We start from the raw sequence: 57,671 nt of genomic DNA on the forward strand, positions 1-57,671 counted from the left end.
TTATAAGCAATTTTTCAAGCCAAACTGAATCGCCGAACGATGAATCGGCTATGGACAAACGTATTTCGTTTATCCATTTTTCCGGTTCTAACGACAGCTGTCTATGTGCTTTGCAGCTTCCTTTTAATATTATTCTCAGTACCGTGAATGCATTGTCATTTTTTGTAATTTCTTTTTCTGCATCCTGTCTTACTGCTTCAACTACGTCAAAAGGTTCTGATATTCCTGAAATATCAATGTTGCGTAAAGACCAGACTAATGAATGTAAAGATTTGAATTCTGCAGAAACTACCGAAAGAGTCTCGGAGTCCACGGTTACCAGCATACATCCTTTTGGTCCCGTTTCTTTTATATGTCTTCCCTGCGTATTGCCGGAAAAAATAATCCACGGTTTTTCGCTTAATATCTCTCTTTTATGAACATGCCCGAGAGCCCAGTAATCGTAATTTTTGGATTTAAGGGTATCAAGCGAACACGGAGCATAATTTTCGTGCCCTTCTCTTCCGTTTAAGCTTGTATGAAGAACGCCGATATTAAACATCCCTGACACCGGCATAGGATAAGATGAAGCTAAATCTTCTGTAACCGCCCGTGTTGCAAAACTCCGACCGTGTATAGCTACATTAAATTCTCTAAGTATAAAAGTCTCAGGTTTTTTAGATGAAAACAGATTTATACCGCTCGGCAATTTTAGTTCCCTGGTTATTTTGCTCTCTGCATCGTGATTGCCTTTAGCGATGAAAACAGAAATGCCCTTAGAAGTCAATTTTGACAGACGGCTCAGTAAAAATAAGCCGGTATTATAATCTTTCCAGTCTCCGTCGTACATATCACCCGATATTACGACAAAAGACACCCCTTCTTCTATTGCTAAAGTTATCAAATTATCTAAAGCTTTCCTTGTTGCGCCGCGAATTTCCTCAACGGGGGCGCTTTCGTAATTTTCAAGCCCGCGAAGCGGGCTGTCTATATGTATATCTGCAGCGTGTATAAATTTCAGCATTATTGTTTTAATATTGTCAATTTTTTTAGAGGTTATTTTAACTATATTTATTAACTATGCAAAAGTTTGAAACAGACTGCAATTTATAATAACTATTAACACTTAGAATTAATATATTACTTAATTTTTAAATTTTATCATAAAAATAAATTTTTAACTAATCTTATTAGAATTAAAGATTTTATTATTATTGACTTTTGTTAAATTTTAAAATATATTTATAGCATATTAAAAAAATATAAACAAAAATAAACCAACAACCGTTTAAAAGACAAGGGAAATAGGTTAAAAGCCTATGCTGTACCCGCAGCCGTAAGAGTTATTATTTTTAAGGATAGTCAAATATTAATTAAGCCACTTACATGCCTCGTAATATACTATATGTAATTTATTATATGTATATGTATATTATGTGCAATAAATGTTGGGAAGGCTGATTATCCGAATGCTCAAGCCGGAAGACCTGCTTTTAAATGATTTAATTTACATTTGCGGGGGGTCAAATGGAAAGAAGCAATCTCACCGGCGATAAAAATAAACTTCATCAGATATTAAAATTATTTGATTTATCAAGTCTTTCAATCTCAAGCGTAGCGCCCATATTTAGCATTGCAGCCGCCGGAACGAGCATGGTTCAAAGCGCAGGGCTTTTCGTACCTTTGGCTATAGGCTTAATTGCTTTGCCGTTTTTAATTTCATCATGGATTTTTCTAACATTAAACAAACATTTTCCGAATGCAGGCGCATCGTATCACTGGTCCAGACGAATAGTAGGTATTAATTATTCTAATTTTCAGGCTTGGATTATAATAATGGCATATTTCTGGTCTATACCGCCCATTTTAATTCCGGCATCCAGATTTACGCTTGATTTACTCGGCTTTAATCAATTTAATGTTTCTTATGAAATCTTGTTTGCGTTAATATGGACTGTTTTTGCCGGATTCGTTTTATTATACGGAACAAAATTAACCGCAATTGTTACTCAAATATTTTTGTTTGTGGAAATTATAGCTGTTTTGCTTATAGGAGTGATAGGATATAGCATATGGGATAAATTTTCATACGGCATGCATAGCGGCAATATATTTTCATTTTCGAATTTTAATCTTTCAGGAATCATAGTCTGCATGATTATAGGGGCTACCATTGTTGATGGTTGGGAAATAGATTCATATGCTTCCGAAGAATCGAAACAGCCAAAATTAACCCCCGGTAAAAGCGGAATAATAGGCGCGATAATGGTGGTTGTTTATTATTACATTATATGGCCTGTTTTGCTTCATGAAACATCTTTAAAAACATTGAAATCAAGTCCCGATGTATTGCTTGCATGGGCTAATAATGCTAATCCGTCTATTCTGCCGGTTATGAAATTAGCCTTAGTTGCTTCTACCGCAGGGTCTTTATGGCTTACTACTTTTATATTATCAAGAGCGCTTTTTTCAATGTCGAGAGATAAAATAATGCCAAAATTTTTTGGATTTTTATCAAAAAAAAGGGTTCCGAAGTGGTCTATATTAATACCTTTAATTTTATCCTTCGCAACAATTTTGCTAGAAATTTTTTTTCCTTCGTTTGAAAATTTTTTCAATATAGTTCTGGCGACCGCAGGATTTTTTTTGGTAGCAGAGTTTTTTTTAGACAGCTTTAATACTATAATATTTTTACTAAAGTATCATAAAAATATCAAACATTCCATGAGTAATCACAACCATATTATTATCTTATCGGGCGCTTTCTTCGTTTTTATATATTTAGGGGCTCTTCTTGCATTATTTTTTGTTTACGGACCCAAACATCTCGGTTCTTCTATTGATTTAATTACTGCTATTATGCTTGCAATGGGGCTTTGCTATACAATATGGCTGCTGATTTCTAAAAAGGAACAAAAAATATATATGGCTGATTTCGATGATTCTATTGATATTATACCATTCAAAAAAGGTAACGGCGAAACTGATGCCGCTTTGAAAGACGTATCGGACGTGGGCAGACCTTTATTTTAGTTTAGTATATTTTTAAATTCATCTTCGGTCATTATTCCTCCTGTTTCTGATTAAATAAGGTTAATTAGTGCCGGTACCCCAACGGAGAAGGAGCAGAATAAATATAATTAATACAAATACAATAAATATTTACTTATAACCACTTGGCTTATATCCTTAATTTAATTTTAATATAGTATAGTTATGATTTCAATATACCGATGATGATGCAATACAAGATGTCGGCAGCATTATTTGAAAATTCAATATCAAAATCCGAAAAATCATTATTACCGCCTGTGAAATTTTCAAGGTTTTTAATTTCTTCATCATGACTTATCTTATGAATAATATTACCCCTATTCATATTCATATTGCTTTTATTCGACGTATATAATTTCTTATCGGTAGTATCTGAATTATCTGACGCATAACAGCTGCCTGATACGTAACTATCAGACGCGTAATCTAACGCATAATTACCCAATAAATCCAGCTTGATAGATTTAAACATTTTATTTTTACCTAAGTGCAGCAGGCTGACTAAAGATTCTAAAAAATAATCCAATTTTTTTTCTATCTGTTTAATTTTTTTGTATGATTCTTTTTCTGCTGTATTTTCTTCGTTTATATCGTTTATATGTCCTTTAAAATTAAAATTAATTTTTGCATAGGATTTAAGATTCGATAATTCAGCCTGCAAATCGGATAATTCGCCTATATTGTTTATATATTCGCTTAAATCTTCAAATTTTGTAATAAGAATAGGGCATTCGGAATTTGTAAATGACAGGATATTTTTGATTTTTAAAATAATTTCTGTATCTTTAAGCGCTTCCAATATATTTTTGGCATAATCTTTAAATAAATCATTCAATTTATCTTTATCGGTTTTATTTTTAGTCGAATGCCTGCTTGAATTAATCTGTGAAATCAGACTGAGGCACTGCCATAATGCAAGATACGTTTCTATGGGTTCATTTTGTTTATTGGGATATAATGCGAGATAAGACAAAATTAGATCTCTAATGTTTTTCATATGCCGTCCGTTGAATATTTCATTAATTATTTTTTTTAATTGTAATTACCTTTAAAACAATGAAGGGTGCTGTTTTTTATATATTTTCTTGCTTTTATGATAAAGTACGGATAATGCATTTATACAATTTTTAAAACTGTGCCCTCCGCCTGTTATTATATTCTTGTACATCTGCACCGGTTCAAGGAGAGTTCCGTATAACTGGGCGAGATGTCGGAAATTATCGCCTATATTACTTTTCCAGCGTATAGGTTTTTTCGGGATATGAGGAGCAATAGCCGAAACAAGCATCTGATTGCAGCTGAACACTTCAGCTTTTGCTTTTTTTATATGAGATTTATAATATGTTAGAGAATATATTTTTTTAGGTTTAGGTTTAGCTGCGCATCCTGATAAAAAAATAGAAAAACCTGCTATTGCAATAATAGAAAAACTTAAAAATAATATTTTTTTAAATTCACCTGAGTACTGACCCATGTTGTATACCTCCGTAAACTAATTTTTAAATAATAACGTATAAAAAAATAAACTGCAAGATAAGCTATAATGTATTCTATGGCATATTTGCACTAATTAAGGATATAAAGAATAATCCGTAATGTAACTTATTGAAATATAGTTATAATAAAGTATGATAAAATTTAAAAAAAATATTAAAAAGCTGCAGAATATTAAATATAATTTGAAAAATATGATTAATTATATTTATTTTATATTCATAATGATTTATACTTTAAAAATAAAAATAATTAAAGTAAGATATAACTTGCGACATTTAAATAATTTATAGATAAATAACTTACAATCAGCATAAATGTATCAGTTATTATTGTAATTATTTATTGCGGATTTTATATTAACTTTTTAAATATTATTATTATATTATATCAACCGCTTAATTTAATTAAATCAAATTCAGCCGAACTAAACTAATAACCATGCATAGCTGAATCTGATAAACTTAAACTAAAAAGCATTATATCACAATCTGGAGGAAAATTGAAAATACAATCATTCGGCGCAGCAAAAACAGTCACGGGAAGCTGCCACATAGTTCATGAAAACGGCGTTAAAGTGATGATAGATTGCGGTCTTTTTCAAGGCAAGGATGAAGAAAATAAAAATTCTGAATTAGGGTTCAATCCGGCAGACATTGATTACTTAATACTTACTCATGCTCATCTTGACCACTGCGGCAGGATTCCTATGCTCATAAAAGGCGGATTCAAGGGAAAAATTTACTGCACAAAGCCGACATTTCAACTTGCAAGGCTGATAATGCTGGATACGGCAAAGATTATGCTGGAAGACTACAAGCACGATTTAAAAAAGAAACTCAGATATAATCCGGAAAAAAAATCTGATCCGCATTCTTTGACCCATTTATCTTCCGCATCTTTTGCATCCCGTTCTTCCGCTTCCGCTTCATCTTCGGCTCTGCTGTATAATGAGCTTGATGTTTTTGAAAGTTTAGACCATTTTAATCCTGTATTGACATATAACACCCCGTTTATCCTCGACGAAAAACATAATATCAAAGTAGAGATCAAAGATGCAGGTCACATTCTCGGTTCAAGTTTTGTAAAACTTATGTTCGGTGATAGTTCAATCATATTTTCAGGCGATCTCGGCAACAAAAATAAACCTATAGTCAATAATTTTTCATATCCCGACGAAGCCGATGCCGTATATATTGAAACTACGTACGGAGATAGGCTTCATAAAAGTTTTGACGATTCAAAAACAGAACTCTTAAATATTATCGAAACAACTTTTAAAAACGGCGGCAACGTTTTAATTCCCAGCTATGCTATGGAAAGAACGCAGGATATTTTATATATTCTGAAAGGATTCTATAAAAACGGCAAACTTCCAAAATGCAAAATATTTCTTGATTCTCCGCTTGCAATTAATATTACCGATATATTTCTTAAAAATCCCGAATATTTCAGAAAAGACGAACTGCAATTATTTCAAAAAGATAATCCCTTTGAAATACCTTACCTCACTGAAACAAGAGATGTTGAAGAATCAAAAGAAATAAACAGATTCACGGAAGGCGCAATTATAATAGCGGGAAGCGGTATGCTTACCGGCGGAAGAATGCTGCATCATCTTAAACATAATCTATGGAGAAAAGAAAATTCTATTATTTTCATAGGCTATCAGGCAAGAGGAACATTAGGCAGAAAAATTGTAGAAGGCGATAAAACTATCAATGTCTTCGGCGAGCATATTGACGTGAACGCTTCTGTTCATACGATAAACGGTTTTTCGTCGCATGCGGACCAGAACGAACTCATTGAGTGGCTGAGCGCTCTGAAAAATCAGTCTAAAACGAAAATATGCCTTATCCACGGCGACGAAGATAAGATGGATATTTTTAAAGAAAAAATAGCTCCTCTGGGCTTTAATGCTTACATTCCGTCATATGCTGAAGAAATTGAAATTTAATTCTGGGGTGTGCGCCGATTATTTATTGAAATTATTTAATTATTTATAATAACTTATAATAGTATTATTCAGTTAAACAAAGTAGCTAAACAGGCTAAATTAGATAGTTAATTTTACAGATAAATTATTAAATGATTATTAACATTAATTTTAATAAATTTCTGAATTAAAAAATAGTGATATCTTTATATAACTATATAACTATATAACTATATAATATATCAAATTTTCGACGCTGGATCAGGAAGCTACCGATGTATAAGCATATCTTCGTAAATACTTATAATCCTATTTACCGAAATATCCGATTTAAAAAGTCTGTTTGCCCTTTCAAAACCTTTTAATGCTTCTTTTTTCATAACATCAGGATTTTTGATATACGTTTCGATTGCTTCTTTAAGTTTAGCAGGGTCTTTAGGCGGTATGATAATATTTGTATTATCGTAAACTTCAGGTATTCCGCCGGTATTTGTTGCAATGCATGGTTTTTTCATAAACATGTATTCAATATTATTAACGCCGAAAGGTTCGTTTAAAGAGCATGAAACGGCAATATCAAACATATCTACAAATTTTCTCACATCTTTTTGATACCCCCAAAACTTAAAATTATCTGCAATACCCATTTTATTAACTATATTTTTCAGTTTTTTTTCATCATTGCCATTTCCTATGATATGGAACATTAACGATTTATTAGTCAAAGATTTTAAGCCGGATTTTAGCAGCAGTTCCGCTGCTTTTACAAGATAAACCTGACCTTTTTGTTCCGTGACTCTTCCTGTAATTCCGATATTAAAGAAATTTTTAAACTTATCAAGACTTTCATCACTGCCGGTATTATTTTTGTTGTTTATTAAATTGCAATTAGTATTAGTATTAGTATTGTTAATACTGTAATTAGTAAATTCATTTTCATCTATTCTTTCATAGGTTATATCCATCTTGTTTATAATTTCTTTTATGTTTAAAGCATTGTATTTTAGTTTGAAAATTTTATTTATAATCTTTTCGATATAACCGGGCGTATATCTTTTATATTCTTCACTTGAAAAATATTCAATAAAATAATTTTTTACTGACAGACTTACAAAAGATAATCTATCGGCAAGAGCGTAATACGGATAGCCGCTAAAAATATTAATGGTACTGAATACCGGTATTTTAAGGAAATTGCCGGCTAAAACCCCGAGGTAGTTTCCTGTTCCTAAGTGAGTATGTATTATATCTATATTTTCCGTTTCGCATATATTTATTATTTTTTTAACTGCAAAAACATTTTTTCTTTCAGGGTCTAAAATTGAATAATAAGGCACGCCGGCATTTTTTAATAAAAAAATCATTTTTTATTAAGAGAATGTATAAAAAAAAACGCTTTATGCCCTTTCTCAATCTGCTTTTTTGCAAGATAAACAGCGGAATTTTCAGCGCCGCCCCAACCTCTTGAAGAAATTATGTGGAGAATTTTCATATTCTATGAAATTTTTCTAATGTGCTGTATTTTCTTAATTATTTTATTACCTTAAATTAAAATTGTAAGTTCCTATTATAAACAAAATATAAATAGACTGCAAACAGATAAGTATGATGAAGATACACCTTAACCATACACTAGAATTTTATATTCTGTTGTCTATTGACTTTGAAATATCCCAATATTTTATATCGCAAAATTGTAGAATAAGGTATATTGACATTTATTTTTTTAAGGTGTACAATTTGATTGTATTTATACAAAGAGCAATGGGGTTCTGCTTATAACGCCTTTGGGTTGTTTTTTATCGTTTAAGGTTTTTGATTAAATCTTAAGGCTGATGACTCCTACATTATTAATTTTTAATTTACATTCTAACAAACAACAATAATAATGTAGATGCAGAATGGAGCTGTGACCCATTATATGGATATCTATATCACTTCAGCCGTCTTTCAGATATTTCAGATTATCACCGTCCTTGTATTTTCTCCGCTTATTGCCGGATTTATTAACAGAATTGAAGAGATTATTCAGGGTAAAAGAGGACCGTCTATATTTCAGCCGTATTATGACCTGTATAAGCTTTTTCATAAAGAAGTTATAATTTCCGAAGATTCGTCTTTTGTTTTTCGTTTTGCCCCCTTTGTTTCCTTTATATCAATGATACTTATTACTATGCTGATACCTGTTCTGACTGCGTACCCCCTGCCGCTGGGGTTTATGGGAGATATGCTGGGCGGAGCTTTTCTGTTTTCGCTGTCTTCTTTTTTCATAAACATAGCTTCGCTTGATAAAGGTACAAGTTACGGCGGGCTCGGCTCTTCAAGGGCAACTGTTCTTGCTATTCTTTCAGAACCTACGCTGATATTAGTTTTTGTGGGGGTTGCCTTAATTGCAAAATCAACTTTGCCTTATGTAATGCTGAATACTATAATTTCTCATTTGCCTTTATATTTCAGTTCTTCGCATTTTTTAATAATAACGGCTTTTTTTTTGCTGTTTCTTGCCGATACTGACAGAAGACCGATAAACGCATCTACGCATGTTGAAATGAGTATGATTGAAGAAGCCCGCATATTGGATTACTCAGGACCGTATCTGGCGCTGCTGAAATGGAGCGGCTATATGAAGCAATTTTTATTGCTCGTTATTTTCTTAAATGTTCTGGTTTTTCCGTGGGGTCTTGCGGTAAATCATAGTCCTCTATCGCTGTTTATCGCAGTTATCACATTAATTTTTAAAATGTTCATAGTAGGTATAATCGCGGCGCTGATTGATACATCCATATCAAGATTAAGATTTTTCAGATATCAGGAATATTTTGCTGCCGCTTTTGTATTAAGCGTATTAGCTATAATGACTTTTCAGTATAAAGGATTTTAGACTTTTCCTTTAGACATCTTTAGACATATTTATTAATTATTTATTACTGGTAAAAATATGATGTTATTGGCTATGAGTTTAAACTAATAATATATAAGAACTCTTGGAGAATATAATTATGCTGGGACTTGCGCTGCCTGTTTATTTAAATGTGACGATTGATTTATTGACGGCTTTCATACTTCTTTTGTCTTTTGTAATGCTGAGTTCTAAGTGGATATCGTTTTACATTCACGCATACGGTATTCAATCCTTTCTGATTTTTATACTGACGCTTATTCTCGGTATTGAAACGCGCAGCGTGAATTTGTATATGGTCGCTCTATTGACGCTGATAGTAAGATGCTTGGCTGTGCCGTATATGCTTTTAAATATGATGAAAAAGTTTAACATAAAAGAAGAGATAAATTTCAGCATAAAAATTCCGGCATCCATTATTATTGGGCTTATTCTGACGGTATTCGGCTATTTTTTAACATTCAGGCTTATTCATAATTTTGCGCCGGATATAATTATAAATTCAGCAGCTATTGCCTTAAGTTTAATATTTATAGGATTTTTTATGATTATATCAAGATATACTACAATAACCCATATTTTGGGTTTGCTCGTGATTGAAAACGGTATTTTTCTGTTTTCCGTCATATTAACGCCGACACTGCCTTTAATAGTGGAATTAGTCGTTCTTTTCGATATTCTTGTCACTGTAGTTGCAATGTTAATTCTTTCAATGGTAATGAAAATAAAAACCGGTTCATTTTCAACGGGAATGTTGAATAGGCTTGTGGGATAATTTTATGAAAATATTAATAATAATATTTCTGTTTATACCTTTAATTGCAGGGCTTTGCTCTTTCGTATTAAAAAATAAAAGAGTCTCAGAAGCGCTGACATTTATATCATCGATTGTTTCGCTCTCAATATCCGTCGCTTTTTTAATTTATTTAATGAGCGAAAGAGGTTCTGCAGGCGTCATATCTATTTTTAATAATGCCGTAGTTATAGATAAATTTAGCGCTTATATTGTTTTATTAGTCGCTCTTATTTATTTTTTATCTTCCATGTATTCAATTTCCTACATGAAACTTGCCGTGAAAAATGAATCTGTTACGGATAGCGAGTTTTTTCGTTATTATTTATTAATTAATCTGTTTGCTCTTACTATGCTTGTTGCGCCTATCCTGAACAATATGGCGCTTTACTTGATTGATATCGAACTTACGACTATAACAAGCTCTTTTTTGGTTATCACCGAAATTACGGAAAAATCTATCGAAGCAGCATGGAAATATATAGTTGTAGTTTCAAGCGGCATTTCGCTGGCTTTATTAGGAACGGTTCTATTTTATTTGTCGGGAAACCTGCATGGTATTTACGGTTTGCATGTGTCTTCGTTAGATTGGACTGTTCTAAGCGCCCATTCCGCATATTTGAACAAAGATTTAGTTAAGATAGCGTTTATTTTAATAGTGATAGGTTTAGGCACTAAAGTCGGACTTGCGCCGATGCATACATGGGTTCCGGATGCGTATTCCGAAGCGCCTTCTCCTGTGTCCGCAATGCTTGCGGCTTCTTTAGAAAATGTTGCGCTGTACGGCATTATAAGATATTTTAACATAGCAGGAGGAAGCACCGGTTTTAATTATCCGGAGACGGTACTCGTTATAGCAGGAATTTTTTCTATATTTGTGGGTATCATGGGTATAATTAATCAGAATTCTACTAAAAGACTTTTTGCATATTCTAGTATTGAACAGATGGGTATTATAAGTTTAGGTTTTGGACTTGGCGGTGTTTTTGGAACATTCGGCGCGCTTTTTCAAATGCTGGCTCATAGTTTATCAAAACCTATAATGTTTTACGGCTCAGGAAATTTGCTTCATAAATATAAAACAAAGGAGATTAAAAATATAAAAGGAGTTATCTATACGATGCCCAAAACTGCTTTTTTATATATAGCCGGGGCTCTGACCCTTGTAGGAGCTCCACCTTCTGCGGCATTTATAGGTGAATTTTTAATACTTCTGGAAAGTTTTAAAAAAAGCGATTATTTTATATCGGCGCTGCTGATAATATTGCTTATAGCAGCTTTTATTGCAATATTAGCCAAGATAAATTCAATGATTTTTGGAGTGTCAGGCGAGAATGCAAATATATATGATGCGAACAATGTGCAGCTCAAAAGAGGAGATTTCGGTCCGGCTTCATTAGTGCCTATGGCGATACCGCTAATACTTACAATTTTTTTAGGGCTATATATTCCATCGCCGCTAAAGTCTTTTTTAGACGGAATAGTACGCATAATAATCAAATAGAAACAAGCATAAAAATAAAAATGAGACATCAGCCTATGTTTAAAAAATTTTTGGGCGATTATGAATTTATCTGGGGTCCGGTTAAAAAAGGCGTATGTGAATCTTCATATTACCATTTTTTAACTTCAAGCGAAGAGTTGCATGAGCTTGATATAACTCTCGGCTATAAAACCAGAAATGCAATGAATGCAGCACGGGGAAAAGGTAATTTATACGAACAGATTTTAATCATGGAACGGATTGCAGGAACGCATGCTTTTGCAGCTTCTTTAAGCTATTGTCTTGCTGCGGAGGATTATTTCGGGCTGACTGACAAATTGCCGGATTACATAAAATTAATAAGGATGTTTTTTGCCGAATTAGAAAGATTAAGAAATCATATAGAAAATTTATCCGAAATATCCGGTTCTACATATTTAGAAGTGCCGTCTTCGCTATATGCCTATTACGCTGAAAAAATTAAACAGCTTTCATCGGAGATTGTATTTTCAAGATATCTTATGGGTATTAATACTGTAGGCGGAGTAAGATTAAATAATGTACTCTGCCATAAGTTTATTGACAATAGCAATAGCAATAACGATAGCAATATTTACAATAATAGTAATAATAATGATATTGGCAATGATAGTGCAGCTAATTTTAAATGTTTTGAGTATATAGTAAAAGCAATAGGTTCTTATATAACAGATATTGAAAAAATAATAAAGCAGAACTCGGAAACCAAATCGCATATTGACCGATTAAAAACTACAGGAAAGATTAATCCTGAAATTGCCGAAAAACTTCATGCTGAAGGCATTGTTGCTAAAAGCGCAGGGATTAGCCGTGATTTAAGATTAAAATATCCTTACTTGCTTTATAAAGATATTGCCCTGAAACCTGTTTTGTATAATGACGGCGATGCGCTTTCAAGATATCTTGTAAGAATAGGCGAGATAAGGCAGTCGTTTGATATTCTTAAAATTTGTTTTGAAAAATTGACAAAAAATATGTCAGAATCGAATATAAATACGGATGATATTTATGGGCACGGCAAAAATATAATTAATACAGGCAAGCTGCAGCATGATATGCGCAGTATATATAATTATAGCAATAGCGATAATAATAGCGACGGCAATAATGATAGCAATAGCGGCGGATATAATAGCGATGTTTATCAGAATTTGTTCTTATCAGGTGTTCCGCATGGAAAATACGGTTTTGGTTCCGTTGAGTCGTCGGAAGGTCCGATATTCTGCATAACTGGAAGATTTGACGGCAAAATTTTTAAAAAAATCAATATTAAATATCCGTTCGAAAATAATTTTAAGGTATTCAAACATTTTACTAAAAATACTATGATGATGGATTTCAATATTAACGAAACGAGCTATAATTTTTCGGTTGCGGCGTGCGACAAATAAATATAATAGATAAAATTAAATTTAACTAGGCAGAATAATTAATAATTTATCTTATCGGGGCAGATTTTAATGGCTATATGGACATATAACGGTTTAAAATTCGGAATTAAATCAGTAAATTTTCCAAAGGAAAACGATTTTTACGAAGGTTTTTTTTCGTATTTAAAATTTGATACCGATAAATGCTTAAATTTTAAAGAAACTTTAGACAGTAATGATTTACCTTGTTTAAAATGTCAGGAAGTGTGTCCGACAGGCGCAATAGATATTTTAAATATTTACGATAGCAAAAATAGCGCAAATTATGCAAATAGGGCAGATAAAGAGAACAGAACAGGTAAAATAATTAACGGCGCAGATAATATCAGCGCAAATAAAATTAATAAAATTCATAAAAAAATCGATAAAATCAATACAGAAGTAAAAGACATAATAGACATAAAAAAATGCATATATTGCGGATTGTGCGTCTCGGAATGTTCAAATATAGCCGAAGCCGTCAGTTTTTCCAACTTTATCGGTAAAGATAATATTAATGAAGCTCATGTTAAGAATAATATAAAAAATAATGCCAAAAACAGCGATAAAAAAAAGTTTGGTTTTTTTAAAAAATCTTTATTCGTAAAACATATAGACTCAGGTTCCTGCGGAGCATGCGAATCGGAGATAACGGCGTTGAATAATCCGTATTATAATATGCACAGACTAGGAATATTTATAACGCCGAGCCCCAGATTCGCCGATGTAATATTGCTGACCGGCGTATTTACCGATAGAATGTCCGATATTTTTTACAATGTGCTGGATAATACTCCGAATCCGAGATTCATACTTCTTGCAGGCGTATGTCCTATTTCCGGAGGCATCTGGAGCAGTTCTGCCCGGCATATAGGCGGTTCTGAAAGCCGGTTAAATAATTCCGGTTTTTTAAATAATAAAAAAAACGGCAATATTTTAAAAACTGAAAATATAATACTGGTGCCCGGATGTCCGCCAAATCCATTTATGATACTTAACGTATTGCTGTCGATAAAGTCCGGCGGCTTTGCAATGTAAGAAGTACGATATGATAATGATAAGCGAAGCGCATTATACCCAAAATTGCCGATGGAAATTTTAAAATTAAATTAAGCATGTAAATAATTATGGAAAAGTTTGAAGGAAAAATAAACTAATATGAATAATCTTGCAGATAATCAGGCGGCGTATATCTATTTTTACTATTTGTTTATGATTTTTTCGATAGGCGGAATAGTAGTTTCATTTTCAGGCATGATTTTTAAAAAATTTAATAAAGCCTATATAGCAGGCAATATTCTTTATATGGCTGCATCTTTTTTTGCAGTGATATCAGCCCTGTCTTTTTTTATTAAGCCCGTATATAATTTCTTTAATCTATTTGAATTTAACTTGAATTACGCCGGCGGCAGTGTGCTATTCAGCATCGGCAGATATTTTCCGGCAGGCAATATACTGATGAGATTAGATTCGCTTAGTGCTTTTTTTATTTTATTTTCCTTTAGCGTATTCTTTTACATTTCTCTATATCAGATAAAATATATTGAAAGATTTAAAGAAAAAATTAATCTGTCAAGTTTTACTTTTTTATTTGGGATTATGCTTTTAAGCGTTTATTTTACGCTGTTTTCATTTAATGCCTTCATTTTTATGATAAGCTGGGAAGTAATGGCTGTGTCTTCCTATCTTCTGGTGCTTGGCAAACATTATATTAAGGGCACCGTTAAAGCCGGTTTTTTGATGTCGACGATTATGGAATTCGGCGGTATGCTAATAATCGCCGCTATTATGCTTCTATATGTCCATTCCGGAAGTTTTAATCTGTTCGGCATGAGAGATATTGTTATTGCACCGGAACTTAAGGATGTTATATTCCTGCTATTTTTATTCGGTTTCGGAGCAAAAATAGGCATAGTGCCTCTGCACATCTGGCTACCGGAAGCGCATCCGGCTTCTTTATCGGGGGTTTCCGCAATTTTAAGCGGCGTTTTAACGTCTGCAGGCGTATACGGGGTTATGAGATTCGGTCTGTATGTGCTGCATCCGGTAAATACGGCATTATTTTTAGGAACCGTAACTATCGTTATAGCTGTATTGACTATGTTTTTCGGGGTAGTATATATGGCTCAGACCCATGATTTAAAAGTTTTATTGTCGTATTCGACCGTTGAAAATATGGGTCTTATTCTGACCGGCATTGGAGCATCTTTATATTACAGATATTTTAATCTTGAAGGTCTTGCCGCTCTTGCGCTTCTGGCGTCTTTATACGCATTGATAAATCATGCTTTTTTTAAAAGCCTTCTTTTTATGGGCGCAGGAAATGTCGAATATGAAACGGACAGTCATGATATGGATAAATTCGGCGGTCTGCTGCAAACTATGCGATTAACCGGAATTTTAGTGTTTATAGGGGTATTATCGGCAGCGGCTATGCCTCCTTTAAACGGATTTGTTTCAGAATGGCTTAATCTGGAAGTGGTTTTTTTAGGTTTTAATATACACAGTATTTTGCCGAGGATAGTGCTTTTTTCGGCAGGTGCGGTTTTAGCGCTCAGCGCTGCAATGGCGATAGCCAACTATGTGAAACTTTACGGCATAACCTTCCTTAGTTCAGCAAGGTCGAAAAAGGCGATGAAAGCTAAGGAAGTTCCGTTATTAATGAATATTGCCATTTTAATTCCGGTGCTCCTCAGCATATCGTTATCTGCTTTTATGTTTTTTTATACTCCTTTCATGTCTAGAGTATCAAACTTGATTTATCATATAAATATAAATGATAAAATAATGCATAATTATATTTTTATCCCGTATTATAATACTTTTTCTGCGTCTAGTCCGGTTTACCTATTTTTTGTATCAATAATCCTGTTAATTGTTTTATATATAATTTACCGTTATTTGCTTAAACCTGAAAAAAGATATGTAAAATATGCCTGGACGGGAGGAACCGAAAGCTCAAACCAGCATGCGCAAATTTCTGCTTTAGGTTTTTCAAACGCAATAAGGATAATGTTTAATATTGTTTATAAATCGAGGCAGAGAATTGAAACGAGGACGATAAAAACTTTGTATGCCGATACGAATTCTGATTCTGGCATAGACGCGGATAATGCGGACAATAGAGGCTTGCACGCCGGTACAAAAAATCCTTTCCCTTATGCTTCTTTTTATCACGATTCAAGCGGATACGGTTCTTACATATTCCCCCTGTTAGAATATTATCTTTATATGCCGGTTATAAAATTTTTTAACCGTCTAAGTTCCTTGACTACTTCAAGACTGCAGAACGGTTCATTAAACGTGTATATATTTTATATATTTTTCGTATTTCTTGCAGCGCTGTTTATAGTGATAATTTAATGTTTAATATTAAAATAAATGTCCATAATTTCACCGTCGTTTAAATTTCTTTTTATATCTATAGATTTTTGTCTGACGGCAGATAAAATATCTTTAGCTTCCGTTTCATTTATAGCGATGCCCATTTTTTTTAATTTGAATTTAATAATAGATGTGCCGCTGTGTTTTCCGGCTAATAATTTTCTTTTGAGTCCAACTTCTTCCGGCTGATACGGTTCATAATTTATCGGGTTTTTAATAATGCCGTCCGTATGAATACCTGCTTCATGATGAAAAATATTTCTGCCGAGGATAGGTTTGTTCACCGGAATAGGTCTTTTAGTGATTTTTGCTATAATTTCGGCAAGTTTTTTTACTTTCTTAAAATCAAAATCTATTTCTTTTTTTTCTATAAATTTAAAATAAGCAATAACTTCTTCTAAAGCGCAATTCCCGGTTCTTTCTCCTATACCCGCAATGCTGCCTGAGACAAAGTCGGCTCCGGCTTCTATAGCCGCTACAGAATTTCCTGTCGCCATGCCTAAATCGTTATGAGCATGTATTTCAATTGCTATTTGTTTAAACTTAGACTTTATAAGTTTTATATTCTTATATATTTCAAGAGGATTTAAAATGCCGACTGTATCGGAATATCTGTATTTATAAGCACCTTCGCTTTCCGCAATATTTATTATTTCATAAAGATTGTCTTTATCAGCTCTTGACGAATCTTCGCCTCCTACGGAAAATACGACTTGTTCCTTTATTAAAATGCGGCAAATATTAATTAAAGTTTTTTTTACATAATCAAAATCTTTATTAATTTTATACTGCATATGGATATCTGATATAGGTATAGAAATATGAACATAGCGCATTCCAATATCAAGCGATGCTTTAACATCGTCTATATTAGCTCTGTTCCATGATATAATTTTTGCATTTAAACCTAAGGAATTAATGGTTTTTACGGCGTCCTTCTCTTCTCCGCCCATTATAGGAATGCCTGCTTCTATTTCATTTACGCCGATTTCATCAAGCATTTTTGCAATGATTATTTTTTCATTATATGAAAAGATAACCCCGGCAGTCTGTTCTCCATCCCTGAGGGTTGTATCGTTTATCAAAAAATTGCCGTGTTTTTTATCTTTTGATTTTTTCATAAAATTTTGTGCAATAAAATTATTATATTTATATATGATATATCTTGCGCTTAAACAATTCCATCTATTATTCTGATTTATAATATAACACGTAATTAATAGCATAAAATATGCCAGCGCACATATAGAATTTAAAGGTCTTTCCCGTCTTTTATGAATAATTGTAGATTTTATATTGATGTAAAATTAATCATTAACAAATATTATGCACAAAAATTAGGCATATTATTTGTTAATTTTGTAATAATAACAAGACATTTGATGCTTTCCAATTAATTTATTAATTTTTTAAAATAGTTTAATTGCATGGCATGGCATAAGAGAGCATTTATTATTATAGTAAATTATATAAGTGATTATTTTCTAATTTATGATTATTATTTTTATTTGGCATAATTTATGCATTGTAATAAATAACGATAAAAAATAATGGGATTAAGATTAATAAACATAAAAACATAATAAACATAAAAGCATTAATAAAATAACTATAGAAATTTTAATATTTTTTAATAGTTATATTTATTTGATATTTAACACGTAACGCATGATAAAAAATTAAAAAACTAATTATTTTTTTGGAGGGAAACAAAAATGAGACAGATTGCAATTTACGGAAAAGGCGGCATAGGCAAATCCACAACAACGCAGAATACTTTAGCTGCTTTAGCCGAGCGCGGCAAAAAAATAATGCTTGTAGGATGCGATCCTAAGGCTGATTCAACAAGGCTTTTATTAGGCGGCGCGACTCAGGAAACCGTTTTAAATTCTGTTAAGGATGTCGGTCAGGAAAATGTTACGGAAGAAGACGTCTTCAGAATAGGATTTGGCGGAGTCAGATGTGTTGAATCAGGCGGACCGGAACCAGGCGTCGGATGTGCGGGCAGAGGCATTATTACTTCTATTACAACATTAGAACAGCTTGGAGCATACGAGAAAGAACTTGATTATGTATTTTATGATGTTCTGGGTGATGTTGTATGCGGCGGCTTCGCAATGCCAATAAGGGAAGGGTATGCAAAAGAAATATATATAGTCTGCAGCGGAGAACTTATGGCGTTATATGCTGCAAATAATATAGCCAAAGGTGTTTTAAAATTTGCAAATTCGGGCGGAGTCAGAGTAGGCGGATTAATTTGCAATTCAAGAAATGTTGATAATGAGAAGGATATGGTTGAAGCTTTTGCAAAGAAACTGGGTACTCAATTGATACATTTTATCCCAAGGGATAATGTTGTCCAGAGAGCTGAAATAAAAAAGAAAACTGTCATAGAACACGAAACAGGCGCAAAGCAGGCTGATGTTTACAGAGAATTGGCAAGAAAAATAGAAGAAAATGAGATGTTTGTTATTCCTACACCTATGGCTATGCAAGAGCTGGAAGATTTAATGATGGAATACGGCTTCATGGAAGAATACGAAAGAACTACGGAAGCAGCAGCCGCAGCAGCCGCAGCAGCAAAATAAATTGTTTAATTAATTTTTCTTTTATTATTTTATAAGTTTTGTATTTTATCTGTCATGCCAATAAAACGGCAGAATTACTTAAAAAAGGCAAATTATCATGAAAACAGACAATAAAGCAATTAACGGCATAAGGAATATAAAAAAAGACGGGAATAGCAATGCCTCAGATTATAATAATAACGAGGACATTAAAAGGCATCCGTGTTTTAGCGTAGAAGCATCAAAATCTTACGGCAGAATACATTTGCCTGTTGCCAAAAGCTGCAATATTTCGTGCAATTATTGTCATAGAGATTATGATTGCCCAAATGAATCAAGACCGGGAGTCACAAGCAGGCTTTTAGCTCCTGAAGAAGCGGTAGAAAGAATATATGAGGTAAAATCTCTTTATAATGAAATAAGCGTTGCTGCGGTGGCAGGTCCGGGAGACAGCCTTGCAGACCCGGATAATACGCTTAAGACATTTGAGTTAGTCAGAAAAGAATTTCCTGAATTAATATTTTGCATGAGTACAAACGGTCTTAATTTAAAAGAAAATATAAACAACCTTAAAGACGCGGGTATAAAATTTATTACGGTAACATTAAATGCAACGGATGCAGCTATTGCTTCTAAAATTTATAGATTTGTTAATTATAAGGGTATTTGCTATAAAGGCAGTGAAGCGGCAGAACTGCTGCTTGAAAAGCAGCTGGAAGGCATAAGAATCGCTGTTTCTGAAGGGCTTACCGTTAAAATAAATTCGGTATTAATACCTGGAATTAACGATAAGCATATAAAAGAAATGTCTGAAAGCATTAAAAAAATGGGAGTATATCTTTTTAATGTAATGCCTATGATACCGGCAGATAAATCATTTTTTCAAAAAATAGGTGTTCCGGCTGCCACAAGGCAGGATATAGCTAATGTAACAGACGGTATAACAGGAATTAACATCATGAAGCATTGCCGGCAATGCAGATCGGATGCCGCGGGTCTGCTTGGAAAGGATATAAGCAGCAAGTTGAATAATAATAAGGAGAAAGATCATGATAACAGAAAATGCTGTTCAGGGGTGTAAACTGCAGAAAAGTTTAAATTTTTCACAGGATGAAGAATTATATATAGCAACTTCCGATACTAAAGGAAAAATGGAAAATGATTATAAACCATTTGTGAATAAAATTTTGAACAGCATTTCCTTTGTGCCTGATTCGGTACTTGATCTTGGCTGCGGTCCCGGTTATATAGCGCGGAGATTTAGCGAAGTTCTTCCTAATGCTAATATTGTAGGCGTTGATATTTCTGAGATTATGATTAGCCATGCTTTAAAAAGTTCTGCTAAGATTACAGATGAAGCAAATCCAAATTTTAGCAGAAGAGATATGCAGGCTGCAGGTGCGAGATTTGCAAACAATTATTATGATAATTGCGATAATAAAATTAAAAACAATATGTATGATGCGAAAGTTGCTGAACATATGGCGGCTGCAGGCAATCTAAATGTCAATTTAAACGTCAATGCCTATGATTTAAACAACGGTTATTTTCATCAAAAACTGCGGTATTTGATTGCTAACAGCGAATGTCTGCCTTTTAGCGACAATTATTTTGACGTTATTATTTTAAAAGGAACATTTAAATGTTTGGAAAGAAAAGCCGAATCTCTCAAAGAAATGCACAGAATATTGAGCAGCCGCGGAGAGATATTAATATTTGAATTCAGGAAGGATATACCTGAAGATGAGTTTTTGATTCTCACAAAAGACATGCAGCCTCAAAAAGTCAGGTCATTAAGAAATAAGCTTAATTGTTCGCCGGATTTAGCAGAATATAAATATTGTCTGTCTAAATCAAATTTGTCAAAATTTGCCGAAATAACGAGCGACGGACTTGATTTAAAAATACGCATAGTAAAATAGTAAAATAGTTAAATAATTAAAGTTAAATAGTTAAATAGATGAATAATTATATTGTTAAATAGTTTATATAGCTGTTTATATAGCTAATCGGTACTTATTCAATTAATTATTAATTAATTATTTAAATAAAAAAATAGATATATTCAGATATATAAAAATATATAAAAATGAAGTAAATAAATAAAAAAATTAATATAAATATATAAAGATAAATAAAATAGATATAATAAAAATTAAAAAACAGGAGAAAATTTTTATGAGTATTATGGACGGTTTTAGCGGAAATATTGAAGAATATATAGTAGCTCCGAGAAAATCAGGTTCAAAATGGGTACCGCATTTTTTAGTAGCTTTTGACCAGGAAAGCTGCATTTCATGCGGCAGATGCATCAAAGTGTGTCCCGGAGGAGTTTACGTCTTTGAAGATGAAGGCGATAAGATGGTGGTTAGAATTGAAAATATGGATGATTGTCTCGGAGATATGTCATGCGAAAAGGTCTGCCCGAAGAACAAGACGATGCATCTGCATAAATTTGAACCGCTGCAAAAACAGTAAATTGTGAACTGTAAAACGATGCTATGTTAATTTAGTTAACTTTAACTGCATATAAGCAAGCATAAATCTATGGAGGAATTAAAATGGCTATTAATATTAAAGAAAGCGAAGAGATAGTTGAAGATGTGCTGAACATCTATCCAGAAAAACCGAGAAAAAACAGGCAGGAGCATATAGGCGTCAACAAAAAAGATGCCTGCGGGTCTTGCATAGCTAAATCTAATTTGAAATCTCTGCCGGGCGTCATGACTCCCAGAGGCTGCGCATATGCCGGTTCTAAAGGTGTTGTGTGGGGTCCTGTAAAAGATGTTATTAATATCAGCCACGGTCCTATAGGATGCGGGCATTACAGCTGGGGAACAAGAAGGAATTTAGCCAATGGAGTACCGGGCGTGGAAAATTTTATGCCTTTTCAGTTTACTACGGATTTCAGGGAGCGCGATATTGTTTTTGGCGGCGATAAAAAATTAGAACAGGCGATACATGAATTAAAAGGACTTTTTCCAACTACCAAAGGATTTGTTGTGGAATCGGAATGTCCCATAGGTCTTATAGGCGATGATATTGAGGCTGTAGCTAAAAAGACGTCCGCTGATTTAAACACAACGGTAATTCCTGTAAGATGCGAGGGTTTCAGAGGCGTCAGCCAATCTTTAGGACATCATATCGCCAATGATTCAATAAGGGATTATGTTGTCGGTACTGGCAAATTAGACGACAGTCAGAAAACTAAGTATGATGTTGCAATTTTAGGCGATTATAATATAGGAGGAGACGTCTGGGCTTCAATGAAGGTTATTACAGAAATGGGTTTGAATGTAATTGCCCACTGGAGCGGCGACGGGTCAATCGAAGAGATGAGAATTACGCACGAAGTTAATTATATACTTCTTCATTGTTATCGTTCGATGAATTATATTTCAAATTATTATAATGAGAAATACGGGATTCCGTGGATTGAATACAATTTCTTCGGTCCCACGAAAATAAAGGAAAGCATCAGAAAAATAGCCGCTTTATTTGACGAACATATACAGGAGCAGTCAGAAAAAGTAATTGAAAAGTACGAACCCAAAATGCAGGCGGTTATAGACAAATATAGACCGAGATTGGAAGGCAAAAAAGTCATGATACTTGTTGGAGGACTTAGACCGAGGCATATAGTCGGAGCGTATGAAGACCTAGGAATGCAGGTTGTTACCGCTGCTTATGAGTTTGCACATAGCGATGATTATGAAAGAACGACCAAAGAATTAGAAGACGGGGCTATTGTGGCAGATGATTTAAACGAACATGAGTTTATCGAACTTGCGCACAGATTAAAACCGGATTTAGTTGCATCGGGGATAAAAGAAAAATATGTTTTTCAGAAAATGGGCATACCTTTCAGACAGATGCATTCATGGGATTATTCCGGTCCTTATCACGGATATGACGGCTTTGAAATATTTGCAAAAGATATGGACCTTGCAATTAACAGCCCGTCATGGAAATTTGTAAAACCGACATGGAAAAAATAAAGAAATAAACGGTAATAATATCCGTATGTTAACTTATATATAATTGATATTCAATCAATAGTAGACAGCATCTCGGTTTGCAAATTTTGAGAAATATTTTGCAGTTACAGTAAGTAATTATAAGAAGTTGTATATTATTTGCGGCGGTAATGCCGGCATTATTTATAAATACAAATAAAATTTGAGGAGGCTATTCAAATGGCTAAGATGACTAAAGAAGAAGTCCGGCAAACTAAAGACTGGATGAAAACCGAGGAATATAAAGAATTAAATTTTAAAAGAAAATCTATTGTAATTAATCCTGAAAGAGCTTGCCAGCCTCTCGGAGCCGTTCTATGTTCCGCAGGATTTGAAGGAACTATGCCATTTGTCCACGGTTCGCACGGCTGCGTTGCTTATTATAGAAATAATTTATCAAGACACTTCAGAGAACCGATTGCGGCGGTTTCTACCTCTCTTACGGAAGACGGAGCAGTGTTCGGGGGACAGGCAAACGGGTTTGAAGGTTTTAAAAATTGTTTGAATCTTTATAAACCAAAAATGTTTGCAATATCTACAACCTGTATGACGGAGGTTATAGGCGATGATTTGGGGGCGATAGTAAATAATGCCAGAGCAAAAGGATTTTTGCCTGAAGATGTGCCTGCGCCTTATGCGAACACTCCGAGTTTTGTCGGTTCCCATATAGACGGTTACGATAATATGCTTGCTGCAATTATAGATACGTTAGGGGTTAAAAGCGAATCCGTTTCAGACGCCATAAATATAATACCCGGTTTTGATACGACTACCGGCAATATTAATGAAATAAAAAGACTTTTAACAATCATGAAGGTACCGTACCTTGTTATTGCGGATTACTCTAATACGCTGGATTCTCCGCTGAACGGCGAATATAAGCTATACAATGAGGGCGCAACTACCTTAGAAGATACAAAAAATTGCGTTAATAACAAAGCGACTATTGCGCTTCAGAAATTCAGCACCAAAAAGACGATTGCTTTATTAGCGGATAAGTTTAAACAGGAAGCAAAAGCAGTTAAAAGTCCGGTTGGAATAAAATTTACAGATGAATTTCTTATGGCCGTTTCTGAAATTACCGGAAAAGAAATTCCAAAAGAAATTGAAGATGAAAGAGGCAGAGCGGTTGACTCAATGACGGATGCGCAGCAGTATATTCACGGCAAAAAATTTGCAATATTCGGCGACCCTGATATATTAACGGGGCTGACAAGCTATTTGCTGGAAATGGGCGGCATTCCTAAATATGTGCTGTGTTCTAACGGTAATGAAGAATTCAAAAATGATGTTGAAGCATTGCTGAAAGAATACGGATGCGATGAAGGGGAGGTCTATATAGATAAAGACCTGTGGCACCTGCACTCTCTTGTAATGACCGGACCTGTCGATATGCTTATAGGACCGAGCCACGGAAAATTTGTAGCAAGAGAAGCCGGCGTTCCTCATATCAGATTAGGATATCCTATTTTTGACAGGGTCAATATCCACCGTTATCCCTTTTACGCCTATTCAGGAGTAATTAATTTAACGACATGGATAGTAAATAAATTCATTGAGATTGTAGATGAAACATCTGATGATGCTCATTTTGAGCTTTTAAGATGAAAAATCTATAAAATAAAATTTATACAGTATAAAACTATAAAAAAAGGAGGCGATTAAAATGCAGCTTAAGGTTAAAGAAGAGTTGTTTGATGAGCCTACATGCGAGCATAATATACAGAAGAAAGAAAAAAAAGCATGCAAAACAGCTGTACCCGGTTCTTCAACCGGAGGATGCGCTCTTGACGGAGCTTATATCGTGCTCAGCCCGATACGCGATGCTCTTCATGTTGTTCATGGGCCGATTAATTGCCTCGGCAACAGCTATAATCAGAGAACATCGGAATCAAAGGGCAATGAAACCTTTTATATGTATGGAATGACTTCTTCGATTAATGAAAATGACCTGATTTTCGGTTCTGAAGATAAATTAAAAAAAGGAATCGTTTATGCGGTAAACAAGTTCAATCCGAAAGGTGTTTTTATCTATAATACCTGCGTACCTGCATTGACAGGGGAAGACATAGGAGGCGTCGCAAGAGAATTAACCGAAAAACTTAATATACCGGTAGTTCCTGTGCAAAGTCAGGGCTTTTCGGGCGGTAAAAATCTTGGAAATAAGATTGCCGGAGATGCGCTCTTTGAATATGTTATAGGGAAAAAAGAACCAAATATTGATATTTTAACCGATTATAATATTAATTTAATAGGCGAATACAACATAAAAGGCGAATTGTTTTTAATTAAAAAAGCGCTTAGCGACAACGGCATTAATTTACTTTCAAATATAACAGGCAATGCAACTATGGAAGAAATAATGTATTCGCATAAAGCAGGGCTAAATGTCGTTGTATGCTCTAAAGCTTTAGTATATTTAGCAAGAAAAATGGAAGAAAAATATGGAATACCTTTTATAGAAGAATCATTTTTCGGATTGTCTTCGACGAATAATGCAATGCTGCATATAGCAGAAAGTTTTAAAGATGCTAAACTAATAGAAAAGGTTAAAAAAAATATTGAGTCAAAGACTAAAATAATACGGAAAGAGATTGAACCGTATAAAAAATTTTTAACCGGCAAAAGAGTTCTTTTATATACAGGCGGTGTTAAAAGCTGGTCTTTAATCTCCGCATTAAATGACCTTGGCATGAAAGTTATAGCGACGGGGGTTAAAAAAAGTACGGAAGAAGATAAAAACAGAATCAAGGAATTTGACGCAAACGGAAATATTATAATGTTAGATAACGGAAACCCAGTTAATCTGATAAAAATGATAAAAGACGAGCAAGCTGATATTCTGCTTGCAGGCGGAAGAAATCAATATACGGCTATAAAATCTTTAATACCGTTTTTAGATGTTAATCAAGAGAGAAGCAATTCTTATACTTCTTACGAAGGCATAGTTCATCTCGGAAGGCAGATTTATCTTGAATTAAACAGTCCGGTTTATGACGTTATCAGAAAAGCAAATTAAAGTTAAGCTCCGCTAAACAAGAAGTTAGCTTATTTTAATAGGAACAAAATATCATGGAAAATATAAAAAACATTGAGATAAATCCTTTAAAAACAAGTTCATCGCTCGGGGCGGTCATTGTTTTCCTCGGTATTAAAAATGCCGTTGTTCTCATGCATGGGTCTCAGGGATGCGCCAGCTTTGACAAGGTTACTTTGACAAAACATTATAGAGAAAATATACCTGTTTATACGACTGCCTTAAATGAACTTGGAGCAATTTTAGGAGGAAGCAGCTATTTAAAAGCCGGGGTTAAGAATATCGCCGATAAAATTAACCCCGCTTTTATAGGTATTACATCTACAGGTTTAAGCGAAGTAAACGGCGAGGATATTCATGCGACTTTTAACGAGTTAAAAAAAGAATTAAAAGAAAGCGGAGATTATGACAATTTAAGTCTGGCTTATGTCAGCACTCCGGATTACGACGGAAATTTTGAAGAGGGATACAAAAATGCCATTCTTTCATTATTGCAGACATTTTGTATAGACGACAGGGAAAATTTGGCAGGTGCTTATAACAATGAAACGATTGATAAAAATAATATAAGAAATATTAGCGATTATAAAAATAACGATAAAAATAAAGATAACGGCGCTAAGGATAAGGATATTAAAAATATACGCGCTAATGTGTTTTGTCCGTTTTCTTTTACTGCTATGGATTTCTTAGAGCTGAGAGACTTATTGGAAGATTTCGGCATAACGCCTGTTATGATACCTGATTTGGGAACTTCGATGGACGGACATCTTGATGAAAACGGCTATTTGCAGACGACATCCGGCGGAACTGATATTGAAGATTTAAAAAAAGCAGGTTTAAATAATTTAAATATAATTATAGGCAGCAGTTTAAAAAGTTTAATTGCACCCGTCAAAAAAATTACCGGATTAAATACTTATTATTTTTCCAATGTCAGCGGATTAAAAAATACGGATTTATTTTTTAAATTTCTTGAAGAAATATCTTTGAGAAAGACTCCTGAAAGATATAAAAGACAGAAAAGACAATTAATGGATGCATATTTAGATACGCATTTTTACTTTTTAGGCAAAAATATTGCAATAGCAGAGGGAATTGATATATTAGATTCATTTTCTGAAGTACTGAGCGAAGTCGGAGCGAATATTAAAATAGGAGTAACAACATCAAAAGCTTATGAAAATTTAAAAAACAGATTTGAAATTTTAACAGAAGGCGATATTGATTTATTTGGCGAACTTATTGAAAATGATGGCAACGGTATAGACCTTGTAATTTCAAACTCTAATGCCGGATACACTGCTGAAAAAATAGGCGTGCCTATTTTAAAAGCCGGTTTCCCTCTAATAGACCGGATAGGGCATAATTTTAAACATTATATACTGTATAAGGGCAGCGCTAATCTGGTATATGAAGCTGCGAATCTGTTAATGTCTGTTAATGAAAAACTCATGGAGGAGGTATAATATGAAAGTAGGGTTTACGACAACCGACAATGTTTTTATCAATGACCATTTTGGATGGGCAAAAAAAATTGCAATTTATGATGTCACAGAATCAGGCTTTGATTTTATTGAATTAAGGGAGTTTGAGGCAGAAGAAGATGAGATTGAAAAAATAGAAAAAAAAATTGCAAAATTGAGAGATTTAAAAATAATATTTGTTGAAAGTATAGGCGGTACTGCTGCTGCAAAAGTAGTCAGTTCGGGTATTCATCCGGTTAAGTCAAAACCTGATGATAAAATAGTAACCGTTCTTGAAAATTTAAAAGGAGTTTTATCAACCAATCCGCCGCCATGGCTAAAAAAAATTATAATGAAAGATAAAATGGCAAATATTGCATAGCTGCACAATTACTGTTTTTATTTTTAATAGGAACATTTAGAATACATTTTAATAATGATTTAATAACAATTTAAGAAGGAGAAGAAAATTATGGAATCTATGGAAATGATTAGAGCAATAATCAGACCTGAAAAAGAGAAAGATGTTTTAAAAGGGCTTGAAGCAGGCGGTTTTATATCAGTCACCAAGATGCATGTTTTTGGAAGGGGCAAACAAAAAGGTATAAAGGTGGGGCAGGTTGTTTATGATGAACTGCCTAAACTTGAGCTTATGATGGTTGTAAGTAAAAATGATGCAGAAAAAGTATGCGACATTATACAGGAAAATGCATATACAGGCAATATAGGCGACGGAAAAATATTCGTGGTGCCGGTCAGTCATACTTATACTGTGAGAACAGGCGCGGAGGGACTTTAATATGGAATCAAAATTTGAAGAAAAAGCAGTTGAGATACTGGCAGTAATTAGAAGACATAAATTTCAGGAAACGAAAGAAATGCTCGCGGATGCCGGTTATGTTCAGATGACATTCTATTCTGTACACGGCAGAGGCAAACAGAAAGGACACGGCGGTTTAGCTAATGAGCTGGACCCGGGATTAGATGCAATAAGCAAAAATAAAAACAATATGGAAGCGGCAGATAACGATTATCATTTTTTGCCGAAAAGAATGCTTTCTATAGTAGTACCGGAAAGCGAAATGCCAAAAGCAGTAAAGATTATAATGGACATTAATAAAACTGGATTTTACGGAGATGGAAAAATATTTGTTATACCCGTTGGATTTGTTGAAAGAATAAGAACTTCAGAAGAAGGACTGTACGCTCTGGCATAAATTTTAAAATTTTTAAAAGTTCCTTAATTCTGCATATAATTTAAATTATAATTATTTAATAATTATTTTTTCAATTCTACTTCAGTATTAAGGAACTCTTAGTTATTTCTTTTTTGTTGACGGTTTTTTAGTTTCTTTTTTTATCGGTTTATTTGCCATAATTAAACTCACCTCCTCCATTTTTTAAACGCTGTACGATGTATTTTTTAATATCGGTATTACGTTATATATAAAACATTATATTATATATAAAATAATAAATGATAGTATTAAATTATTTGATTTAATTTTATTTTTTTGTGGAATCCGAAGTGCAAGACCCGCCCGTTCCGCAGGAACATGACGGAGCTGCCGCCGTTGAAACTGCTGCGTCGCTTTTCTCTGTGCTGTGATGATGAGCGGCTGCAGGCGACGATGACGATGGTTTGCTTCCGCTTCCATAGTCGGTTTTATACCATCCTGACCCTTTTAGAACAAAACTAGAATTTGAAATTAATTTTTCAAGTTTTCCTCCGCATTTAGAGCATACTTCCAACGGTTTTTCGTTTATTTTTTGGATTACTTCCGTTGTATCCCCGCATTTAGTGCATTTATATTCTCTTATAGGCATATTAAAACCTCCGTTGATATATTTTTATATAACATATAAATTGTATTATATCTGACTATTATATCATAATTAAATTAAAAATAAAATATTTAAGGCATCGTAATGTATTTAAAAAAATTTAAAAATATCTTATAATACTTGTTGCGTTTATATTATAATATGGATATTCTATTTACCTTATAATTAAAATAATCATAGTGCGGATAAAATATAGCTATAAAGAAAGATACAAAGATATTAAAAAAAGATATTAAAAAAATACACGAAAGAGATATCAAGATAAAAATTGAGGCATATTTATATGCAAACAGACGGCACTAAAGTTAAAAACGATATAAAATCCGATAGCATTAAGGACACCGGCGGCAAATGGCTTAACAGCAATGTTCTTTTTATATCATTATCAGCTTTTTTTGCCGATTTAGGCTATCAGGCTGTTCTGGTAATGTTTCCTATTTTTTTAGTTCTTGACTTGCACAGCTCCATTATTTATTTTGGCATAGCCTCAGCTATAAGCTATGGAATAGGCGCCTTTTTCGGCTACTTTGGGGGGCGTGCAGGAGACAGATTCGGACATAAAAAAATTGCTATTATAGGAAATCTCTTAATACCGTTGCTTTCATTTACCGGTTTCAGCATATATCCGGCAGAGGCGGTCGCGTTTTTCTCAACAGGGTGGTGGTCAAGAAATTTCAGGTCTCCTTCAAGAAGGGTTCTTCTTTCAAGGTCTGTTTTTAAAGAATTTTACGGTAAAGCTTTCGGTTTTTTGCATGCTCTTGATGAAGGAGGCGGTTTTTTTGCCGGCATTTACGCGTTGATACTTTTTGCATATCATGTGCAGACAAAATTTATTTTGCTTATAACGGTTGTACCCCTGTTAATTTCTACATTTTTTCTTACGCTTATATCCAAAAAAAAATTAATTAACAATCCGCCTGCCAATCCGGAAAAAATCAGTAACGATAATACAATTAAAAATAATACGATACATAACAATAATTCTGCTAATATTGCAGCTGACAATAACGTTAATGCCAAGCTTAGCAGCATAAGTTCGGCAAAACCCAAAGATGCCGATTTAAATGAAAATTTATTTAAAAGGATACTGATTGCAACTTCTCTATACGGTTTCAGTTCTTTCAGTTTCGGATTTCCTATTTTAACAATTGCCCAGTCTTCAAAAAACGATGAATTAGGCATTCTGTCGTATATTTTATTTTTTGCTTTTACATCTCTTACAGGTTTGATAGCCGGAAAAACAATACTTAAAACAGTAAAAAAATTGGGATTCGGTTATTTTCTCACGTTTATAGGTTCGTCTGGAATGGCTGCAGTATTTTTCTTCTCTCTGAATCCGTTATTGTATTATGTTGCGGTAGCTTTTCTGGGTGTTTCTTTAGGGATTATAGAAACGTTGGAGCCTACGGCTGTAAGTATAATCTCCAAAAACGACAAGAGGGGAAAAGGCATGGGCGCTTTAACGGCGGCAAGAAGCATCGGAATATTCGGCGGCAATATTATTATGGGGCTTTTGTACTCCGTCGGAGCCGACTATTCTTATTTATATGCCGGTCTTTTAAGTCTCGCAGCGGCTATAATAATATACGCGTCAAAATCTGAAATTTAAAAAATAAAAGATATAGCATAAAAGATACAAAATACAAGATGATGTAGTATTATAGCATATTAGATAAAAATTTAAGATATAGAATTATAACTTAATATTGCAATAGAAAATATTTATGCATTTCTTTGCTCGGTTAAGCGAAATATAAGTAAAAAGTAAAAGGTGTCTAAAGTAAAAGGTGTCTGACACCTTTTCCGAGTAGATAACTTTCTATTGCAGGATTAAGAATATAGAGTTATACAATAAATTTATAATTTTATAATAATACTTATAAATATGAGCAATTTTGAAGAAATAAAAAACATAGAATATTTTAAAACATTAAGCGAAGATAAAATCGCTGAAGTAGCAGGTGTTTTAAAAGAAGAAAATTATGAAGCTGAAGAAAATTTATTTATTGAAGGCGAAAGATCCAAGGGTATCTACTTTGTTAAAAGCGGTACGATAAAAATTTACAAATCTTCAAAAGACGGAAAAGAGCAAATTTTAAAATTATGTTATGCAGGCGAGTCATTTAACGACGTCACGGTGTTCAGCGCAAATATAAATCCTGCCTCTGCAGATGCCGTTAATAAATCTTCCGTTTTCCTGCTTTCGAAAGAAAACTTGGAAAATTTAATATTTAAATATCCGGAAATTTCATTTAATATAATAAGAAGCTTGACAGATAAACTCAGATTTCTGACAAGCAGGATTGAAGACCTTTCCTTAAAGCATACACAGGAAAGAATAGGCAAGATACTGCTGCTTTTTGAAGGACAGAAACTGAGTCAAAAAATGATAGCGGATATTGCCGGCACCGCAAGAGAGGTAGTGTCACGAGCCTTACGGGAATTTTCCAATATGGATATTATCAGATTAAACAAAAGAGAAATAGAAATAATCGATAAAGGCAAATTAAAAAAATTAGTAGACAAATAAAATCAATAGAATCAATAATAGTGAATAGATTAGCCGGATAGAAAATTAACAAATCAACAAACAGTCAAAGATAAAAAGATAAAAAGATAAATAAATAGTTAAATAAATCGTGAGAATAATAAGCGGCACTCTCAAAGGCAGAAAAATTCCGAATGTTTTTAACGTCAAAGATGTAAACCCTTCATCTGATATGATAAAAGGTGCCCTGTTCAGCATTTTAGGCGATGAAATAAATAATAAAATTTTTTGCGATTTATATGCCGGCACAGGCAATATCGGATTCGAAGCATTATCAAGAGGGGCAGACTCATGCATTTTTCTGGAAAGTTTTAAAAAAATGGCATTACTTATAGGTAAGACGGCTAATGAATTTAAAGTTAAAGATAAAGTTAAAACAATTTGCGGCGATGTTATAAATTTAATTAATAAAAATTTTTTAGAGACATATTTGCCGGATATTATTTTTCTAGATCCGCCCTACGAATTACGGCTTGGCGGAAAAACTTTAGAAGCTATCGCAGGCAAAGTTTCTTGCCGCTCATGCGCATGCGATTATCGCCCGCTGATAATTGTCCAGCACGATAAAAAAGAAATCCTGCAAAATAGATATGAAGATTATTTTTTAACGAAAGAAAAAATATACGGCAGGTCTGCTCTGTCTTTTTATGAAAATATTTACGAATATAAAAAGACGGCTAAAGACGATTTATAAATTATAAATTACAATATAATTAAATTAATGTAAGGTGTCTCGGCAATCTGCTATTTTCTTCGCAATCTGTTTTATAGTTCACTATTAGATGCATCCGTCGAACAGCCTAATGTTAATGTTTTATTGCTTTTTTTTGCTGTTTATGATAAAAATATAGCTTATAGTATGGATAAATTTATGGGCAGATTAATTGGAGATGCCTTTTTATATTTTTCATGTTGTGATTTATAATAATAATTCTCAAGCAGGTCCGATGACTATGGCTAAAAAAAATATAGCCGTTTATCCGGGTTCGTTTGACCCTGTTACTTTCGGTCATATAGACATTTTAAAAAGAAGTCTTAACATATTTGATAAGGTTATAATCGCTGTCGCATGCAATAGGAAAAAAGGTTATCTTTTTGGTCAGGAAGAAAGGGTTAAACTTATTAAAGACACGATAAAAAGCATAGATGAAATCGAAGACGATAGGGTTGAGATTGTTGCGCTCAGCGGTTTATTGGTAAAATTTGTAGAAAGTATAAATGCGCGTGTTATAATAAGGGGGCTCAGGGCTGTATCCGATTTCGAATACGAACTGCAGCTTGCTACCACAAATAGAACATTAAACCCGGATATAGAAACTATTTTTATGATGACGGCGGAAAAGTACTCATTTCTAAGTTCTACCATAGTAAGAGAAATATCCCGTCTCGGAGGCGATGTTTCTACTATGGTGCCGCTTTTAATATCCGAAGAACTTCAAAAGTTATATTCTAAAGGAGATAGAGATGAAACTCTCATGTAGGGCGTCGCTGATTAAACCTTCTGCAACGCTTGCAATAACGGCAAAAGCTAAAAAACTTAAATCGGAAGGTAAGGACGTCGTTGGTTTCGGCGCCGGAGAACCGGATTTTGATACGCCTTCTTATATAAAAGACGCCGTAAAAGATGCATTAGACAAAGGTTTAACAAAATATACGCCTGTATCCGGCATAGACGAACTTAAAAGCGCCGTCCACGATAAATTTTTGACAGATTACGGCGTCAATTATGAAAATAACGAGATTTTAGTTTCATGCGGAGGCAAACATAGTCTATATAATTTATTTATGGTTTTGCTTGATGAAGGCGATGAAGTCATTATACCTTCGCCCTACTGGGTTTCTTATACCGAAATAGTAAAACTTGCAGGAGGCGTGCCGGTTCTTGTAGATACTTCATCAAATGGTTTTAAGTTTAACCTTGATATGCTTAAAGAAAGCTATAGTTCCAGAACTAAAGCCGTAATTATAAACAGTCCTTCAAATCCCACAGGCGTGATGATGAATGATAAAGACCTGATAGACATTGCCATGTTTGCGGTTGAAAAAGATTTGCTTATCGTTACTGACGATATATACGAAAAAATAGTATTTGACGATAAGAAATTTTTTAATGTATTAATGGTTGACAAATCATTAAAAGAAAATACCGTTGCAGTTAATGCCGTTTCTAAAACATATTCTATGACCGGTTTTAGGATAGGATATGCCGCAGGGAAAAAGGAAATAATTTCGGCAATGAATAATCTGCAATCGCAAAGTACATCAAATCCTACATCGTTTGCTCAATACGGAGCGCTTGCGGCTTTAAGGGGAAATCTTGATTTTACGGTAAAAATGAAAGAAGAATTTGAAAAAAGACGCAATTATATGCTGGAATTTTTTGCAACCGAAATTAAAAACATAAATCCTGTAAAACCGGACGGAGCTTTTTATATTTTTGCCGATGTATCTGAAGTGCTAAAAAGCGGCAGCGGCGCTATAGATTCATCTGCTAAGTTTTGCTCCTATCTGTTAGATTCGTATTTAGTCGCAGCCGTTCCAGGCATAGAATTCGGAAACGATAATTTTATACGGCTTTCGTTTGCTACAAGTTTTGACGTAATAAAAGAAGGGCTTCGCAGAATAAAAGAGGCGTCAAAGCCGGAAAACTTGAATAAAATAAATTTAAATAAATTTAAATAAATTTAAATTAAATTAATTATACCAACTAAACATAAGGTTAAATGAAAAGTTATTTAACCCAACTTCATCATAATTATCAGCAACATATTGTGATTTATATCAATGGGTTATTATCAAAAAGATATCAGATTTATTTTTTTGTGTACGCAACATTTAATTTATAAAGAAAATATTTGCAAAAAAATTAATCTGATGCCTTGTCAAAACATAATAATTGACTTTTAGAGGAGATTTGCATGTCAGATTTAGAACGAAGAATATTAAAATTTCTTGAAAACAGTAAAAAAAATACCTCGAGTAAAAAGGACGGCGCTTCCGGCGGCGGAACTTTAAATTTTATAAAGAATATTCTAAAATCACCATTATTTATAATTTCATATATTGTTATCGTTTTTACAAAAATTAAAAGGTTTATGTACGCCAATAATATCCTTTTCAAGTCAAAAGACCCGGGTATTTTTACTGTAAGCATAGGCAATATCAATATGGGCGGGTCAGGCAAAACGCCGCTTGTTTATTCGCTTGCCTCTTATTTATACAATAAAGGTTTTAAACCTTGCGTAGTTAGCCGCGGGTATGGGGCTAACTTAAAAAAAAAATCTATATTGCCGGATGGGAATACGATAATAAGCATCTGCTCTCCGACGAAACTCTCCTTTTAATAGAAAAATTTAAATCTTTAAATCAAGAAGTACCTGTAGTGGTGTCAAAAAACAGATTTAAGGCTTCTATGCTATGTCTTCAAGAGACTACTTATGTAAATTTGCGCGATCTTTACGAAACAGAGTCATTTGATTTTAATAACGTAGACGACAACATCAGCGGCATTTCGGAAAACTTCGAAAATGAAAACGAAACCGAAAATGAAAATGCATCTGCAGTTGTGACCGCAGCCGCAACAGATGCCGATTCTGTTAGAGAGCCGGTTCATGCCGCAGTCGGCGGCGGTATCGATGTCAATAATAACAGCCATTATGATGATGGCGAATTTTCGTCTCACTGCGCATACGGCGATGTTCACGATAAGTATGAAAAATACAAAAGAATAAGCATTATAGATGACGGTTTTACCGCATTAAATATTAAGAAAAATTTAAATATTATTCTTATAGACGGAACTAAAAATTTATTCGGACAGTTTGTCATTCCGGCAGGTGTTTTAAGAGAGCCGGCATCTTCCGTAAGATATGCAGATTGTATTATAATTTCTAAAACGGCAGAACACGATTTGTCATTAGAGGCAGAGATAAGAAAATATAACAAATCATGTCCGATATTCTATTCTTATTATGTACCGTCAAATATCAAAGGCGGATTAGGCGGAAGAGAGGTGATTCCGTGCGGACAGGCATCAAACGGCAATGAAATGGCGGCAAAAAAAGCGGCAGTTATTTGCGGTATAGGCAATCCAGAGTATTTTTATAAAAATATAAAAAGCTGCGGGTTTTATATATCAGATACGTTTGAGTATGGCGACCATCATAATTATAAATACGAAGACATATTAAAGTTAAAATCGATAACGGATAGTCATGAAGATATAACAATTATTACCACGTTAAAAGATTATGTAAAGCTGAAGAATTTCAGGCTGAAGTTTCCAGACGTTATAGATAAATTATATTATTTAGACTTTGAAGTAAAAATCGACGGCGAATTTTATGATTTTATTATAGAAAAATATTTTGATTATATAGGAAATATAAAATCGGAATTAGCTGATAAAGTTAAAAATTCTTTAGCAATAAATCAATAAAAACAAATAGTTTTGCCGACAATAAAAATATCAATAAACGCAATATCAATAAAAAAATTGCAGATAGCAACAAAAATGATAAAAAAAGAATGATAATTGATAATACGGATAACAATAATACAATAGTCATTAAACAGTAAAATTATTAAACAATAAATAAACTATAAATGAAAAAAAATCTAATTGCAGGGAAAGCGGAATATTTTTTGGTAAAAAGCTTTTATATAATTCTAAATATTTTGCCTGTAAATTGTGCATTAGCTTTTGGCAGATTTTTGGGCATAACATTTTACAGATTAGATAAAAAACATGCAAAAAACGTTATAAATAATTTAAAGATAGCTTTTGGGGCAAGCGGAGAAAATGGCGGTGAACATAAAAATGATAAAGAATTAAAGAAAATAGCAGTAAATTTTTATAAAAATCTCGGTATGGTTTTTATCGAGATTTTCAGGTTAAATAAATATAATAAAGAAAACATAGATAATTTTGTAGAAACCGATTTTAGCAATATTAAAGATATATATGGTAAAGAGCCGATTCTTTTATTGACTGCGCATTTCGGAAATTGGGAGCTGCTGGCAAAAACATTCAGTCTTAAGGGATACAAAGGAAATGTCCTTGCAAGACCGTTAGACAATGAATATATAGAGCAGATACTTTACAGATTAAGAACTGCTTCCGGCAACAAGGTAATTTATAACAGAGAAAATGCCGTTAAAGAAATATTAACGGCAATCAACAACAATGAGATAATAGGATTTCTTCCTGATGAAAATGCGTCTAAAAGAATAGGCGTTTTTGTAGATTTTTTCGGAAAATCCGCATGTACAATGCCGGGCATCGCAAATATTGCTGCTAAAACCAGAGCGACTATCGTGCCGGCATTTATTGTCAGACAAACTGAGCATAGTAGTGCCGTGCATTTAAACAACAGTGCGTCTGCCTATAGCGGCAGTAATGCAGTTAATGCAGTTGCGGAAAATAAAATAAATTACAGCAGACATAAATTAATTATAGGAAAACCGCTGAAAATTGACTATACCGGCAACAGAAAAGAAGATGTTATAAATATTCTAAATATTTTTCACAGAACGATAGAAGATATTGTCAGGGAATATCCCGAACAATGGTTCTGGATTCACAACAGGTGGAAAACAAGACCTGATAAGTAGAAGAAATATAATCATATTATTTATTATTTGACAATTTATGATAAAATGATATGATAACGAAAAAATCGTAATAAGAAAATAGAAAATATAAACAATAAATATAAACAATAAATATAACAATAAATATAAAAAATTGTATAAGGTGTTACGCAGTTTTGAAAATAAGGGGACAATAATGCTGCTAAAAAAAATAATTAAAATTATTAAAAAAAATTTTAATTTTAGCGGAAAAAATCGTATTAAATTCTCGTTTGTTGTTTTATTGTCTCTATTTATTACAGTTGCAGCCCCGATTGGCGTCGCAGAAGCGAGCGGGACGATAACCGGCATTACACCGTCAAATAATTACAATCAAAGCTCCGGCAGCGCAGGAAACGTTACCGGTCTGCAGCCGCCTGTTAACGGCGGCAATCCGGGCGGTATGTTTAATGCTAAATCTTATTACCCCGCCGGCAGCGCAGGTTCAAGCAGTCCCTTCAAATGGTGGGGCGTTAATTTGGATTTATCGCCGTTTGTGAGTCAAAATTACTCAAATCCCATAAGCCAGATTGACAATATTTCCGATACGATAACCGGAATTAACAACAAGTCTGTTACGGTTCCGTTAAATTACAGTTTAAACAATTCAAATTTTAACGGCAACGGATTGGCATTGAGATATCATTCGTTTAATCATATTATTTCCGTGGGCGATTTTTTGCCTCCGCCTATTTCATGGATTTTATTTTTTATTCCAAGCATTAAAGATAAATATTATTATTCAAGTTCAAATTTTAATTTGAGTTATGTTGACAGTTCCAATTTAACTATGAATACAACAGATGCAACTATAACAGGTAAAATGCAGGAAGTATTTCTAAGATACTACTGGAGTCCGTTAGGCGTGGACTATCCGGTTAGTTTGGATAACCATAAGATAACTTTGGTTCCATATGCAAATCTGGGAATCGGCGGCTTTACAGATTTTTTCTATGCGCATGATTTTACTTCAACTAACCCGAATGACCTTCTGTATGTCGCTTTAACAAATCCGCAGGCAGCTAATGATCAATATGCTCAAGGATTGTATGGGTTGGGAATGCGATACGGCGCGGGAGTTCAGGTATTTGCTAAACATCTTTCCGGTCAAGTGTCTTTTCATATATTACCTTATAATTTTAAAAGAGGTTTTGCAGCGCCTGGTTTTATAGCCGCAAATCAAGGTGCGTCGCTGCCTTCTCCAAGTATGACCGAAGATATTTTTGATGCCGGCGTTCACTATAATTTTATATCTAACTGGTATGTCGGTTTAAATTATGAATACGATTCTTTTCATGTAGGCTCAATAGGGCAAACGCCTATAAGTTTGTCTAATGTGAATGTAACGCAGCAGAGCGGCGATACATCAGTCAATTCAAATGTGACCGCCGACAATTTTTATAACGGCGGAACAATGAAAAATAATTATTTGTATTTAACTATAGGATATAATTTTTAAATCTTAGATAGCACAATATCAATATCTATATGCATTAAAAAGTATCCCGTCATTGAATCAAGAAGCCTATTAAACGAAGTACAGCGAAGCTCATTCATTGATAGGCAGTTCACCAATATGATATAATATAATATAATATGATATGATATTGTATTTGTTATAGATAGTATTTATATATATGTATTGTTTATTTATATTTATTTTCGTTTTAGAATAAGGAATCCTCGTGCTTATAGCTTGGGGAGAGAATTAATTAACTGCAGGATATATTTTGAGGATATATTTGAGAAAAAATGATACCGCCGAATCAAAAAAAAGTAGATGAACTTATTCAGCTTGACTTAGGATATATTCCGGATGTCAGCGTTGATGATTATAGCCTTACGATAAATGGTCTGGTAGATAACCCTTTAGTATTAACCTATCAAGATGTAGTGAATATGGCAAACGATAAAGTTATAGACGATTTTCATTGCGTTACTGGCTGGACTAAAGAATCTGCCGAATGGGAAGGCGTTTTATCAAAAAACATTGCCGCTATCGTTCATCCTGATAAAAATGCAAAGTATGTTCTGATAGGCTCTTACGATGGCTACACTACAAATGTAGGGATTGATTTTTTCGTTAAAGATAAATCGATACTTGCGATTAAGTACGGCGGAGAGACGTTGAGCCGAGAACACGGTTATCCGCTGCGATTAGTCATTTCCGATAAATATGCATATAAAAGCGCTAAGTGGGTTAAGGTTATTACGTTTTTAGATAAAGAAGAGCTTGGATACTGGGAAAAAAGAGGATATTCTAACGGCGCAGACCCATTCAAAGAAGAAAGATATGCTTAGCCGTTTAGCTGTTAGCTGGGTAATTCGTATAGTTGTTCCATAATCATAATCAAAAATATATATTCTAAAATAATCAACTATATAGAAAAGAAAAAATTAATAAAAAATGTTTATAATAATAAGATAAATAAAATAATAAGATAAATGATAGAATAATTGGGATATGATTTATTTGTGTAATATAAATTCTTTCAAAACAGCGGCATTATTATTTATTTCGTCTTTAAGGCCGTACAATAAAGTTACGTTTTTGTTTCCGGTTTTTAACAGTCTTAATATTTCCGCAATGGGATTAACCGAATCCTTATCTTTCTTGATCGAAAAATCGTGCGTGGCATTGTAGTATCCAGAAAGCTCTTCCAAATACATTGTTTTAAATTCGTTAAAATTTATCGCCGAATCATGAAACGATTTTCTCAGTTCGTTAGAAGGGGCTATATCTTTAAACCAGAAATTTATTTTCGCCCTTTCTTTGCTCATACCTCTCGGCCATAACCTGTCCACTAATATTCTTATACCGTCGTCATCGGACGGCTTGTCGTAAATTCTTTTTATATTCAGCATATTTTTTCCTCCGCTATATGATATATGAATTAATTATATCTTAAAAAAAGTTAAAAATGTACCAAAATGCAAAATTTTAATGTATAATTAAATAAAAGAACAAAAATTTACTAATTTATTGAAGTTACGAATAAAATGACTGAAAACGAATTTAAAAACATTTTAAAAAACGGAGATTTTAAAGAGCGGTTTAATGCCGTAAGCATGGCAGATCCCGCTTATTTAATTTATGCCGTAAATGATAAAGACGAAAACGTAAGATATAAAGTCGCCTCAAGAATACCCGCCGAAAATTTAACATCCCTAATAAACGACCCGTTTAAAGAAGTCCGTTTAATCGTCGCAAAAAGAATCGACCCAAAAGAGCTTCCAAAAATGATGAATGACAGATCTTTCTGGGTAAGACATGCGGCAGCCGAGAGAATAGACGAATCTTTTCTGCCTTCGTTAATATATGATAAAGAACCAATAGTAAGAATTAAAGTTGCCGAAAGAATATCACCTGAATATTTAAAGGATATGATGCATGACCCCGAAGCGCTTGTAAGAAAGGCGGTGTCGAAAAGAATCCCTAAAGAATATCTGCCTTTAATGAAAGACGACGAAAGCGAAAGCGTCAGAAATATCGTTGCCGAAAGGATGTCGAAGTTATAAAAAAAGTTCTCGTTATTTAATATTCTTTTTACTTTTCAGGCTGCCGAGGTTTATTCGGGAATGAAGGGAAAAGAGGAAAGAAAAACTCGTGAAGTTATAGAAAGTTTTTATTTTTTAGATATAAATAAACAAATAGCCGAATTAACAGATACATATATAAATAAATACAGAAAGTTACATCAAATAGAGTTTGCAGATGCAATTATAGGAGCTTTGGCAAAAAATTACAATTTTAGATTATTTACATTAAATACAAAGAACTATCCCCATGCTTGACAAAGATGATTTCATATCCAAATAAAGAAATAACTCTGTAAAAGTTGGTTAAATCTGTAATAATGGCACCTGATTTATTCATTGATGTCATTGAAAGAACAAAACCAGCTTTCAGTAATCGCCAAAATAAATATGAATTGTGATTATAGGAGTAATGCATGCCTTTAGATTTAAGCAGTTTGCAAAAAGCGGTTAATTCGTTGGAACGGGCTGTTAAAGTCGCCGATAGGATTATCAAAGACAAAGACAGAGTTAATACGGATGAAGAAGAAGTGATACGCGCAGGGGTTATTCAAAATTTTGAATTTACTTACGAGCTTTGCTGGAAATTTATGAAAAGATGGCTCAAAATAAATATAGGCTTAACTAATTTAGACGGGGCTACCAGGAGGGAACTTTTCCGCGAGGCTTATAAAAGCGGGCTCATCGAAGATGTAGAGAATTGGATGGAGTATCACGAAGCGCGAAACGAAACATTTCATGCGTATGGCGATGATAAAGCAGAAGATGTACTTGAAGTTGCAAAAACCTTTTCAAAGGATGCAAAACGCCTATTTTTAAAATTAGAAGAAAAAAATGATTAATGTTGCTGAGCACGAATTAAAAACTATTCTTGATATATTAACTAAGCATGTGAATGAGTGCGAGGTTAGAGCTTTTGGCTCAAGGGTTACAGGAACGAATAAGGATAGTTCCGATTTAGATTTAGTTGTTGTTTGCGACAAGAAATTAGAAATACGCCAAATAGGAAAACTAAGGGAAGCATTTGAAGAATCTTCTCTTAATTTTACTGTTGATGTTTTGGACTGGCAAAGTATAACTAAAGAGTTTCAAAAAAATATAGAAAAATCTTTTTATGTTTTAAAAAAAGCAAATAAAAAAACAAATAATAATTGGTAATATTATAAAGTATACGATTTTGCCGATATTACGAGCGGCGCATAGTTTACTATAAATATATCAGAGCAAAATAATTATGACAGATGAATGAAGAACTTATAAGAAAAGAAAAATAATTTATCGAAATAAATTAGCAATGTGCATTTTTTGCACATTAATTCTGTCGTAAAATTTCATAGTAATTATTTGCAGTAACTGTAATTATTGTAATACATATTATTAAAAGATTAAAGAAATTAAATATTTTTATTTTAAATATTAATATTAAATTCTTGATATGCATTAATAGTATTATATAATATTAAAAAAAGAAACTTTTATCTGAAAGCCAAATAATTAATGTTTTAATTAATTTTAAGTTAAATATATGAGATTAACCGATTATGAAATCAAAGCAATTAAGGAAATATCCGCAAAAATTTTTGGCGACGATTCTATCGCATATATATTTGGTTCTAGGGTTGACGACGCAAAAAAAGGCGGAGATATAGATATATATATCGAAACGGATAAAAATGCGGATATTTTTGAAAATAAATTAAAATTTTTAGTCGAGCTTGAAAAAAAAATAGGCGAACGAAAAATAGATGTTGTCATTAAGAGCGCAGATTCAGATGAAAATTTACCGATATATAAAATAGCTAAAACTCAGGGAGTATTGCTTAAATAATGAACGATGAATTAGACGTTGACCGTTTAAGACTTCTTAATTATGTGTATGAATGCGATAGACATATAATTAAAATAAAGCATGCTTTATCCAAAATGAAAAATTTTATGCCCTTGACCTTATCGGATTTCGGTTCTTTATCCGAGGATGACAAGGAACATATCGATCAGCTAATATTTAGATATTCAAAATTGCAAGACTCAATGGGAGAAAAACTATTTCCTTCGATATTAAAAAACCTAAAAGAAGATTATGAGCATAAACCATTGCGGGATATAATAGACAGACTTGAAAAATTAGAGATAATCGAAAGAGCTGATGATTGGGAAGAATTAAGAAAATCCAGAAATTTTTTGTCTCACGAATATTCCACGGAAGAAAATGAATTAGTGATAAATATTAATAATGTTTATGGAAAACTAGTTCCTAAAATTTTTTTAATTTACGAAAGAATCATATTATATATAGAGAATAATATAGTTAAATAATTATTGTATATTTTGACTTCTTTTTTTATCGCCACGATATGTAATTTAAGGCTTTCTTCAATATCGTACAGCGTCTGCAAAATGTTTTAAAGAAAGCAAATAAAAAGCAAATAATAATTGGTAATATTATAACGTATTAAATTTTGCCGATGTTACCAGCAGCATAGTTTACCGATGAAGAAATTAATAAAATCGCTGGCACTCACCATGCTTTCAGGGTGAATTACCGCGGCTTTTAGTCACTCCAGCGTGTAAAGCGGGAAATATGCCGATATTGCAGGATTTTGCAAAGCGGCAAATCTTGAAGAAATAAAAAAACAGGGTTATATTTTAACGCCCGGCAGATACGTCGGCACTAAAGAAACGGAAGAAGACGACGAAGCATTCGAGGAAAAGATGGATCGGCTGACGGCAGAACTATCGAAACAAATGAAAGAAGAGAAAAGGCTGGACGAAGAAATAAAAACACAACTGTCTAAAATAGGATTAAATTTGGAATAAGAATTTATGGAAAATATTAAAAATGAAATAGCTATATATCAGTCGGAAAGCGGGGCAATTGAGATAGAAATTGATTCAAAAAAAGAAACTCTTTTATTAACACAACAGCAAGTGGCCCAGCTTTTTAACGTTAAGAAAGCTGCAATTTCAAAGCATGTGAAAAATATATTTGACTCAGCTGAACTTGAAAAAGAATCAACTGTTTCCATTTTGGAAACAGTTCAAAAAGAAGGCGGCAGAAAAGTTATTAGAAAAATAGAATATTATAATCTAGATATAGTTTTATCTATTGGATACCGCGTTAATTCGGTTAATGCCACAAGATTTCGCCGGTGGGCAACTAAAACTTTAAAGGAATATATTTTTAAAGGTTATTCTATTGATAAGGAACGCATTGCGTCAAATTATAAACTATTCTTAAAAGCGTTAGACGATGTAAAAGCTCTTTTGCCGGAAAGCAGTAAGACAGATACGGTCAATATATTAGAACTCGTATCTATTTTTGCGGATACATGGTTTTCTTTAAATGCATACGATGCCGAAGAACTGCCAAAATCGGGGATTACGAAAAATCAGATAGAAATTACGGCAAATGAATTGAGAAATGCTCTGCAAGAACTAAAAAAGGAACTTATCACCAAAAGCGAAGCTACCGATTTATTCGGTATCGAAAGGAAGGAAAAGAATATAGAAAATATTGTCGGAAACGTTTTTCAATCTTTCGGCGGAGAATATGTTTATTCGACCGTTGAAGAAAAGGCCTCAAATTTATTATATTTTTTCATAAAAAATCATCCTTTTATCGACGGCAACAAACGAAGCGCCGCATTTGCTTTTATATGGTTTTTGCAAAAAGCAGGCTTGTTAAATATACAACGCTTAAGTCCAAATGTGCTAACGGCTCTTACATTGCTTATCGCCGAAAGCAATCCAAAAGATAAAGACAGAATGATAGGCATTATTCTGCTGATTTTAAGAGGCAGCAGCGAAAAAAAATGAAATAAGTGCAAAAATATGCAAAAATAGAAATAGAAGCAGTTTCTTTTTAGAAGACATCACATATTAAAATAAAACTAATTAAATGATTAAATAGTGCGCTAATGCGGGGTATTTTTATGTCGATAAAGACGGTTTTAAAAAATTTAAGAGCAGAATATACTAATATTAGAGATTTAGGTACGGCTTTTGAAAGATTAACGCTTAATTTTTTAAAGACGGATAATATATACAAAACTTTATATAAAAATGTATGGATGTGGAAAGATTTTGTTCAATCACACTCTGAATTTGGTCTAAACGAGAAAGATGCCGGTATAGACCTTAACTTTCTTTTCCGGCTACTACAAATGCCGATAAATTGTTAGAAAATTTTAAAAGCGGCAAGACTGACATTAACGGTGGTAAAACCGTAATTTTTTCGACGTATCACAATCTCTTGACGTAATTAAAAAAGCTCAGTCTAACGGATTGCCGGAATTCGATTTCGTAATTTGCGATGAAGCTCACAGAACTACCGGAGTTATTAACGGCGGAATAAAAGACGATTCTAATTTTGTGATGATACAAAATTTCCGTCGCATTTTATTTATTTGCTCGGTCATTTATAGAGTTTGTTTTCATAAGTTTAAAAATTAAAAAATAAAGAGGGCAGAATTTTGGAAAATAAAAAAAATAAATGCGTATTTTTAGATAGAGACGGGGTTTTAAATAAAGACATAGGCTATCTCAAATCTCCCGACCAATTAATTATTCTTCCAGGGGTAATAGGAGCCTTAAAGAAACTTAAAGATGCAGGATTTTTACTAATTATAGTAACCAATCAATCAGGAATTGCAAAAGGTTTTTTTTATGAAGACGATCTGAAAAAAGTGCATAATGCGCTTTTAACAATTTTTAAGAAAGATAATATTTATATTGACGATATATTTTATTGCCCTCATCATAAAGACGGGATAGCTGAACCTTACAATATATCTTGCGATTGCCGCAAGCCTAATACAAAAATGATAAAAGACAGCGCAATTAAATATAATATAGATTTAAGCAAATCTTACTTAGTCGGAGATAAAGATACCGATATTCAGCTCGCAATTAACGCAGGTCTTAAATCTTTTTGCGTGGAAAATGATATGTATGAATATGACAAGAATGTAGTTCCAGACTATTTTGTCGGCAATTTAGCGGAGGCTGCGGAGATAATTATTGAGATTTCAAATTCAAATGTGCAATGATATTACTAAGCAACTTTCCGCAGATACAATGCAATAAATATAACATATTAAAATATTAAATAAAAATTTAATATTACTGTTTTTATTTTTTATTATAATAGAAATTAAATCGGAGCCTGTCCTTAATATGTCAATTTTATACATTTATCTTTGGTTGTCAACGACCATGCCTGTTTTAATCATAATTTTACTTGTCATTAATATTTATTTTATTTTTTTTAAAAGTAAAAAAAACGAAAAAGACATTGAAGAAAATATTAAGATGTCAAACAGGTCGTTATCGGCGCTTTCCGAAGTAAATACAAATTTGCTAAGATTAAAAGATACGGTTGAAAAATCCGACTCAAATATCAGAAATGAGATAAAAACAGAGTTTAAAAACAGCCGCGATGAAACCTTATCTTTATTAGCAAAAATAAGAGAGGAACTTGCTAATTCTTTTAAGGGTTCAAGGGAAGAACTTTCCAGCTCATTTAAAAATTCAAACGATGCAGTTTTGAATTTTTTAAATATGACAGGCGAAAAACTTGAGCAGATGAGAAAAACAGTTGAAATCAGCGTAAAAAATCTGCAGGACGAAAATACAAAAAAATTAGATGAAATGCGTGCGACGGTTGATGAAAAACTGCACGCCACTTTAGAAAAAAGATTGGCTGAATCATTCAGTCAGGTCTCTGAAAGATTAGAATCCGTGCACAAAGGTTTAGGAGAAATGCAAACGCTTGCCGCAGGGGTAGGCGATTTAAAAAAAGTTCTGTCAAATGTCAAAACAAGAGGAATATTAGGAGAAGTTCAGCTTGAAAATTTATTAAATGATATTTTATCGACGGGACATTTTGAAAAACAGTTCGATATTACCAAAAATGGTCTAAAGCAGAGGGTTGATTTTGCAATAAAAATTCCGCAGGATAATAATTTTAATTCTTATAATTATTTACCGGTTGATTCAAAATTTCCCATAGAAGCGTATCTGTTTCTTCTGAATGCCTACGAAACAGGTGATAAAAGCGAGATAGAAAAAGCATCCAACGGTTTAAAAAGCGTAATAAAAAAGCATGCGGCAGATATCAAGAATAAATATATTTCTCCGCCGCAAACTACTGATTACGCAATAATGTTTTTGCCTACGGAAGGTCTTTATGCTGAAATTTCGAGACAGCAAGATCTCATAGAAAGTCTTTACAGAACTCACAAGATAATTATTGCCGGACCTAATACATTGGTCTCTATTTTAAGCAGTTTTTTAATGGTTTTCAGAGCTATTAATATCGAAAAACATGCAGGCGAGGTTCAAAATGTGCTTTCGGCAGTTAAAACAGAATTCAATAAATTTGGCGATATATTAAAGAATGCTCAAGATAAAATCAATAAGGCAAGCGACGATATAGATAAGTTAATCGGAACAAGAACGAGAAAGATGCAGTCTGTTTTAAAAAATATTCATGAACTTCCTGAAAAAGAAGCTGCGAATATATTAGATGTTCAGGCAAACACCGCTGCAGACACTGATACAACGGATGCAGAGGTAGAAGAGCAGGTTAATCAAGAAAAAAGTATTTAAATGGGTTGAAAAACTCCATCATAATTTTGGATTTATATGAAGAAGAGCAGGTTAATCAAGAAAAAAGTATTTAAATATTGAGAATAGTTGCTGTTGTGTTATTTTTCCTTGACTTTGCAAAATTTATATGGCAAAATTTCTTAGTTGTTGATACAATAATGTAAATAGAAATAGATAGTTTTTTAATAAAATAAATAAAGTAAATACAAAAATAAAATAGGGAGTCAACAAAATTTATGCCTAATCATAAATCTGCAATTAAAAGAGTAAAACAGACAAAAAAAAGAAATCTCCGTAATACCAGCAATGTTTCCGCAATGAAAACATTTATGAAGAAATTTATAAGCGCTGCAGAAAACAAAGATATGGACAATGTTGAGAAATTTTTTAAAATTAATGTGTCTTTTATAATGAAATTAGCTTCTAAACATGTTATTCATAAAAACAACGCAGCGAGAAAGGTTTCCAAGATAACTAAACTTTATAATTCTGTAAAGGCATAACAAAGATAAAAGATAAAGAGAAACATATAACTGCAAAAAACAAAAAAATAAAATTGTTTTTTAATTATATTTTTAACTATATTGCTTAACTGCGAGATTTGTTTTAAATATCAGCTCTTCAAATATCAGATTGTCAGGAAAACCGGATGTTTTCAGCTTAATATCGGTTTCTTCTATTATTTCTATTATATCTGACAGATTTTTTAGATTGTAAGAATTAATTCTTGAGAGGAACTTATTTTTCAGAAACGGCGGAATGTTATTTGCCAGCAGTATAGTATTTAAATCAATGCCGGATCTGTTCATCAGTTTTCCTTTGTGAATTTTCTTTATTTCTGTGTATAATATTGAAATTATTTTAACCGGTTCTTCGCCCTCCTCGTATATCAGGCTAAAAATATTGTAGGCTTTTTTAAAATCTTTGTCTATTATAGCGTCTATAAAATCAAAAACAGTAAAAGCGCGGGACACGGAAATTAAGGACTTTATATCTTTAACGGTTAAATGTTTCACGTTTTTCGCATTATTATTATGTGCCGTATTATTGCCGTCTGAAATATAGCCGTCCGCCGCATCTCTGCCTGTATTCGAAACAGTCGCAGTGCTAGTATTAGTATTGGTATCATTGCCGCCGCTGTCTGAAGCGCCATTTTCTTTGCCGGTTAGTTTTTTGAAATTATTTGCTATTTTATCCAGTTCGTTATTTATGTTGGAAAGATTATTGCCGATGATTCTTAAAAAGTAATAAATAGTTTCGTCATTCATAGCTATATTTTTTTCTCGGCACATTTCAGATATATACTTGGGTAATTCAGAATCATAAAGCGGTTTTATTCTAATGAGCCTAAAATATTTTTTAGACTTTAATGTTTTGAAAAAATTGTTGTTTTCGTTTATTTTTGCGGCATTTTTATAAAAAATAATTACAGAAGTTGGCGATGGATTATTGATGTATTTTATTAAATCTTTATCATTCAAGACAGTTTCTTCAAAATCATATATAAGCATTATTCTTTTGTCGGCAATAACCGGATAGCTGTCGGCTATATTTAATATCTGCGATGCGGATGGGTTTGATAGTTTATCAAAATTAAAGTCGTACTGTTCTTTATTTAAATACGTAAGCTTTATCTTTTCTATTTCTTTATTTATTCTGAATTCATCTTCCCCGTAAAAAAAATATATAAGTGTTTCTTCCATGGTAAATTAACTTATTTATAAATTCAATTAATTCAATTTAAAATAAAGGCAGATAAGAGATAAGAGATAAAAGTTAAGACATACAAGGCGCTGCTTCCCTTGCTTTTTATTATACGGTTATGTTAAATATTTTACATAAAAGCACAGCGGCATAAAAAGCGCTGCTTCCCTTGCTTATTATTACTGCTATTTATGAATTATGGCTTTTGTTTCTATTAAAAGAATAATTTTTTTCGCTATTCTTTTTGAAACAATATCTAACGCTGTTTTTTCCTGTTTATGCCCTACTAACGGATTTTCATAGTTAAAATAGTTTGCGCTGGATGTCAGCGTAACATTATGAAATAAAATTTTACCGCTTGTTTTATATAAATTTATTGATACTGTTGCCGAAATTGAATACTGTACGGCTGCTGCAACGCCTGTATATGATATAACAGAATTATTAATAGAAATTATTTTGCCGGTTAGGTAATATTGAGCATTGTTTTTATTTGAACTGAACATGCCGGTAGATGAGTTTAGATAATAAGCTATATTGTCTGAAAAGTAAACGCCGACCCCGCTTTTATATGTCAAATTTTTAAAAGGCTTAATATAAATGTTTTTTATACTTGAATAATTTCCGTAAACAGGCGAATAAATATCGGTATTATTATTTGAACTTATTGATGCGCCATCGGTTCCGAGAGCGCCTGCCGTTCCGTTTGTCTGCTTAAGCAGCGAATATCCGCAGGCAGACAGGAGAAGCGGAGGGAGCAGAATAAATATTAAAATAATAAGTCTTTTTAAAAGCATAGTTATTAAATTTTTTGAATAATAATTTTTTATAATAATCTTAAATAACGCTGTTAGATAAAGATAATATTACATAGCAAATACAATAAGATGACGGATGAATAATGATTTATTAATTATTGGCTTTATCTGCTTTATATTTTTAAATATATTCTTAAATATATCTTTAAAAATTAGATACTTTGAATGACTCGGCTAAATGATAATATTAATAAGTTTATTCTTTACATATATAGATTTCTTAACCAAAGAAATATCAGGGATATTTTTCTTAATTTTTTCGTCTTCCAACGATAAATTAAGAATATCCTGCTGCTCTGAATCTATATTTGCCGTTATTTGAGACCTAAGTTTGCCGTTTATCTGCACTGCAATATTACATGTATCAATTTTATAACCTGTTTCCATAATTTTAGGCCATCCTGCATATTCAATATCTGCATCGCCGCCTAAAATTTCAAAACACTCTGAACAAACATGCGGAATGAACGGATACAATATTATTAAAATAGAATTCAAAATATGTTTTAATAAATATGCATCGCTTTTATTTAAATCATTCCAGTTTTTATTTTTATCATATTCATAAATTGTATTGACTAATTCCATGCAGGAGCTTATGACCGTATTAAAATGAAATCTCCCCTCCATTTCGGTTTCAGATTTTTTTATTATACCATTCAATTCATTATTAATCTTCTTTAATTCAATATCTGCATCTTTAAAAAAATTCCCGTTTAAGATTGCCGATGACGGCTGCCCTGTTAATCCTCCCATTTCTTTATTCTCTTTAATCTCTTGAGATTCTTTAAGCCCATTAAATTTTTTCGGTTCTTTTATTGCTGTATTAGTTAAATAATGTTCGTATAATATTATAATTTTATATATCCTTACAATGAATCTGTAAGAGCCCTCAACTCCTTTGTCATTCCATTCGAGATCTTTTTCCGGAGGAGCTGCAAAAAGCGAAAAAAGTCTGACGGTGTCCGAGCCGTATTTATTTATGAGGTCGTCAGGGTCAACCACGTTACCTTTTGATTTTGACATTTTAGAACCGTCTTTTACGACCATACCCTGCGTCAATAAATTTTTAAAAGGTTCATTAACGTTCAGATACCCTAAATCTCTTAAAACCTTGATAAAAAATCTTGCATATAAAAGGTGCATTACCGCATGCTCAACTCCTCCTATATACTGGTCAACCGGAAGCCAGTAATTTGCAGCCTTTTTATCAAAAGGACATTGTTCAAAAGAAGATTGGCTAACAGCGGAATCAGAACAGGAACCGTAGCCGCAATTACTGACAAAATGCACATTCGAATTGCTATCTGAATTATGCGGCAAATCTGATTTTGATTTTGTAGTATATTTTGCGTAATACCATGAAGATTCTACAAAAGTGTCCATAGTATCTGTTTCTCTTTTAGCTTGTCCACCGCATACGGGACAGCGTGCATCGATAAATGATTCTAATTTTGCAAGCGGAGATTCGCCTTTGCCGGTAAATGTTACATTTTCAGGCAGTTCTAACGGCAAATCCTCTTCGTGCAGCGGTACGGCGCCGCATTTTTCGCAATATACAATAGGAATGGGGCATCCCCAGTACCTCTGTCTTGAAATTCCCCAATCCTTTAATCTATAGTTTATGACGCGTTTGCCGATGCCTTTTTTCTCTGCTTCTAAGGATATAGCCTTTTTAGCTTCTTCGGATGTTAAACCTGTAAATATAGAAGAGTTAATTAAAATACCATCTTCTAAGAAAGGACTCGCGAGATCTTGAATTTCGTCTTCTTTAATTTTGCCGTTAAGTTCGATATCGTTTCTTTTAATTTCGTTCCTTTTAATATTTAGAGAAGTCTTTTCATTGTTTTTATTTTGAATAACCTGTTTTATTTCAATGTTATATTTTTTTGCAAACTCAAAATCTCTTTCATCATGAGCCGGAACCGACATTATCGCTCCTGTTCCGTAATCCATAAGGACGAAATTTGCGATATAAATAGGAAGTTTTTGTCCATTAAACGGATTAATAGCATAAGAGCCCGTAAAAACTCCTTCTTTTTCGGTAAGTTCTTTTGAAATTAAACTTTTTCTGATTAATTCTTCAGTTTTGACCTTGGCATCTTCAGTTTTCAATAGATCTTTAGCGAGCGGATGCAGCGGCGAAATAGCAAGATACGTTGCGCCAAAAATAGTATCGGGTCTAGTTGTGAATATTTCAAGATGCGTCGGTTCAGCGGATATTTTAAAAAGTAAACTCAGCCCCTCACTTTTCCCTATCCAATTTTTTTGCATTAGTTTTACTTTATCCGGCCAGCCGCTTAGATTATCTAATTCTGAAAGAAGTTCTTCGGCATAGTCCGTAATTTTAAAAAACCACTGCTCCATGTTTTTGATAGTAATTTCATTGCTGCACCGCCAGCATTTTCCGTTTTCAACCTGTTCGTTGGCAAGGGTAGTATGACATGATTCACACCAATTAACGCGCGAAAGCTTTTTATACGCAAGACCTTTTTTATACATTTGAATGAAAAAAAGCTGTTCCCATTTATAATAAGAACTGTCGGATGTTATAATTTTTCTGTCCCAGTCGTAAGAAAGACCGAGTTTTCTAAGCTGAACTTCCATCGTTGCGATATTTTTAAGTGTCCACTCTGTAGGATTAGTGTTATTTTTTATCGCAGCATTTTCGGCAGGCAGTCCAAAACTGTCGAAACCTATCGGGTGCAAGACATAATAGCCTTTTAATCTTTTATATCTGGCTATAGCATCACCTATGGAATAATTTCTGACGTGTCCCATATGAATCCTTCCAGATGGGTAAGGAAACATTTCAAGACAATAAAATTTTTGCCTATTTTCACCATTGGTATTATTAAGCGGTATATCTTCGACGGAATATGTTTTTTCGCTGTACCACTTATTCTGCCATTTTTTCTCTATTGAATAAAAATCATAATTTTTTTCCTGTTCCATAGATAGTATCTGCTATTTTTTTTGTAGGTTTAATTAATTAAAACAATAAATAAAATTAAAGACGATAAGTTCTGTTATAAAAAATACGGTTATAAAATAAAATTATAAACTGCAACTATATAACAAATAAATTACATAATGAATAAATTATGAAATAATAATGAATGTCAAATATAATTATTAAAATACAATTAATTATGAAATTGAAATTTAAAATTAATAAAATTCAACAATCATAGAATGATTATTAATAAAAAAACTCCCTATTATAAAATATAGCAGGGAGTTTAAAATTTTATAATTAACAATATTATCACAAAAAAGGATATAAATAAATATAGACTTTTTAGGAACAATTTTCTTAATTGAAAATAAAAGCCGATTAATTATTGGCATAATGTAACATAGGTATTGGCAGAGCAAAAAATTAATTAGTATTTGCCCCAATTAATTAAAGCGTCCAGTTTTCAATCTCATCCATATCTTTAAGATTTGTTTTAACATATACTTTGTTGTTGCTTATTTTTTCTTCTAATTTAGCTATTAAATCTATATATTTTGACTCAAAATCAGGAACATTTTTTAAGGCAAGGATAGCTAAATCAAATCTGCTCATTTTATTTCTTATAACCATATCGAACGGTGTTGTCGTGGCGCCTTCTTCCATATAGCCTCTCACGTGAAAACGTTCAGAGTTAGGCCTTCCGTGGACGAGGTCGTGAATTATCCTGATATATCCATGGAATGCAAATACAACAGGGGTATTTTCAAGAAAAAGATTGAGAAAAACATCCGGATCTATTCCGTGAGGATGATATTCCGCAGGACTTAATGTCATTAAATCTACTATGTTTATTACTCTTGTTTTAAGTTCGGGAGCATATTCTTTTAGCAAAGATGCGGCGGCAATAGTTTCTAAAGTCGGAACGTCGCCGGCGCAGGCAAAAATTATATCGGGATTTCCGTCATCTTTATTGCCCGCCCAGTCGAACACAGAAATTCCTTTCTGGCAGTGTTTTTTTGCCGATTCCATATCAAGCCACTGAAGCTCAGGCTGTTTGCCTGCAATAATAACATTTACGTAGTTTTTAGAACGCAGGCAATGGTCCATGACTGCCAATAGCGTATTTGCGTCAGGCGGAAAATAAATTCTGGCGACCGATGACCTTTTATTTATTATATTATCAATAAAACCAGGTCCTTGATGTGAAAATCCGTTATGGTCCTGTCTCCATACATGAGAAGAAAGTATAATATTGAGAGAAGCTATCGGTTTTCTCCATGGAAATTCCTGAGCTATTTCAACCCATTTTGCAAACTGAGTAACCATAGAATCAACGACGGTTGCAAAGGCTTCATAAGTGATAAAAATGCCGTGCCTGCCTGTTAGCAGATATCCTTCAAGCCATCCTTCGCATAAATGTTCCGATAGAACTTCCATCAATCTTCCATTTGCGGATACATGGTCGTCAATTTTTATGACAGGATTTACCGAGCATCTGTCTGTAACCTCAAAAACTCCGTAAAGTCGGTTAGATGCGGTTTCATCAGGACTGGTTAAACGAAAATTTTTAGGATTTTTTTTATAGATATCTCTTACGTATTCGCCGAGCCTTCTCGTTGATTCTAAAGTTATTGTTCCTGGAGTTTTTACGTCCACCGCATATTGCGTAAAATCGGGAAGATTTAAATCTTCAAGAAGAAAACCGCCGTTAGCGTAAGGGCTAGCGCCGATTCTTTTATTTTTCTTCGGAATAAAATCGGCTAATTCTTTTATCAATACGCCATTTTCATCAAAAAGTTCATTATGTTTATAGCTGCGCATCCATCCTTCAAGCAGCTTGAGATGAGAAGGATTTTGTACGGCATCGGTTATAGGCACCTGATGAGCTCTGAATGTGCCTTCTAAAGGCAAACCGTCAAGTTCTTTTGGGCATGTCCAGCCTTTTAAGGTTCTCAATATTATCATAGGCCACGCAGGTTTTGTTTTAAATCCTTTTTCTCTGGCGTCTTTTTGTATTGCAATTATATTTTTATAGCAGGTATCAAGAGTTTCAGACATTTTTTTATGCATTTCAAACGGGTCGTCGCCTTCTACAAAAAATACGTCGTAGCCATAGCCGGAAAACAAATTTTTTAAATGTTCGTCATCCGTTCTGCCTAAAACGGTAGGACCGGCTATTTTATATCCGTTTAAATGCAAAATAGGAAGGACGGCGCCGTCTCTTTCGGGATTTAAAAAATCAACGGATTTCCAGCTTCCTTCCAGCGGTCCTGTTTCAGCTTCGCCGTCTCCTACCACACATACCGTGATAAGCTGCGGATTATCAAATGCCGCTCCGAAAGCATGAACTAATGAATACCCTAACTCTCCGCCTTCGTGCATTGAACCGGGAATATGGGGTCCGACATGGCTCGGAAAACCGTACGGTGTTGAAAACTTTCTGAACAGCTGATTCATTCCGTAGGCATTTTGTGCGATTTCAGTATGATGTTCCGATAAAGTTCCTTCTAAATATGTATTTGCAAGTATTGCCGGAGCTCCATGTCCGGGACCGATTATTAAAAGGATATCGGCATCGGTATGGTTTATCAGATTATTTAAATGCGCATAAATAAAATTTAAACCGGGCGTTGTTCCCCAGTGTCCAAGCAGTCTCGGTTTTATATGCTCAGGTTTCAGCGGCGCTTTTAACATTGCGTTATCTTTGAGATAGATTGTACAGCAGGCTAAATAATTTGCAGCTCTCCAGAATGAATTTATGGTTTCTAATTCTTTTTCGCTCATTAGCAGTTAACCTCCTTGATTTATTTAAATTTATCTAAAATTTATCTAACAATATTATTATTAAGTATATATCAGACAGTTAAATATAATTTATTAATTTAAAAAAATTTATTAATTTAAAAAAATAAAACAACGGTCGATGCTGCTTTTTCGTATTGTTCTAATTAACTGAATCCATATTGTTCCAGTTCTTTTTTTGTCGTATCGTAGCTGATATGGCGGAAGGCGTTAATGCCTAAATTGGCGGCTGTTTCAACGTTAAAATATCTGTCGTCTATAAAAATACATTCTTCTGGTTTTGAAAATGCAAGATTTAAGGCAAGTTTGTATATATTTTCATCAGGTTTTCGCAGATGCACAAAACACGATGTTATAAAAAAGTCGAATAATTTGTCTAATTCAAATGTTTTAACGCGATAGAGAGAAAGTTCGAGTCCTTCGTTGTTAAGAGCGGCAAGTTTAAATTTATGACGGGACTTTAATACATGAAACAAGCTTATCATATCCGGAATAGCATGCGACTGACTGAACATAAAATTTTTAAAATCAGTTTTAGAGAACTCCCGTTCAGTATAAAATATTGATTTGTCAAGATAATTATCTAATGTAATCTTTCCTTCTTCATAGAGCGAAAATAAATAACCGTGCCTTTCAGAAAAATCATTATAATCTAAATTAAATTTTTCAGCCGCAGATTTTCTTGAATTGGTATCCCAGCCGTTAGTCAATAAAACACTGCCTATATCTAAAAAAATTGTTTTTATTTCCATTTTGTTTTTATTGTTAATATAGCAGATTTTCTCAAAATTATTTGATACAATATATCTATAATATATCTATGCTTATCGTACAGCATCTAATAACAATTATATCACAATTTATCAGAATAACAATTTTCAGAGAAGGTGTATCGTATAAAAAAAATAAAAAATTACACAGATGAAAAAATAATATGAAAAAAACAGCCCTATTATATAATCAGGAATTGGAAAAATATAAATATGCCGAGTATCATCCTTTAAAAAGAGAACGCATTATTTATACTATGCAAAAAATTAAAAAATATTCAAAAGGAGTATATGAAAATTTTATTGCAGAACCTGCTTCGATAGAAGAAATGAGTTTGTATCACGGCGAAGATTACATCAAATATCTTTATGAAATAGAAAACGATAAAACAAAATATATACCTAACAAATATGGAATAGGCACGCCTGACAATCCTTATTTTAAAGGTATTTTTTCTACATCAGCCATTCATGTAGGCGCAGTGAATTTAGCTGCCGATTTAATTGTAAAAGAAAATTATTCCGACGTTTTTTATTTCCCGGGCGGGCTTCACCATGCAAAAAAAAATCAAGCATGGGGCTTCTGTTTTGTAAACGACCCTGTTTATGCAATATTGAGATTATTAAATTATAAAAAAAAGGTTTTGTATGTGGATGTAGATGCGCATTTTTGCGACGGAGTTGTATGCGCTTTCAAAAACAATCCCGTAAACAAAAAAGATTTATTAATAATGTCGTTCCATGAAAGCGGAGATTTTTTGTTTCCGGGGGAAGGCTACATTGAAGAAAATGATTCAATTAATTTTCCGCTCTACCCAGGAACCGATGACCATACCTATTTATTAAATTTTAAAAAAGTTTTCGATACAGTATTTGATGAATTTCAACCTGA

Annotated in this window: 53 protein-coding genes, 1 pseudogene and 1 riboswitch (2 of these 55 running past the window's edge); of the genes and pseudogenes, 42 read left to right on the forward strand and 12 right to left on the reverse strand. The window is 33.2% G+C overall.

Translation table 11 applies throughout. The features are described 5' to 3' along the window. Nucleotides 1-1,003, reverse strand: the 5' portion of a protein-coding gene (locus EVJ46_03440; protein ID RZD17294.1) for a DNA repair exonuclease. Its footprint begins 293 nt before the window's first position; only the first 1,003 of its 1,296 coding nucleotides appear in the window; it begins with the start codon at nt 1,001-1,003; its stop codon lies off the left edge, out of view. Nucleotides 1,004-1,246: 243 nt separating this feature from the next. Further along, nucleotides 1,247-1,489, forward strand: a riboswitch (cobalamin riboswitch). A gap of 17 nt (nt 1,490-1,506) precedes the next feature. Here EVJ46_03440 and EVJ46_03445 point away from each other — a divergent pair. Next, the gene (locus EVJ46_03445) at nt 1,507-3,012 is read left to right on the forward strand and encodes an APC family permease (GenBank protein ID RZD17295.1); all 1,506 of its coding nucleotides are present in this window, start codon (nt 1,507-1,509) and stop codon (nt 3,010-3,012) included. 181 nt (nt 3,013-3,193) lie between these two features. Here the strand turns inward: EVJ46_03445 and EVJ46_03450 are convergent, their stop codons facing one another. Then, nucleotides 3,194-4,030, reverse strand: coding sequence for a hypothetical protein (locus EVJ46_03450; GenBank protein RZD17296.1), 837 nt, complete (start codon nt 4,028-4,030; stop codon nt 3,194-3,196). A 51-nt stretch (nt 4,031-4,081) separates the two neighbouring features. Next, nucleotides 4,082-4,507 (reverse strand): hypothetical protein, encoded by a 426-nt coding sequence (locus EVJ46_03455; GenBank protein RZD17297.1) that lies wholly within the window; start codon nt 4,505-4,507, stop codon nt 4,082-4,084. Between the two features lie 522 nt (nt 4,508-5,029). On the opposite strand from EVJ46_03455, the gene EVJ46_03460 reads away from it, so the two are divergent. Further along, nucleotides 5,030-6,484: an MBL fold metallo-hydrolase gene (locus EVJ46_03460; protein RZD17298.1), complete on the forward strand. Its 1,455-nt coding sequence runs from the start codon at nt 5,030-5,032 to the stop codon at nt 6,482-6,484. A 248-nt stretch (nt 6,485-6,732) separates the two neighbouring features. Here EVJ46_03460 and EVJ46_03465 read toward each other — a convergent pair whose 3' ends face one another. Then, complete coding sequence (locus EVJ46_03465; protein RZD17299.1) at nt 6,733-7,827, reverse strand: glycosyltransferase; 1,095 nt, start codon at nt 7,825-7,827, stop codon at nt 6,733-6,735. Nucleotides 7,828-8,384: 557 nt separating this feature from the next. Here EVJ46_03465 and EVJ46_03470 point away from each other — a divergent pair. The 6 genes from EVJ46_03470 to EVJ46_03495 all read left to right on the forward strand — a co-directional run bounded on the left by EVJ46_03470 (nt 8,385) and on the right by EVJ46_03495 (nt 16,449). Then, a complete protein-coding gene (locus EVJ46_03470; GenBank protein RZD17300.1) occupies nt 8,385-9,344 on the forward strand; it encodes a formate hydrogenlyase in 960 nt (319 codons plus the stop codon). A 118-nt stretch (nt 9,345-9,462) separates the two neighbouring features. Further along, nucleotides 9,463-10,137 (forward strand): hypothetical protein, encoded by a 675-nt coding sequence (locus EVJ46_03475; protein RZD17301.1) that lies wholly within the window; start codon nt 9,463-9,465, stop codon nt 10,135-10,137. A 4-nt stretch (nt 10,138-10,141) separates the two neighbouring features. Next, entirely contained in the window at nt 10,142-11,659 is a 1,518-nt protein-coding gene (locus EVJ46_03480; protein RZD17302.1) for a hypothetical protein, read from the forward strand. A gap of 20 nt (nt 11,660-11,679) precedes the next feature. Continuing rightward, on the forward strand, nt 11,680-13,068 hold the full coding sequence (locus EVJ46_03485) for a hypothetical protein (GenBank protein RZD17303.1): 1,389 nt from the start codon (nt 11,680-11,682) through the stop codon (nt 13,066-13,068). 69 nt (nt 13,069-13,137) lie between these two features. Next, nucleotides 13,138-14,124: a hypothetical protein gene (locus EVJ46_03490; protein RZD17304.1), complete on the forward strand. Its 987-nt coding sequence runs from the start codon at nt 13,138-13,140 to the stop codon at nt 14,122-14,124. A 120-nt stretch (nt 14,125-14,244) separates the two neighbouring features. Further along, nucleotides 14,245-16,449, forward strand: coding sequence for a hypothetical protein (locus EVJ46_03495; GenBank protein RZD17305.1), 2,205 nt, complete (start codon nt 14,245-14,247; stop codon nt 16,447-16,449). Here EVJ46_03495 and aksA read toward each other — a convergent pair. Further along, complete coding sequence (gene aksA / locus EVJ46_03500) at nt 16,446-17,696, reverse strand: homoaconitate hydratase (protein ID RZD17306.1); 1,251 nt, start codon at nt 17,694-17,696, stop codon at nt 16,446-16,448. The two genes, EVJ46_03495 and aksA, sit on opposite strands and share 4 nt — an antisense overlap. Before the next feature lie 489 nt (nt 17,697-18,185). Between aksA and nifH the strand changes: the two genes are divergently transcribed. From nifH to EVJ46_03555, 11 genes are all read left to right on the forward strand, one after another. Further along, nucleotides 18,186-19,058, forward strand: a complete 873-nt coding sequence (gene nifH / locus EVJ46_03505; protein ID RZD17307.1) for a nitrogenase iron protein — start codon at nt 18,186-18,188, stop codon at nt 19,056-19,058. Between the two features lie 97 nt (nt 19,059-19,155). After that, complete coding sequence (gene nifB / locus EVJ46_03510; protein RZD17308.1) at nt 19,156-20,118, forward strand: nitrogenase cofactor biosynthesis protein NifB; 963 nt, start codon at nt 19,156-19,158, stop codon at nt 20,116-20,118. Beyond that, a complete protein-coding gene (locus EVJ46_03515; protein RZD17309.1) occupies nt 20,087-20,959 on the forward strand; it encodes a methyltransferase domain-containing protein in 873 nt (290 codons plus the stop codon). Before nifB ends, EVJ46_03515 begins: the two co-directional genes overlap by 32 nt. Before the next feature lie 256 nt (nt 20,960-21,215). Continuing rightward, on the forward strand, nt 21,216-21,515 hold the full coding sequence (locus EVJ46_03520) for a 4Fe-4S dicluster domain-containing protein (protein ID RZD17310.1): 300 nt from the start codon (nt 21,216-21,218) through the stop codon (nt 21,513-21,515). Nucleotides 21,516-21,598: 83 nt separating this feature from the next. Beyond that, the gene (gene nifD / locus EVJ46_03525; GenBank protein RZD17311.1) at nt 21,599-23,035 is read left to right on the forward strand and encodes a nitrogenase molybdenum-iron protein alpha chain; all 1,437 of its coding nucleotides are present in this window, start codon (nt 21,599-21,601) and stop codon (nt 23,033-23,035) included. A 198-nt stretch (nt 23,036-23,233) separates the two neighbouring features. After that, complete coding sequence (gene nifK, locus EVJ46_03530) at nt 23,234-24,661, forward strand: nitrogenase molybdenum-iron protein subunit beta (GenBank protein RZD17312.1); 1,428 nt, start codon at nt 23,234-23,236, stop codon at nt 24,659-24,661. A gap of 58 nt (nt 24,662-24,719) precedes the next feature. Beyond that, complete coding sequence (gene nifE, locus EVJ46_03535; protein RZD17313.1) at nt 24,720-26,072, forward strand: nitrogenase iron-molybdenum cofactor biosynthesis protein NifE; 1,353 nt, start codon at nt 24,720-24,722, stop codon at nt 26,070-26,072. A gap of 53 nt (nt 26,073-26,125) precedes the next feature. Beyond that, nucleotides 26,126-27,559, forward strand: coding sequence for a nitrogenase iron-molybdenum cofactor biosynthesis protein NifN (nifN, locus tag EVJ46_03540; protein RZD17314.1), 1,434 nt, complete (start codon nt 26,126-26,128; stop codon nt 27,557-27,559). Then, on the forward strand, nt 27,534-27,938 hold the full coding sequence (nifX, locus tag EVJ46_03545) for a nitrogen fixation protein NifX (GenBank protein ID RZD17315.1): 405 nt from the start codon (nt 27,534-27,536) through the stop codon (nt 27,936-27,938). The genes nifN and nifX overlap by 26 nt, the downstream gene beginning before the upstream one ends. Before the next feature lie 99 nt (nt 27,939-28,037). Then, nucleotides 28,038-28,355, forward strand: a complete 318-nt coding sequence (locus EVJ46_03550) for a P-II family nitrogen regulator (protein RZD17457.1) — start codon at nt 28,038-28,040, stop codon at nt 28,353-28,355. 1 nt (nt 28,356) lies between these two features. Then, nucleotides 28,357-28,773, forward strand: coding sequence for a P-II family nitrogen regulator (locus EVJ46_03555; protein ID RZD17316.1), 417 nt, complete (start codon nt 28,357-28,359; stop codon nt 28,771-28,773). Between the two features lie 289 nt (nt 28,774-29,062). Here the strand turns inward: EVJ46_03555 and EVJ46_03560 are convergent, their stop codons facing one another. Beyond that, on the reverse strand, nt 29,063-29,383 hold the full coding sequence (locus EVJ46_03560) for a zinc ribbon domain-containing protein (GenBank protein RZD17317.1): 321 nt from the start codon (nt 29,381-29,383) through the stop codon (nt 29,063-29,065). Nucleotides 29,384-29,684: 301 nt separating this feature from the next. Between EVJ46_03560 and EVJ46_03565 the strand changes: the two genes are divergently transcribed. The 10 genes from EVJ46_03565 to EVJ46_03610 all read left to right on the forward strand — a co-directional run bounded on the left by EVJ46_03565 (nt 29,685) and on the right by EVJ46_03610 (nt 39,881). Beyond that, nucleotides 29,685-31,010, forward strand: coding sequence for an MFS transporter (locus EVJ46_03565; GenBank protein ID RZD17318.1), 1,326 nt, complete (start codon nt 29,685-29,687; stop codon nt 31,008-31,010). A gap of 276 nt (nt 31,011-31,286) precedes the next feature. After that, nucleotides 31,287-31,931, forward strand: coding sequence for a Crp/Fnr family transcriptional regulator (locus EVJ46_03570; protein RZD17319.1), 645 nt, complete (start codon nt 31,287-31,289; stop codon nt 31,929-31,931). A gap of 106 nt (nt 31,932-32,037) precedes the next feature. Beyond that, a complete protein-coding gene (locus tag EVJ46_03575; protein ID RZD17320.1) occupies nt 32,038-32,643 on the forward strand; it encodes a hypothetical protein in 606 nt (201 codons plus the stop codon). 259 nt (nt 32,644-32,902) lie between these two features. Beyond that, a complete protein-coding gene (locus tag EVJ46_03580; GenBank protein RZD17321.1) occupies nt 32,903-33,430 on the forward strand; it encodes a pantetheine-phosphate adenylyltransferase in 528 nt (175 codons plus the stop codon). Next, nucleotides 33,414-34,631: a pyridoxal phosphate-dependent aminotransferase gene (locus tag EVJ46_03585; protein ID RZD17322.1), complete on the forward strand. Its 1,218-nt coding sequence runs from the start codon at nt 33,414-33,416 to the stop codon at nt 34,629-34,631. Before EVJ46_03580 ends, EVJ46_03585 begins: the two co-directional genes overlap by 17 nt. Nucleotides 34,632-34,867: 236 nt before the next feature. Further along, nucleotides 34,868-35,293, forward strand: coding sequence for a hypothetical protein (locus EVJ46_03590; protein ID RZD17323.1), 426 nt, complete (start codon nt 34,868-34,870; stop codon nt 35,291-35,293). Further along, nucleotides 35,230-36,387, forward strand: coding sequence for a hypothetical protein (locus EVJ46_03595; protein ID RZD17324.1), 1,158 nt, complete (start codon nt 35,230-35,232; stop codon nt 36,385-36,387). Before EVJ46_03590 ends, EVJ46_03595 begins: the two co-directional genes overlap by 64 nt. Before the next feature lie 167 nt (nt 36,388-36,554). Further along, nucleotides 36,555-37,562: a hypothetical protein gene (locus EVJ46_03600; GenBank protein RZD17325.1), complete on the forward strand. Its 1,008-nt coding sequence runs from the start codon at nt 36,555-36,557 to the stop codon at nt 37,560-37,562. 175 nt (nt 37,563-37,737) lie between these two features. Beyond that, complete coding sequence (locus EVJ46_03605) at nt 37,738-39,039, forward strand: hypothetical protein (protein ID RZD17326.1); 1,302 nt, start codon at nt 37,738-37,740, stop codon at nt 39,037-39,039. 293 nt (nt 39,040-39,332) lie between these two features. Further along, nucleotides 39,333-39,881 carry a sulfite oxidase-like oxidoreductase gene (locus tag EVJ46_03610; GenBank protein RZD17327.1) on the forward strand — a complete coding sequence of 183 codons (549 nt, stop codon included), beginning with the start codon at nt 39,333-39,335 and terminating at the stop codon, nt 39,879-39,881. Nucleotides 39,882-40,049: 168 nt separating this feature from the next. Here EVJ46_03610 and EVJ46_03615 read toward each other — a convergent pair whose 3' ends face one another. After that, nucleotides 40,050-40,445 carry a DUF488 family protein gene (locus EVJ46_03615; GenBank protein ID RZD17328.1) on the reverse strand — a complete coding sequence of 132 codons (396 nt, stop codon included), beginning with the start codon at nt 40,443-40,445 and terminating at the stop codon, nt 40,050-40,052. Between the two features lie 135 nt (nt 40,446-40,580). Between EVJ46_03615 and EVJ46_03620 the strand changes: the two genes are divergently transcribed. From EVJ46_03620 to EVJ46_03675, 12 genes and pseudogenes are all read left to right on the forward strand, one after another. Next, on the forward strand, nt 40,581-41,099 hold the full coding sequence (locus EVJ46_03620) for a hypothetical protein (GenBank protein ID RZD17329.1): 519 nt from the start codon (nt 40,581-40,583) through the stop codon (nt 41,097-41,099). A gap of 60 nt (nt 41,100-41,159) precedes the next feature. Then, on the forward strand, nt 41,160-41,375 hold the full coding sequence (locus tag EVJ46_03625; protein ID RZD17330.1) for a type II toxin-antitoxin system VapC family toxin: 216 nt from the start codon (nt 41,160-41,162) through the stop codon (nt 41,373-41,375). A 158-nt stretch (nt 41,376-41,533) separates the two neighbouring features. Continuing rightward, nucleotides 41,534-41,959 (forward strand): nucleotidyltransferase, encoded by a 426-nt coding sequence (locus EVJ46_03630; protein RZD17331.1) that lies wholly within the window; start codon nt 41,534-41,536, stop codon nt 41,957-41,959. Next, nucleotides 41,952-42,275, forward strand: coding sequence for a nucleotidyltransferase domain-containing protein (locus tag EVJ46_03635; protein ID RZD17332.1), 324 nt, complete (start codon nt 41,952-41,954; stop codon nt 42,273-42,275). The genes EVJ46_03630 and EVJ46_03635 overlap by 8 nt, the downstream gene beginning before the upstream one ends. A 367-nt stretch (nt 42,276-42,642) precedes the next feature. After that, nucleotides 42,643-42,945: a nucleotidyltransferase domain-containing protein gene (locus EVJ46_03640; GenBank protein ID RZD17333.1), complete on the forward strand. Its 303-nt coding sequence runs from the start codon at nt 42,643-42,645 to the stop codon at nt 42,943-42,945. After that, on the forward strand, nt 42,945-43,433 hold the full coding sequence (locus EVJ46_03645) for a hypothetical protein (GenBank protein ID RZD17334.1): 489 nt from the start codon (nt 42,945-42,947) through the stop codon (nt 43,431-43,433). Before EVJ46_03640 ends, EVJ46_03645 begins: the two co-directional genes overlap by 1 nt. A gap of 182 nt (nt 43,434-43,615) precedes the next feature. Further along, a pseudogene (locus EVJ46_03650) lies at nt 43,616-43,934 on the forward strand (SAM-dependent DNA methyltransferase). A 6-nt stretch (nt 43,935-43,940) separates the two neighbouring features. Then, nucleotides 43,941-44,933: a Fic/DOC family protein gene (locus EVJ46_03655; protein RZD17335.1), complete on the forward strand. Its 993-nt coding sequence runs from the start codon at nt 43,941-43,943 to the stop codon at nt 44,931-44,933. A 101-nt stretch (nt 44,934-45,034) separates the two neighbouring features. Further along, complete coding sequence (locus EVJ46_03660) at nt 45,035-45,298, forward strand: hypothetical protein (GenBank protein RZD17336.1); 264 nt, start codon at nt 45,035-45,037, stop codon at nt 45,296-45,298. 288 nt (nt 45,299-45,586) lie between these two features. Then, nucleotides 45,587-46,165, forward strand: coding sequence for an HAD family hydrolase (locus EVJ46_03665; protein RZD17337.1), 579 nt, complete (start codon nt 45,587-45,589; stop codon nt 46,163-46,165). A gap of 127 nt (nt 46,166-46,292) precedes the next feature. Further along, on the forward strand, nt 46,293-47,726 hold the full coding sequence (gene rmuC / locus EVJ46_03670; GenBank protein RZD17338.1) for a DNA recombination protein RmuC: 1,434 nt from the start codon (nt 46,293-46,295) through the stop codon (nt 47,724-47,726). Nucleotides 47,727-47,962: 236 nt separating this feature from the next. After that, nucleotides 47,963-48,229, forward strand: coding sequence for a 30S ribosomal protein S20 (locus EVJ46_03675; protein ID RZD17339.1), 267 nt, complete (start codon nt 47,963-47,965; stop codon nt 48,227-48,229). Between the two features lie 72 nt (nt 48,230-48,301). On the opposite strand, the gene EVJ46_03680 is transcribed toward EVJ46_03675, so the two are convergent. From EVJ46_03680 to EVJ46_03700, 5 genes are all read right to left on the reverse strand, one after another. After that, nucleotides 48,302-49,429 carry a hypothetical protein gene (locus tag EVJ46_03680; GenBank protein ID RZD17340.1) on the reverse strand — a complete coding sequence of 376 codons (1,128 nt, stop codon included), beginning with the start codon at nt 49,427-49,429 and terminating at the stop codon, nt 48,302-48,304. A gap of 186 nt (nt 49,430-49,615) precedes the next feature. After that, nucleotides 49,616-50,227 (reverse strand): hypothetical protein, encoded by a 612-nt coding sequence (locus EVJ46_03685; GenBank protein ID RZD17341.1) that lies wholly within the window; start codon nt 50,225-50,227, stop codon nt 49,616-49,618. 195 nt (nt 50,228-50,422) lie between these two features. Beyond that, entirely contained in the window at nt 50,423-53,203 is a 2,781-nt protein-coding gene (locus EVJ46_03690; protein RZD17342.1) for a leucine--tRNA ligase, read from the reverse strand. 451 nt (nt 53,204-53,654) lie between these two features. Further along, nucleotides 53,655-55,991 (reverse strand): phosphoketolase family protein, encoded by a 2,337-nt coding sequence (locus EVJ46_03695; GenBank protein RZD17343.1) that lies wholly within the window; start codon nt 55,989-55,991, stop codon nt 53,655-53,657. A 164-nt stretch (nt 55,992-56,155) separates the two neighbouring features. Then, entirely contained in the window at nt 56,156-56,761 is a 606-nt protein-coding gene (locus EVJ46_03700; GenBank protein ID RZD17344.1) for an HAD family phosphatase, read from the reverse strand. A gap of 182 nt (nt 56,762-56,943) precedes the next feature. Here EVJ46_03700 and EVJ46_03705 point away from each other — a divergent pair, with 182 nt between their 5' ends. Beyond that, nucleotides 56,944-57,671 carry the 5' portion of a hypothetical protein gene (locus EVJ46_03705; protein ID RZD17345.1) on the forward strand. Its footprint extends 322 nt past the window's final position, so the window shows 728 of its 1,050 coding nt (coding positions 1-728); the start codon lies at nt 56,944-56,946; its stop codon lies beyond the right edge, outside the window.

The organism is Candidatus Acididesulfobacter guangdongensis (genome assembly GCA_004195045.1).
In the GTDB taxonomy this organism is placed as follows: Bacteria; SZUA-79; SZUA-79; order Acidulodesulfobacterales; family Acidulodesulfobacteraceae; genus Acididesulfobacter; species Acididesulfobacter guangdongensis.

Coding starts and splice junctions, on each gene's coding strand:
- EVJ46_03445 (RZD17295.1), top strand. CDS start 1,507: ATGGAAAGAAGCAATCTCACCGGCGATAAAAATAAACTTCATCAGATA.
- EVJ46_03450 (RZD17296.1), bottom strand. CDS start 4,030: ATGAAAAACATTAGAGATCTAATTTTGTCTTATCTCGCATTATATCCC.
- EVJ46_03455 (RZD17297.1), bottom strand. CDS start 4,507: ATGGGTCAGTACTCAGGTGAATTTAAAAAAATATTATTTTTAAGTTTT.
- EVJ46_03465 (RZD17299.1), bottom strand. CDS start 7,827: ATGATTTTTTTATTAAAAAATGCCGGCGTGCCTTATTATTCAATTTTA.
- EVJ46_03470 (RZD17300.1), top strand. CDS start 8,385: ATGGATATCTATATCACTTCAGCCGTCTTTCAGATATTTCAGATTATC.
- EVJ46_03475 (RZD17301.1), top strand. CDS start 9,463: ATGCTGGGACTTGCGCTGCCTGTTTATTTAAATGTGACGATTGATTTA.
- EVJ46_03480 (RZD17302.1), top strand. CDS start 10,142: ATGAAAATATTAATAATAATATTTCTGTTTATACCTTTAATTGCAGGG.
- EVJ46_03485 (RZD17303.1), top strand. CDS start 11,680: ATGAGACATCAGCCTATGTTTAAAAAATTTTTGGGCGATTATGAATTT.
- EVJ46_03490 (RZD17304.1), top strand. CDS start 13,138: ATGGCTATATGGACATATAACGGTTTAAAATTCGGAATTAAATCAGTA.
- EVJ46_03495 (RZD17305.1), top strand. CDS start 14,245: ATGAATAATCTTGCAGATAATCAGGCGGCGTATATCTATTTTTACTAT.
- aksA (RZD17306.1), bottom strand. CDS start 17,696: ATGCTATTAATTACGTGTTATATTATAAATCAGAATAATAGATGGAAT.
- nifH (RZD17307.1), top strand. CDS start 18,186: ATGAGACAGATTGCAATTTACGGAAAAGGCGGCATAGGCAAATCCACA.
- nifB (RZD17308.1), top strand. CDS start 19,156: ATGAAAACAGACAATAAAGCAATTAACGGCATAAGGAATATAAAAAAA.
- EVJ46_03515 (RZD17309.1), top strand. CDS start 20,087: ATGATAACAGAAAATGCTGTTCAGGGGTGTAAACTGCAGAAAAGTTTA.
- EVJ46_03520 (RZD17310.1), top strand. CDS start 21,216: ATGAGTATTATGGACGGTTTTAGCGGAAATATTGAAGAATATATAGTA.
- nifD (RZD17311.1), top strand. CDS start 21,599: ATGGCTATTAATATTAAAGAAAGCGAAGAGATAGTTGAAGATGTGCTG.
- nifK (RZD17312.1), top strand. CDS start 23,234: ATGGCTAAGATGACTAAAGAAGAAGTCCGGCAAACTAAAGACTGGATG.
- nifE (RZD17313.1), top strand. CDS start 24,720: ATGCAGCTTAAGGTTAAAGAAGAGTTGTTTGATGAGCCTACATGCGAG.
- nifN (RZD17314.1), top strand. CDS start 26,126: ATGGAAAATATAAAAAACATTGAGATAAATCCTTTAAAAACAAGTTCA.
- nifX (RZD17315.1), top strand. CDS start 27,534: ATGAAAAACTCATGGAGGAGGTATAATATGAAAGTAGGGTTTACGACA.
- EVJ46_03550 (RZD17457.1), top strand. CDS start 28,038: ATGGAAATGATTAGAGCAATAATCAGACCTGAAAAAGAGAAAGATGTT.
- EVJ46_03555 (RZD17316.1), top strand. CDS start 28,357: ATGGAATCAAAATTTGAAGAAAAAGCAGTTGAGATACTGGCAGTAATT.
- EVJ46_03560 (RZD17317.1), bottom strand. CDS start 29,383: ATGCCTATAAGAGAATATAAATGCACTAAATGCGGGGATACAACGGAA.
- EVJ46_03565 (RZD17318.1), top strand. CDS start 29,685: ATGCAAACAGACGGCACTAAAGTTAAAAACGATATAAAATCCGATAGC.
- EVJ46_03570 (RZD17319.1), top strand. CDS start 31,287: ATGAGCAATTTTGAAGAAATAAAAAACATAGAATATTTTAAAACATTA.
- EVJ46_03580 (RZD17321.1), top strand. CDS start 32,903: ATGGCTAAAAAAAATATAGCCGTTTATCCGGGTTCGTTTGACCCTGTT.
- EVJ46_03585 (RZD17322.1), top strand. CDS start 33,414: ATGAAACTCTCATGTAGGGCGTCGCTGATTAAACCTTCTGCAACGCTT.
- EVJ46_03590 (RZD17323.1), top strand. CDS start 34,868: ATGTCAGATTTAGAACGAAGAATATTAAAATTTCTTGAAAACAGTAAA.
- EVJ46_03600 (RZD17325.1), top strand. CDS start 36,555: ATGAAAAAAAATCTAATTGCAGGGAAAGCGGAATATTTTTTGGTAAAA.
- EVJ46_03605 (RZD17326.1), top strand. CDS start 37,738: ATGCTGCTAAAAAAAATAATTAAAATTATTAAAAAAAATTTTAATTTT.
- EVJ46_03610 (RZD17327.1), top strand. CDS start 39,333: ATGATACCGCCGAATCAAAAAAAAGTAGATGAACTTATTCAGCTTGAC.
- EVJ46_03615 (RZD17328.1), bottom strand. CDS start 40,445: ATGCTGAATATAAAAAGAATTTACGACAAGCCGTCCGATGACGACGGT.
- EVJ46_03620 (RZD17329.1), top strand. CDS start 40,581: ATGACTGAAAACGAATTTAAAAACATTTTAAAAAACGGAGATTTTAAA.
- EVJ46_03625 (RZD17330.1), top strand. CDS start 41,160: ATGAAGGGAAAAGAGGAAAGAAAAACTCGTGAAGTTATAGAAAGTTTT.
- EVJ46_03630 (RZD17331.1), top strand. CDS start 41,534: ATGCCTTTAGATTTAAGCAGTTTGCAAAAAGCGGTTAATTCGTTGGAA.
- EVJ46_03635 (RZD17332.1), top strand. CDS start 41,952: ATGATTAATGTTGCTGAGCACGAATTAAAAACTATTCTTGATATATTA.
- EVJ46_03640 (RZD17333.1), top strand. CDS start 42,643: ATGAGATTAACCGATTATGAAATCAAAGCAATTAAGGAAATATCCGCA.
- EVJ46_03645 (RZD17334.1), top strand. CDS start 42,945: ATGAACGATGAATTAGACGTTGACCGTTTAAGACTTCTTAATTATGTG.
- EVJ46_03655 (RZD17335.1), top strand. CDS start 43,941: ATGGAAAATATTAAAAATGAAATAGCTATATATCAGTCGGAAAGCGGG.
- EVJ46_03660 (RZD17336.1), top strand. CDS start 45,035: ATGCGGGGTATTTTTATGTCGATAAAGACGGTTTTAAAAAATTTAAGA.
- rmuC (RZD17338.1), top strand. CDS start 46,293: ATGTCAATTTTATACATTTATCTTTGGTTGTCAACGACCATGCCTGTT.
- EVJ46_03675 (RZD17339.1), top strand. CDS start 47,963: ATGCCTAATCATAAATCTGCAATTAAAAGAGTAAAACAGACAAAAAAA.
- EVJ46_03680 (RZD17340.1), bottom strand. CDS start 49,429: ATGGAAGAAACACTTATATATTTTTTTTACGGGGAAGATGAATTCAGA.
- EVJ46_03685 (RZD17341.1), bottom strand. CDS start 50,227: ATGCTTTTAAAAAGACTTATTATTTTAATATTTATTCTGCTCCCTCCG.
- EVJ46_03690 (RZD17342.1), bottom strand. CDS start 53,203: ATGGAACAGGAAAAAAATTATGATTTTTATTCAATAGAGAAAAAATGG.
- EVJ46_03695 (RZD17343.1), bottom strand. CDS start 55,991: ATGAGCGAAAAAGAATTAGAAACCATAAATTCATTCTGGAGAGCTGCA.
- EVJ46_03700 (RZD17344.1), bottom strand. CDS start 56,761: ATGGAAATAAAAACAATTTTTTTAGATATAGGCAGTGTTTTATTGACT.